The organism is Bacteroides intestinalis (assembly GCF_003464595.1).
Lineage (GTDB): Bacteria > Bacteroidota > Bacteroidia > Bacteroidales > Bacteroidaceae > Bacteroides > Bacteroides intestinalis_A.
Map to the genome: position 1 here is coordinate 57,672 of NZ_QRZF01000022.1, position 40,724 is coordinate 98,395.

Here is a 40,724-nt window from a genome sequence, read left to right on the forward strand (position 1 = left end):
CACTTATACCTTATTCAATAAAAACAGGACTAACATAAAGTTGAGGTAGCCCAATCTTTCACGCAGGAACTTCAAAGCTTTATACATGTGAGCCTCTACCGTCCGCAACGATATTCCCATTGTTTCTGCAATTTCTTTGTTCTTCATATCATGCAGATAACTGAGTTTGAAAACCATCTTGCATTTATCCGGCAGTTCATTAATGGCTTCGGAAAGCTCTCTTCTAAGCTCACGATCCTCTATCCTTTTCACTACATCATTACTATCCGGCTGATAGAATTCAACCCTCTTCTGATTAATTTCCGTTACGACAGCTTCGTAACTATTCTTGATGTCCCGGTGCTTCAAAACATTCAAAGCACGGGTATACACCGCCCGATACAGAAATGCCTGTATCTGCTCTCCCACCGTCACTGTATCTTTTCGTCGCCACAATTCCACAAATACATCTTGTACTACGTCCTCTGCTTCTTCCTCACCCACAATACGTGTGGCATAGAAAAGCAGATTGGCATAGTATTTACGGAAAAGGAGTTTATAAGTTGAATCAAAGTTATCACCCATAATCCCACAACTTCATTTTATCACTCTATTGCATACCACACTGCCCCCGGTTTATTCCCCATCTCAAATTCAAAGACAGAGCCATTCATTATTTGTTCATGTGTGATATAGCTTTTATCATAAGGTTTCCCGTCGAGTTTCACCGACTGGATATATATATTCTCTTTACTAACAGCCGGCGCCAATACCGTAAATATCTTGCCGTTATCCAAATGCATTTTCATTTCAGGATACATAGGGGTGCCTATTTCATATCTGCCACTAACCGGATCTACCGGATAGAATCCCATTGCGCTAAATACGTACCAGGCAGACATCTGACCACAATCCTCATTCCCGCATAAACCGGCAGGCGTGTTTTTATAAAGTTCATGCATCACCTCGGCGGCATATTTCTGAGCCTTCCAAGGTTGCCCTACAGCATTAAACAAATAAATGACATGATGACTCGGTTCATTTCCATGCGCATACTGCCCAATCATTCCGGTACTGAAAATAGGCAGATCTTCATCCGCAGAAGGATTATAAGTGAACATACTATCCAGTTTCTGGGCAAAACGCTCCGTACCTCCGACCAAGCCAATCAAACCATCGACATCTTGCTGCACAGACCAGAAATATTGCCAACCGTTACTTTCGCAAATATGTGGAGTATAGTCATCCGGACTGAAGGGTTGAATAAAATTTCCTTTATTATCACGCGGCTGCATAAAAGAAGTCTGGGGATTATATACATTCTTATAGTTTTGAGAACGTTTATAGAATTCAGCTGCAATCTGTCTTTCACCCAACTTTTCTGCCATACGGGCAATACAATAGTCATCGTAAGCGTATTCCAGAGTTTTAGAGAGCGACCAGTTCTCCGAGTTATAATGATCCGTCACATCATAAGGTACATAACCATACTTTTTATACAATCCAATTCCGCGATATTCATCTATATTGGCTGTAGCTACACAGGCTTCCAAAGCTTTCTTCGGATCAAAATTTCCTATACCTTTCAGATAAGCATCCACAATTACCGGTACAGCATGATAACCTATCATCATGTCCGTTTCACTTCCATAGAAGTTCCATACCGGAAGACGTCCGTTCTGTTCATAGAAAGCAAGAAAAGACTGAACCATATCGTTCACACGTTGTGGCTCTATATAAGTGTAAAGAGGATGAGCGGCACGATAGGTATCCCACAATGAGAAAGTGCTGTAATTTTTCCATCCATCTGCCTGATGCACTTGTTTATCGGGACCGTAATAGGTACCGTCCACATCATTATAAATAGTCGGTGCCAGCATAGAGTGATACAGAGCCGTATAAAATTTGACTTTCTCATCAGGATCATCGCATGTGATTTCTATTTTAGAAAGTTGCTCATTCCAATTTTTCCGGGTAACAGCCAGATATTTATCGAAATCATCCTCCGGTACTTCAGCAGCAAGATTACGGGCAGCACCCTCCATGCTTACGCCTGATATGGCAGTGGTTACAAGAATCTGCTCTCTTGCAGTGGTATGGAAATCAAAACGGGCGATAGCAGACGTTCCTATTCGTTCACCATCCTTGACAATAGCAGCAGTATCCAACTGTATTGCTTTAAACGGTTTAGAGAAGCGGGTACGAAAATAAATATGCTGATCGCGTGCCCAACCGTCAGAAAAGCGATACCCTTGTATGGTAACAGAATCGACTCTCTCAATATAAGTATCATTGGTAGAATCCCAATTCATAGCCTTTCGCAAGTTCAGGAAAATGGCAGCATCTGCTTCGGGAAAGGTATAGCGTTGAATACCGCAACGCTCGGTTGCTGTCAGTTCTACGTTGATATCATAGTCTTTCAACCGAACCTGATAATATCCGGCACTGGCAGTTTCTTCGGAGTGAGAAAATAAAGAATGAATACCCAATGGAGCATCTGCTTCTTTATAGGGTAAAGTAACAGGCATAAAAGATATATCATATAAATCACCCGCCCCGGTACCTGAAAGATGGGTATGACTAAAACCTGCAATCGTACTGTCCGGATAGAAATAACCGGAGATACGATCCCATCCCGGAAGTCCGTTATCAGGACTTAGCTGCACCATGCCGAACGGGGCTTGTGCTCCGGGATATGTATTCCCGGTAAAATCCGTACCGATAAAGGGGTTGACATACTCTGTGGCATAGCACTTACTTTTCGTATCCGGTTGTTGGGACACACACGCTGAAAGGGAGAAAAGGAATAAAACCAGTAAAAACAATTCTGACAATTTCATAATACTACATAGTTAACGTGCATATGTAACAACTCAGCATCCGGAAACACTTAGCGGTTTCTCAAATAAATTCATCGAACGAACAAATATAGTCTAAAAATTCCAATTAATTTATAACTTTGCCGCAAAAAGCGACAATGAGCTATACGACTTATCTCTTTGACTTTGACTACACGCTCGCAGACTCCTCGCGCGGCATCGTTACCTGTTTCCGTAATGTGCTCAATCAACATGGTTATACAGATGTAACCGATGAAGATATTAAACGCACCATCGGAAAAACTTTGGAAGAATCTTTCTCCATCCTGACGGGGGTGACGGATGAAGACCAACTGGCTGGTTTTAAGAGTGAATACAGGAAGGAAGCGGATACCCACATGACAATAAACACCGTACTCTTTCTGGAAACCAAGTCCGTGCTGCTTGCACTGAAAGATGCAGGTGCATTCATCGGCATCATCTCCACCAAATACCGTTACCGCATAAAGGAAATGCTCGACCAGCACTTCCCCGGCAGCTTCTTCAATATCATTGTTGGTGGAGAAGATGTACAAACAGCCAAACCTTCACCTGAAGGATTACTGTTTGCCATCAAACAACTGCACGTCACCAAAGCAGAAACCCTTTACATTGGCGACAGTACAGTAGATGCAGCCACAGCCAAAGCGGCAGGTGTGGACTTTGCCGGTGTAACCCATGGGGTAACCACGGCCGAAGAATTAAGCAAATATCCGCATTGGAAAATTATGAACTCACTGGAAGAACTGTTGGAAGCGGATGAACAACCAACTCATGATAAGCAGTCGACTGATGATACACCTCCGAGTACGGATGTAACAGTATCCTCCCATCCGATTGTCAACTCACCTTCCGTTCCAGTTATTGCTCCCCGCCCCACTCCCCGCAAAAGGAAAATGATCAATATCTGGCAAATACTAATCCTGGCAGTGCTACTATGGTTATCTTTTGAAGAAGGAGAAGACAGTAATGTTTTTCTATGGTCTTTCATACTGGTGCTTTGGTATATCCTTACCAAACGCAGAATTCTACCAGACCGTGTATTAGATCTTATATCCCCCTGGTGGACTCCCTGTAAGAAGTACCTTCGAGCCTTGCATATCAAGATGGTACGTGGAAAAGACATTCCGCCCATCAGTGAGGAAAGTAACATCTGCCTGAATTGTGATACCGTTTATACAGGTAGCTATTGCAACCGTTGCGGCCAAAGCCGGAATACTCCCCGCTACCGTTTCAGTAATGCATTCAGAAATATATTAGGAGGATTCACCAATATTGATAATGGTTTCGGGCGTACCCTTCTGGACTTGCTCTACCGCCCGGGATATATGATCAGAGACTTCATTGCCGGCAAACGAATCTTATACTTCCGTCCCTTCCAGACATTATTTGTACTTGCCGCCCTTTACATCATGGCGGTGCAACTGGTAGATCCTGAAGCCCTGAAAGAGAAAAAAGGGAAGTCTCCGGAAGTACAAAGACAAGAAATACTTACTACACGCGAACAATTGCAAAAACAGATAGAAGTAGCAGACCCGATTACCCAAAAAGTCCTGAATAAAACGATAGAAAGTCTGGATAAAGAATTGAAAAAACTGGAAGCAAAAAGTTCTCTTAAAAAGGATAACATCACCCTCCAAATAAATGGTGATGAAGATGACGAACTCATAGATGAACTTCTGGAAGGTGGATCATCAGTATTTAATAAGCTTGAAAAAGCCATTCACAATACACCTTTTCTGGAAAAAGTATGGAACTTACTGAAAAGTTGGGGACATGGTAACAAGGCATTCCGTATTATCGCCACATTACCTCTCTTTGCGCTGGCAACACTCATGGCTTTCCGCCGTAAAAAGAACAAACTGCGCTATAATCTGACAGAGCATGTATTTATACAAGCTTATATTGCCTGCCAGATACTCTTGCTTAGTATCATAGTGCTTCCTTTCAACGGCAGTGCACAGGTAGGCGATTTATACGAATTGCCCATACTATTCATCTTTGCCCTCTTCTGCCTGGATTATAAGCAACTGTATGGATATACTTGGTGGAGAAGCTTCTGGACCACAATACTGATGTTCTTCTATAGTTTAATACTGCTTATTATCTTTGCTATTATTGTAGTAACCCTGATAATTGCGGCAGTTTATATACTAAAACCACTTTTATAATTCATAAGAATACCCAGCCACTCAATTATATAATAAAAGTTCTCCCTATCAATTGATATGAGAGAACTTTTATTTATTTCAGGATAAATCAATGCGTACCTATTATTTCGGATTTGCAAGAGCCCCTACCATCCATTCTGCAAAAGGATAAGTATTCATCATACCGGAATTGATTGAGGAACAAGTCCAGGCATCCCAACTGTTCTGAGTTAATGTACGCAAGTCTGCCATATACGGAGAATATTCAAATGATTCCGGAACATTTTTCCCATCATCACCCAAATAATACGAACAATAATTCTCATACCAGCCACCCATCCAATAATCGGCAGGATCGGTTGATACAAATCCATCTCCTGTCACATCATCTTTCAGAAAAATTACCCCATCCGTAAAGTCCTTTGCATCATATGTGATAGACATGGATTCATTCTTTATAGAAAAACGACCATCACCATTGGCATCATAACCAAAACCACGAATAGACCGACTGTCATCACCACCAAATCCTGGCCCCATCACAACAAAGAAGCGAGGATCTGCTTTAGCTATTGCTAAGATCATCTGATATCCGGTGGATTGGTCACTTTCTTTCCAGCGATATCCCCAACTCAAGAAATGGACATTATCCTGTGTCGGATCTTCCCAGTTGTCACCACTTATCCATTGCACGCCTAATGCAGACTGACATTCTCCCTCTCCTGTCCAGAATTGAATATCACTCATAGACTTTACAGCATCATAAGCCACATATACATTCACCAGTACAGCAGCATAGGCTTCATCTTTATCCTTATAAGCTGCAAACTTCACGTCGTAAATACCTGCCTTTGCGGGAGTAAACACATACTTCAGTTCAGTTGACACCTTCTCACCATCCACCGTCCACTCAAAACGAGCATTTTCACCATTTTCCACTTTCGCCTCCAAAGTGAGGGACTTTCCAAGTGCAACATCTTGTTTTTCACCATCGACAATGGACACTGAGAGTAGTAAAGCATTGTCGTTGGAATCATCGTCACTACAAGATGCTAATCCTATAGTAAGGACAAGGCATGATAAAAAATAAATAATATTATTCTTCATAGTTATCTAAAATTAGAAGTGAAGAAGACTCCAGCCGGATATTTTGTACAATCATTATAAGCAGCTCTCAGTGTAGGAGTTGTACCACTAAAATCGAATATACTAATCTGATTGATACCCACATTATCTCCATATCCTTTTATCGTATTGAAATAAACTCCTTCCGTTACCGGATCAACAGTAACTGTATTATAAACGATATTGGCATTTTCTACCATCTCTTTAACATCTACCATCAGTTTAGTTTCATTAGTACTAAAAATATGACGGTAAATTTTAGTAGCGAGACCACTCATATACAATGTATCTCCTTTAGCTGTTATACTGGGAGCAGCAGCAAATGAAGCTGACAACGTTTTTGTAGCATCTGTATTCGACGACAAATCGTTTTCTTTTATAATTGAGTAATCTTTAGCACTTACCTTAGCTATTTTACCGGATGCTACTGATACCCAAACGTTATTATCTGATGATTTCACGACGCCTGAGATCTTACCATCAAATTCAACTGTTGCCGACACTTTATCCTTTCCAGTTTCTATAACAAGAAGGTTCTTGTCTTGCGAAGCAAAAACTTTTCCTCCAACAACTGCCATTGTATTTTTTCTGGCTCTTTCTGTACCTTCTATAAGGGTAGCCTCTCCCGTAGAAGGATGAAACAACTTAATGCCAGCATTATCGCGCAGATAAATATTATCATCACTCAGCACCGCCACATGGGTAGGCCAATCAATCTTCCCCTTCAATTCATCACCAAAAGCAGTTTCCAGTTTCAATGTTTCAGCATTGACAACCGTCAAAAAGCCACCCTCATTACCTCCATTCTGAGATACAATATACATTTTATTGTTGGCAATAAACACATCCTGCGGAACACTGCCTAACCATGCGCCATTGTTTTCTTTTTGGAAAGCCTTCTCCACAAGTTCTCCCTCCGGACTTATAAAGATTAGGTAGCCACCTTTATCACCTCCCCAGGCTGCACCTTCGTTCAGGATAAAGGTTCCATACTTGTACTTTCCATACACGTCGAGGTCTAACTTGGCTGCTGCTTCACCTTGCTCTGCATTTGAAACAGTCAGTTGAATTTCACTTTTTCCAAGATCCGTCGCAGTAAAATCATAAGTAGAAGTGGTAGAGACTTCCTTACCATTCAATGTCCAGACGTATTGCACCTCAGAACTTCCCTCTACTACAGCCTTTAGATTCAAAGTTGCACCTTGCACTACTTCCTGTGCTTCGGTACCCTCTATCACAACCGTCAAAGGCGACAACGGTTCTTTGTCATCATCACTACAAGATACCAGTCCTACCGTAAGGACAAGGCATGATAAAAAATAAATAATGTTCTTCTTCATTGTTAGTATATAAAAAATTAAAAACTAAAATTCAAACATCAACGAGCACAGCACATTGCGCAATGGCATCGGATAGTATTGTGTCGACTCGTAATAGGTATTCAGAATGTTATCCACACGTACTTGTGAAGTAAGTTGCATACCGTTCCCTAATTTCCACAAATAACCCACCAATAAGTTATGAACCGTATAAGGACGGGTTGAATAAGATTCATCAGTTGTGACATAACGTTTACCTATATAAGTAGTCTGCCACGAACAAAAGGCTTTTTTATAATCGAATGCCAGCCGTGCATTCCATTTCAATTCGGGCACATAAGGGATCTGCTGCATATAGGAATTGTCATCTACATGCTGCTTCTTCCGCGTACGCGAACGCGCCCAACTGAAATTGCCGGAAAGTGTAGTTTTGAAATCCCCGAAACTAAGCACCATTTTGCCTGTAAACTCTGCTCCCAGCGAGAGAACGTTACGTTTGTTCTGAGGTGTCCATATCCACTGGTTGCCATCTTTGGGAAGCCACAATATCCAATTGTCAATATGCATCAGGTAACCGGAAGCCTCTGCATTCAATGTTATCCAGAAGGTCAAATCATTCTTATAACCGATGGCTGCGTCATAAGAATAGCCGTCTTCTGGTTTCACATCGGGATTTCCACCGGGACGCCAATAAAGATCATTCATACTGGGAAAACGGTAATTATACGACATGCTACCCTTTACGTAGAAGGTCTTATCAAAAAAGTTAGTGGCAAAACCAGCCGACCATGTAGACACATTCCGGCTATTATTCTGCTCGAACATATACTGCCCATGTAGTTGTAACCATGGCAATAATGTCCAGTTCGCCGAAGCCTGCCATGACAACACATTGCGGTAATGCTTCAATGGCAGATCGGGTACTGGTATATTATAATACACATCATCTATCAGGTACTTAGCGGAATCCACATCAATGTAACTACTCACATTTACCAAGTCGTGTGTATAGGTAAGCGTAGTATTCAACACCAACTCGTCAACAGGTGCACACGAATAATCAGCAACACCCTGCCATGTCTGCGAAGAGTTGATATTGCCTTCCGGATCGAACAACCCGCCATCAAACCATTTATCATACTTCAGACGATAATAGAGCCATGCGCCTTTTATATGAAATTCATGAATGCCACGCACGTAGTCGAACCCTACATACCCGCGAATATTCGTTTCATTCTGCTGTTCGTGTGTCTTTCCCACAATGCCTAATGGTTGGGGCAACATACGCTTCCCTTGCTGTATCCAGCCTACAGCAGCCAGTTGTACGTATGAATTCAGTTTAAAGTACCCTTCCTGCATCGCACTCCATTGTGAGTATTTGGCATCCTGCCGCTTCTCACGGAAGGCTTCATTAGTAAGTACTTTATTAATATAAGTATAGTCATTATCCGAATGTTGGTAAAACAAACGCGTTTTCGAAACCACCCGTTTGCCACTTACATTAATCTGTGTTCCTCCGGTATATGTGTTATAAGAACCATATTCTCCAAAGAATTTACCTGTAATCCCCTTTCCCCACTCCGGATCATTGAAGATGTTTACACTCCCACCCACAGCACCGGTACCACTCTTCACATGACTGCTTCCATAATAAAGGTTCACGTTGTCGGCAAAGAAGACAGGGAACTGCGAAAAATCAAACACTCCGGACATCGGCGGCGTAATGTTGATTCCATTCCAGTTGACCCGGGTTTGTGCAGCACTTCCTCCCCGGAAAGAGGCTGTAGATAACGCTCCCGTGCCCAGACTCTTAATGTAGGTAGCTGAATTTTCGGTCAATAACTCAGAAAACGAACGGGTTTTATTGATTTGCAACAATTCAGGTTCAAGATGCGTCACTTTTGCACCGGCATTTGCTTCATTGGCATGGCGTATCCGACGGGCTACAATCTGTACCTCATCCAGATTCAGGCCATAGGCAATCGTATCCTTTTTCTGAGCTATCGCATCAGTCACCAGCAGACATGCGGCAACTATCAGGAAAAACAGTTTTCTCATAAACTTAAATTATTGAACTTCGGATGATTCAGGGAAATAGACCTGATTGGGATAAATACCAACACGGTAACTTTCAACATTTCCACTCTCTTTATAATGACGAATATAGCCACGCTGTGCCGAATAGTCCAGGCAATCGCAGATATACACTCCCCCTTGCGGACTTACTCCACAACCATACATCATATCTACTCCCGGCACATGACGATGTAATTTGAAAGTACCGTCATCCGTATTCAACGTATAAATACTTTGCTGCGAATCATTCGGAAGACCCGGTTTGCAGGTTCGCACACTAAAATAAATCAGAGTTTTAGTAGCATCCATGTCTGTCCGGTTATAGCTGATAGTTCCGGTTACATCTCCTTCTTTGGCTTCATTCTTACTGACAAAAGGCAGTCTGTAAGTAGTCACTACCTTCTCCGTCTGCGGATCAATACACTTTAACAGGATAGCAGTAAGTTTACCTTTATCACGTTCGTTCATCAAAGCCCATATCTTACCGTTTTTGTCTTTCAGCAATTTACAGGTTTTAGTGACTTCCTCATTATAGACTTCTTCTATCATGCGGCTTCCTTCCAGAGTAATATTGTCCAGGTCGAACACATAAACCCCTTTTGCTGTAATACCAAATAGTTTATGATCAGCCACTTCCATATATTCCACCCATTTTCTGATAACAATATATTCCAAGGGAGTACCATAAGGAGGTACGGTACGGATACGTACCAGCTGGCTGGGCAAATCAACACCGGAGACATTGTTACTTAAAAGATCGGAAACGATAGCAGTGGTATCCGATATAGCCACAATCTGACGCGGTAATCCTGCCTGTGTATAAAGTATCGTACCTTCGGATTCGAAGGTCTTGGAATTTACAATCTCGATTTTCTTAGAATTGTTCAAAGCGATGAAGTACTTCCCATTAATCATCGTAATAGATTGTGCTACATCCCCTAACGGTCGGTTATTCACAACACGAAAGACATCGGGACTCACCATCCCGTTACGGTACAATACGGATATAGCTCCCATATTCGTACCTATTCTTCCCTCGTTCAAAACAATAGCTTCGATATTACCTTCGCCCACTCCGGCAGGAAAATCATCCTCATACTCGCAGGCGGATAATGACACCATTAGCACTGCACAACATAACCTCAAAATGCGTTTCTTCTGCATACACACAATTATTTTCCGTTATGTTTCGAGGTACGAAGTCCGAGCAATGACCTCCCATATCTATAACAATATGAGTTGAAGCAATGTGAATCTCTTACGTTTCTTTTCCCCCGAAACTGTAGATTGCAGACTTTGCAGGCAGGTCTTCTGACTCGCTTCCCTTCCGGAAGTCCTTCCCATCCTATACGGACAGTGGACAAGTGTAGAATTTATCCGAAAAGTTTTATGAAGCTCACAGCAGTGGGTCTGTTCAGGAGTTTCACCTGATTCCCTTTTCACCTCGTTTAATAAGATATATCACGAAGCACCCGAAAGCCGGATTCTTAAATCCGGGCGCAAATATAGATATTATAAATCATGCAAAGAAGAATATTCTAAAAAAAGAGAAAATGAATTTAATGTTTTATTCTCTCTTGTAAGTTTGCTTGGTTCGGTACTCAATACTTTATGAATAACCCCCATATATTCATTATATCTGAGTCTTATTTACTCCGTATTTTCTCCGTACCTATACGCTTGGACTTGGTACGGAGTTGGTACGGCCTTGACACGGAGTTGGTATGAAGCAGACTTGCAAGAATCCCTTCCTGACAGATTTCACAAATCTATTCCTCAAAAAAAGAGGAAGAAACGTTTGTCTGTTCCAAATAAAAAAAGTACTTTTGTGCCCGATTATTCCGCACCGGGTTCGACAAAGTGCTTTCTAAGTGATTAGAGACCACCCGACGGAGCTAACTTATACATTATATATAAGAAATGTACGCAATTGTAGAAATCAACGGTCAGCAATTTAAAGCAGAAGCTGGCAAAAAGCTGTTTGTACACCACATCCAGAATGCAGAAAACGGTACAACAGTAGAATTTGACAAAGTTCTTTTGGTAGACAAAGAAGGTGCTATCACCGTAGGTGCTCCCACTGTAGAAGGTGCAAAAGTAGTTTGCCAGATTGTATCAAGCTTGGTAAAAGGTGACAAAGTTCTCATTTTCCACAAGAAAAGAAGAAAAGGTCATCGCAAGTTGAACGGTCACCGTCAGCAATTCACAGAGTTAACAATTACAGAAGTAGTAGCTTAATCAATTTAAAACAGTAAGAAGAAATGGCACATAAAAAAGGTGTCGGTAGTTCTAAGAACGGCCGCGAATCACAGAGCAAGAGATTAGGCGTTAAGATATTTGGTGGCGAAGCTTGCAAAGCAGGTAACATCATCATTCGTCAAAGAGGTACTGAATTCCACCCGGGTAACAACATCGGTATGGGTAAAGACCACACTCTTTTCGCTTTAGTAGACGGAACTGTACAGTTCAAAGTAACCAAGGAAGACAGACGTTATGTATCTGTAATCCCTGCTGAAAGCACAGAAGCGTAAGTTTCAGAATAAGAAATAAAGAAAAGGGATGTAATCCAATGGATTGCATCCCTTTCTTTTTATAGCAAAAACAACACCTTATTTGTTTTTTACTTATCTTTGTACTCTCAAATCAAGATTTTAATCAAAACAAAGTATCAAGATATGCTTACCATCAAACAAATTACAGAAAACACCGACGCGGTGATCCGCGGACTGGAAAAGAAGCATTTCAAAAATGCTAAAGAGACAATAGACCAGGTAATTGCCTTTAACGACAAAAGACGTAGCACACAGTCTGTATTAGATAATAACCTCTCAGAAGTGAACTCTATTTCCAAATCTATCGGACAACTGATGAAGGAAGGAAAGAAAGAGGAAGCTGAAACGGCCAAAAGTCGTGTAGCCGAGCTAAAAGAAAGCAACAAGACTCTACAAGCCGAAATGGACCAGGCTGCTGAAGATATGCAGAATCTGCTCTACACCATTCCTAATATACCTTATGATGAAGTACCCGAAGGTGTGGGTGCCGAGGATAATGTAGTAGAGAAAATGGGCGGCATGGAAACCGAACTTCCCAAAGATGCACTGCCTCACTGGGAACTGACGAAGAAATATGATTTGATTGACTTCGACCTGGGTGTAAAGATCACAGGAGCCGGATTCCCGGTTTACAAAGGAAAAGGTGCACAGTTGCAACGCGCACTGATCAACTTCTTCCTGGACGAAGCCCGTAAGGCTGGTTATCTGGAAATCATGCCTCCGACAGTGGTAAATGCAGCTTCCGGTTACGGAACGGGTCAGTTGCCCGATAAGGAAGGCCAGATGTACCATTGCGAAGTAGACGATTTATATCTCATTCCAACAGCTGAAGTACCTGTAACAAATATCTATCGCGACGTGATTCTGGAAGAGAAACAACTTCCTATTAAAAACTGTGCTTACACGCAGTGTTTCCGTCGCGAAGCCGGATCTTACGGTAAAGATGTGCGCGGTTTGAATCGTCTGCACGAATTTTCCAAAGTAGAACTGGTACGCATTGACAAGCCGGAACATTCCAAACAGTCTCACAAAGAGATGCTGGACCATGTAGAAGGATTGTTGCAGAAACTGGAATTGCCATATCGAATCCTTCGCCTGTGTGGCGGTGATATGAGCTTTACAGCTGCTCTTTGCTTCGACTTCGAAGTTTATTCCGAGGCGCAAAAGCGCTGGCTGGAAGTAAGTTCCGTTTCTAATTTCGATACTTATCAGGCTAATCGCTTGAAATGCCGTTACCGTAGTGGAGAAAAGAAAACAGAGCTTTGCCATACATTGAACGGATCTGCATTGGCATTGCCACGCATCGTTGCTGCTTTACTGGAAAATAATCAGACTCCGGAAGGTATCCGTATTCCAAAGGCACTGGTGCCGTATACGGGTTTTGAAATGATTGACTAAAAGATAGAATTCTATCTTTCCGCCACTTCAAACACATAACCGAAAGAATTCTCCTCACTAGAAGACTTCTTTCGGTTGTGTGTTTTATGTATGTTCAATCTACACCCTATCGCAATTATACAAAATGTATTATACGATTTGTATAATACAAAATAAATAATTAGCTTTGTACATCTTAACAATATGTACAATGACCCAAGCGATAAGAAACCCGTTTATCCTGACCGGCACCATTCCACCGGAATACTTCTGTGACCGTAAAAAGGAATCAGAGCGGCTGACTCGTACCATTACTCAGGGAGGAAATATTTGTCTTATTTCACCACGCCGTATGGGCAAATCAAAATTAGTTCGTTTCTGCTACGACAAGCCCGAACTGACAGACTCTTATTATACCTTCTACATCGACATACTACACACTTCCAGCCTACGGGAACTGACCTACACCTTCGGACAAAATGTATTCGAAACACTTAACAGCCAAAGTAAGAAGATGCTGGCAACCTTGGCCCAAGGTTTGAAATCCATACAAGCCAAATTCGGCTTTGACCCTATCAATTACACCCCCACCTTCAGTCTGGAACTGGGTGACATCACAAAGCCCGAATTCACGTTGAGTGAAATCTTCCAATGCCTGGAGAAAGCCGACAAGCCTTGTATTGTGACGTTCGACGAATTCCAGCAAATCACCAGATATCCCGAGAGGAATGTGGAAGCATTGCTCCGCTCACATATCCAGCATTTGGGCAATGTACATTTCATCTTTGCCGGAAGCGAAAGACATCTAATCTCTGAAATGTTCCAATCTTCAGCACGTCCATTCTACAACAGTACTGACATACTGGAGCTACATGCCATAGCTCCCGAAGAATACATTCCTTTTGTAACCCAATGGTTTGAAACTTACGAAAAAACCATCAACAACGAATTGGTAATGCGCATCTATCAACTCTTTGAAGGGAACACCTATTATATGCAAAAGACTTTTCACGAAGCGTTCATCAACACCCCATCCCAGAGCAAATGTACACTATCCAAACTGAATGAAACCGTCAACAGCATACTGGAGGATGCCGGAGATGGCTATCGGCAGTTGTTGTCTCGCATTCCCGAACGACAGAAAGAAGTACTATATGCCATAGCCACCGAAGGAAAAGCAAGCCGAATAATGAGTGCAGCTTTCATCAAAAGCCATTCACTGACTTCCGCCAGTGCCGTACAAGCCGCTACACGAAAACTGATGGAAGCCGATTTATTAAGCGTCGAGAATGAAGTCTACTATGTACCCGACATTCTGCTACGCTTCTATCTGAGAAAATTGCAAGGAATAGCAGTGGAATTATAATCAAACCATCATTCAGCTTTTTCCCCACTTCATTCTTTGTTTTTACCAAATAACCCGTATCTTTGCAAACCGTAACAATCTGAAAGTGATTACGTAATTATACCAACAAAATTTATAGATAATGAACAAAATCATTAGCAAAGAACATTTTTCTGAAAAGGTTTTTAAATTAGAGATCGAGGCACCTTTAATAGCCCGCTCACGTAAGGCAGGACACTTCGTCATTGTACGTGTAGGCGAAAAAGGCGAACGTATGCCATTGACAATTGCAGCGGCTGACACCGTACGCGGTACTATCACTTTGGTAGTACAGGAAGTTGGCCTCTCCTCTACCCGCCTTTGCGAACTGAATGAGGGCGATTACATCACCGATGTGGTAGGTCCGCTGGGACAAGCTACTCATATTGAAAACTTCGGAACAGTGGTTTGTGCAGGTGGTGGTGTAGGCGTAGCTCCCATGCTCCCTATCGTACAGGCTTTAAAAGCTGCCGGTAACCGCGTGATCGCCGTACTTGCCGGACGTAGCAAAGAGCTGATTATCCTTGAAAAAGAAATGCGTGAAAGCGCAGACGAGGTCATCATTATGACCGATGATGGTTCATACGGACGCAAAGGATTGGTAACCGAAGGCGTTGAAGAAGTCATCAAACGGGAGAAAGTGGACAAATGTTTTGCCATCGGCCCCGCCATCATGATGAAATTTGTTTGTTTGCTGACTAAGAAATATGAAATACCGACCGATGTTTCGCTGAATACGATCATGGTGGATGGTACAGGTATGTGCGGTGCTTGTCGCATCACCATCGGCGGAAAGACCAAATTCGTTTGTGTAGACGGACCGGAATTTGATGGTCATCAGGTAGACTTCGACGAGATGTTGAAGCGTATGGGTGCTTTCAAGAGCATCGAACGCGAGGAAATGCACAAACTTGAAGAAGGTGAATCCTGCAAAGCTGTACCGGAACCTGCACAGGAAGTAGACGAGAAAAGTCGTAATGCCGCATGGCGTCTGGAACTTCGCAAGGCAATGAAACCCAAAGAACGTACCGCTATTCCGCGCGTTGAAATGAACGAACTCGATCCGGAATACCGTTCGCATAGTCGCAAAGAGGAAGTAAATCAGGGGCTGACAGAGGAACAAGCCCTGACGGAAGCTAAACGTTGCCTCGATTGCGCAAACCCAGGTTGCATGGAAGGTTGTCCCGTAGGTATTGATATTCCTCGTTTCATCAAAAACATTGAACGCGGAGAAATACTCGAAGCTGCCAAGACACTGAAAGAAACCAGTGCCCTGCCTGCTGTTTGCGGTCGTGTTTGTCCGCAGGAAAAACAGTGCGAGTCTAAATGTATCCACCTGAAAATGAAAGAAAAGCCGGTAGCTATCGGCTATCTGGAACGATTTGCGGCTGACTATGAGCGTGAAAGCGGGCAAATCTCCGTACCGGAGATCAAAGAAAAGAATGGTATTAAGATTGCCGTTATTGGCTCCGGACCTGCCGGACTTTCTTTTGCCGGAGATATGGCTAAATATGGTTACGATGTTACTGTCTTCGAAGCACTTCACGAGATAGGTGGTGTATTGAAGTATGGTATCCCTGAATTCCGCCTGCCGAACAAAGTGGTGGATGTGGAGATTGACAATCTTGCCAAGATGGGGGTTAACTTCATTAAAGACTGTATCATAGGTAAGACTATCAGTGTGGAACAGTTAGAAGAAGAAGGTTTCAAAGGTGTATTCGTAGCATCCGGTGCCGGATTGCCTAACTTTATGAATATTCCGGGAGAGAACTCTATCAATATTTTGTCATCCAATGAATACCTGACGCGTGTCAACCTGATGGATGCAGCAAGTGAAGACTCTGATACTCCGGTACCTTTCGGTAAAAATGTAGCCGTTATCGGTGGCGGAAACACAGCTATGGACTCAGTACGTACTGCACGCCGTTTGGGTGCCGAACGTGCTATGATTATCTACCGTCGTTCCGAAGAGGAAATGCCTGCACGTATCGAAGAGGTAAAACATGCAAAAGAAGAAGGTGTTGAGTTCCTCACATTGCATAACCCTATCGAATACATTGCCGACGAACTGGGAAAAGTGAAACAAGTCATTCTGCAAAAAATGGAACTTGGCGAACCGGATGCTTCCGGACGCCGTAGCCCTGTAGCAATCCCGGGAGCAACGGAAACTATTGATATAGATCTGGCTATCGTCAGCGTCGGAGTTTCTCCTAACCCGATTGTACCTTCTTCTATTCCGGGACTTGAAATGGGACGCAAAGGCACGATTGCAGTAAATGAGAACATGCAGTCATCTATTCCGACCATTTATGCCGGTGGTGATATTGTTCGTGGTGGTGCTACCGTTATTCTTGCTATGGGCGACGGACGAAAAGCCGCTGCTGCTATGCATGAGCAACTGAGCAAGTAAGCAGAATTTGTCAAGAGCAAGTTTACATAACATTAACAAAGCGGGAAGATTTCGGTCTTTCCGCTTTTCTTTTTCCCAAACAGATGATCGGTTTACTCCGATTACATCATTCATTCGCCCTCAACAGATGGTATGTTTCGAGCGATTACATGGTATGTTTTACCCAATTACATGGTATATTATGAACCCAAACATAGTATCTTCTGATAAATCCCACATACAGGCACAAAAAAAGAGAAGCAACTTACGTCACTCCTCTCACTATCTTCGTTCCCGAAACTAAATCAGGATTACATGGACAAAGATACGGAATCAAACAGCTAAAGTCAAGCTTTCCACCGTTTTTCTTCCCGTTTATTTCACCACTTTGTTCGTTGCCGGATCAGGGAAAATCACCGACGGCTTGAACGATTTGGCTTCTTCAAAATCCATCAAGGCATACGACATAATAATGATGATATCATCCGGCTGCACCTTACGGGCTGCCGCACCATTCAGACATATTTTGCCCGAACCACGTTCACCTTTAATAATATAGGTTTCAAAACGTTCGCCATTATTATTGTCGGCTATGTACACTTTTTCACCGGCAATCATATTGGCCGCATCCAGCAAGTCCTCGTCAATCGTAATGCTTCCCATATAATTGAGGTTAGCTTCTGTGACACGAGCGCAATGGATTTTCGACTTCAGCACTTCAATCATCATAAGGTCTGATCTCTCTTTTTAGGTTTATTACTCTTTATACTTAATGTTGTCAATCAGGCGAACCTCACCACAGAATACTGTAACGCAACCTACAGCATACGCCGTATCTTCCCAATTGGCTATTTTCTGCAACGTGTTGCCATCTACCAGTTCGAAGTATTCCAGACGCAAACCGGGAGCGGCTGCAATGGCATCTTCCACAAACTTCTGAGTCTCAGCAACTGTATGAGAAGCTGCAAAGGTACGACTTTCAAATAATGTTTGCGATATTTTTAAAGCATTTTTGCGTTCTTCGGCAGATAAACGCGCATTACGACTACTCAAAGCCAGCCCATCCTCTTCACGCATAATGGGACATCCCACAATTTCCAACGAATAATTCATCCGACGCACCATCTCACGAATGATAGCCAACTGCTGGAAATCTTTCTCTCCGAAGTAAGCGCGATCTGGCTTCACTGCATCAAACAGTTTGCTCACAATCTGGCAAACACCATTGAAGTGTCCCGGACGAAACGCACCTTCCATCACTGTATCCAACGGCGCATAGCTAAACTGGCGCGTATCCGGTTCGGGATACATCTCCGCAACCGAAGGAGCGAATACAAACGCAGCACCGCAAGCTTCCAACAAAGCACAATCGGCATCCAGCGTACGGGGATATTTCTCTAAATCGTTCTTGTCGTTAAACTGTGTCGGGTTTACAAAAACACTCACTACCGCAGCATTATTCTCTGCAACACAACGTTTCACCAATGACGCATGACCGGCATGCAGGGCACCCATTGTAGGCACCAATCCTACCTTTTTACCTTGGGCCCGTAAAGCCGAAAGTCCGGCCTGCAAGTCCTTGATAGTATGTACTATTTCCATTTTTATAGGTTATATAATAACTTAGTTGTTCGCAAAAGCGGTGCAAAATAAACTATTATTTAGCATATAAAGAAGAAATATCGCAAATTAATGCAAAAGTTCTGCTCGAACAGCACTCCTCTTTAAGACAATGCATCACTGATTAGCAAGCAGTTAACAATTCATAAGGAATTATAGAGTCGCCTTATTTGCTCAAGTGCCCGATTTTTTTTATATCTTTGCAGAATAATTGAGAACATTGTTATTATGACAAAGGCGAATAAGGTTTTATTTATTACCCAAGAGATTACTCCTTACGTACCAGAATCCGAAATGTCCCTTGTAGGCAGAAACCTACCTCAAGCAATCCAGGAAAAAGGCAGAGAAATTAGAACATTCATGCCTAAATGGGGGAATATCAATGAGCGCAGAAACCAATTGCACGAAGTGATACGCCTCTCCGGTATGAATCTGATTATTGACGATACCGACCACCCCCTTATTATTAAAGTTGCTTCCATTCAATCTGCCCGCATGCAGGTATATTTCATCGACAACGATGATTATTTCCAGAATCGCTTGCAGGCTGCTGATGAGAATGGCGTGGAATATGCAGATAATGACAGCCGTGCTATATTCTATGCACGCGGTGTACTGGAGACGGTAAAGAAGTTACGCTGGTGCCCGGATATCATCCATTGTCATGGCTGGATGACTGCCTTAGCTCCTTTGTATATCAAGAAAGCATATAAGGACGAGCCTTCATTCCGTGACGCTAAAGTAGTATTCTCTGTTTTTGAGGATGACTTCAAAGAATCATTCAATGCTGATTTTATAAACAGATTGGTATTGAAAGGCGTTACTAAAAAAGATATGGCTCATCTGAAAGCTCCCGTAGACTATGCTACGCTGTGTAAACTGGCCATTGATTATTCGGATGGTGTAATACAGCAAAGTGAAAATGTCAACGAAGAGGTAATGGAATATGCCCGCCAAGCAGGAAAACCAATTTTAGAATATCAAACTCCCGAAACATTTGCCGAGGCTTGTAATGAGTTCTACGACAAAGTGTGGGAAACAGAACAAAAATAAACAAGATAACAAAGAAAACTATGAAAGTTAAGTACTTAGGAGCATTGCTTTTAGCAGCAACCCTTACTTTCTTTGGTTGCGATGACAATACCGGAACGTTAGGAATAGGAATGTTACCCGGATCTGACGGTATTAGCGCACATACGACAACATTCGATGTGACTACACGTTCTGTGGTTGCTGATTCTGTATTTGCAAAAACCAGTACCGGATATGTAGGCCGTTTTACAGACCCTCAATTCGGATATTACGAAGCCAGCTTCCTGACGGAATTGAACTGTATAGATGACTTCAGTTTTCCTGAGAAGTATGATTTTGATAAGAAAACCGGTATTTTGACTGATGATACAGTAGCAGGCGTACGTTTAGTTGTTTTCTACTCTACATGGTTCGGTGACTCTCTGAATGCCTGCCGTATGAGTGCATATGAATTGGACAAAAAATTAGAGCGTAACCGTTATACCAATATCAAGCCGACAGATTATTATGACTGGCTGAATCCTACAAAGTCATTATTGGGTCGCAGAGCCTATACAGCTTATGATACAAGCGTAACGGATGAAGAAAGGAACGAAACCGATAGTAATGGTAACAAAACATACTATCCAAGTGTTATTTTCACACTCGACAAGGACAAATTTGGAAATGATTGGATTGATCTTTGCCAGAGTCATCCCGAATATTTCAAGAACTCCGATGCTTTCATCGAAAATGTATTCAAAGGTGTATATATAAAAAGCGATTATGGAGACGGAACCGTACTTTACGTAGACCGTGTAGACTTACAAATGAAATATCAGTATTATGTATTGAATGATACAACCAGAGTACCTTATAAACGTAAACAGGAAGGTTTCGAAGGTCAGGACTCTACTGCTTACAGATGGCAGACTGAATTTGCTTCTACAAAAGAAGTTATTCAAGCTAATCAATTCCTCAATTCTGATAAAATTGCAGAGCTTGCCAAGATAGAAGATTGGACATACATCAAATCTCCTGCCGGAATTTTCACAGAAGCGATTTTACCATATGACGAAATCTATGAAAAGTTATCTAATGATACGCTTAATGCCGTAAAACTGACTTTCACTAACTACAATGAAAAAAGTGATTATGAATTCAGTATGAGTGCTCCAAGTGAGGTTTTATTGTTACGTAAAGTAGATTTCAAGAGTTTCTTTGAAGAAAACAAGTTACCGGACAATGTCACTTCCTTTACGGTGGCACATAATAATGTAACAACTAACCAATATACATTTAATAATATTGCCCGTCTGGTTACAACCTGCATCAAAGGAAAGGATGCTGCAAAGAAAAAAGCAAAAGAAGAAGCTGGCAGTGCCTGGACTGATGAGAAGGATAAACAATGGGAAGAAGACTGGAAGACAGTATACCTGATCCCTGTTACAATCAGTTACGATACAAGTAACAACACTAAAACAATGACTGGTATCCAGAATGACTTGAGACCAGGATATGCCAAACTGAAAGGTGGCCCGGCTAAAGAAGGCGACAAGCTTAAGAACCCACTACAGCTAGAAGTAACTTATACCACATTTAATAAATAAACTTTTCCTAAGAAGTAAAGATATAAAAAAGCCTTCCGTTCAAATGAATGGAAGGCTTTTTTATTGATATACTCTAAAGTAGCAACTACTTAGTAACTTCTTTCTTAGTCACTTTCTTTGCAGCGGGTTTCTTTGCTGCCGGGGCTTTAGCTTTAGCAGTTGTTACTTTAGCAGCCTTTGCCGGAGCAGCTTTCCCTTTTTCCAATTTCGTCTGTAATTGCTCTAATTCTTTATGCAATTCATCAATTTCATCACCTTGGTTCTTAATAGTCGTCAACAAGGCATTCAGTTCCTCATTGTCTATATCCATTGGATAAAGCGACTCTACCCGTTTGATAAAATCACCCAAGACATTCATATAGTTGGTAAAAGCATCATACGGAGATTCATAAATACCCCTATTCAAGCCCACACCACTATTTTTCGTAGTCATAAAGCGGAAGTTATTACTTGCCTGCAAATAGTCCCAATCCTGCTTGATACGACGATCATCAGACAAATGGATACGTTCAGCAATGCTATATAGTTTATTGAAAGCCTCGCGTTGCATACTATTGCCCAACCAGCAACTGGTATCTCTTTCTTCATCTACCCAAGACATAGGATATGGCACATCCAGTTGGGATACCGATTTCAGTTTACTGATAATCTCTGTCGGTGTAGAGAATGTAATACCTTTATCTTTTGCACAAGCAGGCAACGCCTTCAGGAATTCCAAGATATTGGATGAAAGTGGCTGGGACATACCCAAAGCACTCAGTTCCATAAAGATATTGATAACCTGTTCTTCCTGCGGCAAGGCATCAATCCAGCCAATATATTTATCTGCAAACAACGGATACTCACTCCATTCCGAATTAGAAAAACGCAAACTTATGTCATCTGAAAGTTTAAAATCACGCAGCAACAATTTCAAGTTGGGGTTATGACTGCAATGATATACATAGTGCGGGCTCTTCCAGCCCAAAATATGTTTGGCACCTTCAGTCAACATACCTTTAAAGCCCATACTTGCTACCAGTCCCCCAATTTCATCAGAGTAAATCAAGCTGGAGTTACGGAATACCTTCGGTGACTTACCGAACATTTGCTTCATCTTAGCACACTGACGTTTTACTTCTTCCTTAAAACAGTCTTCGTTTGCCAAAGAAGAAAGCCCATGAGAATAAGGCTCGGCAAGGAATTCACAACATCCTGTGTCATTCAACTGATGTAGCAGATCGATGACAGCCGGTGCATGGATTTCCAACTGTTCCAAAGCCACACCGGAAATAGATAAAGCTACCTTAAATACACCTCCGGAGTTCTTTGCCATGTCAATGAGCGCACTCAATGCAGGAATATAGGAACGTTCGGCAACTTCGTTGATACTATATTCGTTGGCATAATCATCATAGTAATAATGATTCGTACCTATATCAAAGAAACGATAGCGTTTCAGGTGAATGATTTGATGAATCTCAAAATAAAGACAGATGGTTCTCATATCTATATTGTTTTATTGTTATCTATTATATTGTTTAATGACCTCTTCGTAGATGCGGCGCACTTTCAATCCCACATCTTCCCACTTAATGGCATCCACTTCCTTCTTACCTTCGTCACGCAAGTATTCATAAAGGGCAGGATAAGTACAGATAGCGTAGATAGCATCTGCCATAGCGTGGATATCCCAATAATCGGTCTTAATACATTTCTCTAAAATTTCGGCACAACCGGATTGTTTAGAGATAATGGTAGGTACACTACATTGCATAGCTTCCAAAGGAGAAATACCAAATGGTTCCGAAACAGAGGGCATGATGTACACATCACTCGCCTTCAGCATTTCATACACTTGACTTCCTTTCATGAAACCGGGGAAATGGAAGCGGTCGGCAATACCGCGTTCAGCTACCAAACGAATCATCTGGTTCATCATATCGCCATTTCCCGCCATTACGAAACGGATGTTACGAGTACGGTGCAATACCATTGCAGCAGCTTCTACGAAATACTCAGGTCCCTTTTGCATAGTGATACGACCTAAGAAAGTCACCACCTTTTCATTCGGCTTCTTCTGCGGTACAATATCCTGTATTTCCTGCGGAAGCGGAGAAACTGCATTATGCACGGTAGATACCTTGCGTGGATCCTGGAAATACTTATGAATAACCGTCTGACGAGTCAGTTCGCTCACACACATAATGTGATCGGCATGATCCATTCCATTCTTCTCAATGGCATACACAGTGGGATTCACATTACCACGGCTACGGTCGAAGTCGGTGGCATGCACATGGATTACCAACGGTTTGCCTGACACCTGTTTGGCATGAATACCTGCAGGATACGTCAACCAGTCGTGTGAGTGGATGATCTCAAACTCCTGTTGGCGTGCCACCACACCGGCCACAATAGAATAGTTATTGATCTCTTCGTGCAAGTTGGCCGGATAACGGCCGGAAAACTCGATACAACCGAGATCATTGGTATGCAAATAATTGAAATCGGCATAAATATGATCACGTAAATCATAATAGAGTTGGGGGTTCATATAAGAACCTACACGTCCCTGAACATAATCCCAGTTTACATCACGCCACACTACCGGAGTGCTATTCATGCCTATGATACGCAAGAAGCTCTGGTCTTCATCGCCCCACGGCTTTGGAATACAGAAAGTAATTTCCATATCTTCCTGCTGGGACATTCCCTTCGTCAGACCGTAGCTGGCAGTTCCCAAGCCACCTAAGATATGCGGGGGGAACTCCCATCCAAACATTAAAACTTTCATTTTCGTTCCTCCTCTTATAAATTATACTTAGACAACAATTTCAAGATGCGCAGTATTTCAGCCACGTTCATAGCAAAAGATACTGCACCACGACCTCTGAACGGTGGATTACCATCAAAGAGTTCGGGGAGCGAACCAATACAATGACTCGTCATCTCATCTTCAAAACCAATCAGATAACGCTCCACGAATGATACACCGCTCATCTTGTAAATACGCAGGTACGCCTCCATATAGAAACCCATAAGCCAAGGCCAGGCTGTACCCTGGTGATAAGCATAATCTCTCTGAATCTGAGGACCGACATAATTAGGATTGTATCCCCCACTCTTCGGACTGAGAGTACGCAGACCTTTCGGAGTAAGCAACTCTTTCGTCACAATATCAAGCACTTGTTTTTTCTGTGCCCGGTCCAGCGGAGAATAATCAAAGGCAACGGTAAATATCATATTTGGACGGACGCTCCAGTCCATCATAAATCCATCTACATAATCGAACAGATAACCGCTTTCATTACGGAATATTTCTACAAATGACTTCCCGGTTATTTCAGCCTGGGCATCCAATTCATCTGCCAGATGGACATTACCAACTTCACGAACCAGGTCGGCTATGAAGCGAAGTGCATTATACCACAAAGAGTTCACTTCCACAATGTATCCCGTACGTGGTGTTACCGGACGACCATTTACTGTAGAATTCATCCACGTAATGGCTTTCTCCGTTCCATTGGCATATAGCAGACCATTTTCATGCAGGAAAAGATTATCATGCTTACGGCTACGGATGTAATCCATGATATCCTCCAGCAAACTACCATATTTCTGGCGACATTGCTCACGAGAAGTTTCTTTGGCATATTGTTGCAAAGCCCATATAGCCCATAACAACACATCGGGATCTTCCATTTCGTAGATCTTATAGCTGGCAGGCTCTCCATTGATAAATTCCCGTATAGCCTTCTCAGCAGTCACCATAACATCTTCGAATTCATTCTGTTCATCTACTGCCAGCGTCAGTCCGGGCAAAGATATGAACAGGTCGCGGGCACGGCACTTGAACCAGGGATACCCGGCCAGCACATAGTGATCATTTCCCTGCTTGTTATGGAACTGATGTGCCGAATTCTGCAGACAGTGATAGAAACTGTCACGCGGCGTACGATCTTCCACCTCCGCTTCAAATGTCTGTTTCAATTTACGCGGGGAAATCTCAGAGATACCGGCAGAGAAAACAATACTCTCACCTTTCTTTATATCCACTTCGAAATATCCGGGAACATACAAGTCTTCATTAAAACTATATCCACGTTCCTGTTCTTTAGGATATTCGATGCCACGATACCAGTCCGGCTGGTAGTGAAACTCATTCTTCTTATTCAATTGCATGAAGAGCTCGGGATAACCGGGATACATACAAGTTTTTATACCATTCTCTATCTGTTGATAGTCACGATTTACCTGTGGATTTTCGTGCGTATACTCGCGCACACTACGAAATGCCAAAAAAGGGCGGAAACGAAGTGTGGTTGCCGAATGGGCATCTACCAAGGTATAACGAATTAAAATTCTGTTTTCGTGGTGTACAAAGATCTTTTCTTTGCGGAGAATAACTCCTCCTACACGGTAAGTTGTCGCCGGGATATGTTCGCAATCAAATTCGCGGATATACTTATGTCCATTCGGACTAAAGTGGTTTCCTTGATATTTATGCAACCCCAGGTTAAACTCCGCACCGTGCTGAATTACCGTTTCATCCAAAGAAGACAGCAGCACATGATTTTCATCGTCGAGATTGGGGACGGGAATCACCAATAGTCCGTGATATTTGCGTGTGTTACAATCTACAATCGTTGTACAATGATAGGCTCCTGATTTATTTGTCCGGAGTATCTCCCTTGGTAAAGATTCTTCCAGATTGATCATCAGAGTCTTGTCAAATCGTAAATAACTCATAGTTGTGCATTATTTAAAGGTTAATTGTTCAGGCATCATGCTCCATACCTCGCCTACTATGTTTACGGGTATGGTAGTGATGCCCAAAAATACAAATTAAAGACAATACGCAAAATAAAAAGTTCATTTATTTTCGTTTTTTACTTAAATATTCGTAGCATTGTACCAAAATAACAGAAACCTGTACGAAACATGAAGCATGATATCCGCCGGATAGCTCTGGCAGCGGTTATACCGTTATTCCTTATTTTTATTCTTTACTTGCTAAAGTTCCTTGAAGTCGGTATGGACTGGGATTTCAGGAGGTTAGGTGTATATCCTATGGAGCAAAGAGGAGTATTTGGTATCTTCGCACACCCGCTTGTACATGGCAGTTGGAAGCATTTACTGGCAAATACACTACCGCTACTCTTCCTGATGTGGTGCTTGTTCTACTTTTACCGGCATATTGCCTCTTATATATTTTTTGCCATCTGGATAGGATGCGGTGCACTCACCTTTCTTATAGGCAAGCCGGGATGGCACATCGGAGCCAGTGGAATCATCTATGGCCTTGCATTTTTTCTATTCTTCAGCGGCATTCTTCGAAAACACGTTCCGCTGATTGCTATCTCCTTATTAGTTACCTTTCTTTATGGTGGACTTATCTGGAATATGTTTCCATTCTTTGCAAAAGAAACCACTTCCTGGGAAGGACACCTGAGCGGAGCCATAGCTGGCACAATATGTGCCATTGCATTTATGGGATATGGCCCTCAACGACCGGACCCGTTTGCAAACGAAGACGATGAAGAAGAAACACTTGACGAGGAGTCAGGTGAAGAGGAGCAGGTAAAGGAAGAGGAGCAGATAGAGATCTGATTTCTTCTCACCACAGCAAGAAGATATTCTCACCGCATTGAGAAGAAATACTCATCGTATTGAGAATACATTCTCACCGAAACGAGAAAAGATTCTCAATGTAGTGAGAATAGTTGAGAAAAAGCTATCTTTATCAGGTTTTATGCAGCGCCTCTACCAGCAAAGTAATGTTCGCCATAAACAACCTTACCGAGATAGCCAATAGAATGATACCGAAAAACTTACGGATTATGTAAATACCGCCTTTACCCAGGAAGCGTTCTACACGCCCTGTCATGCTAACGACAAAATACACCCATATCATATTCAGCACCAAAGCAATGATAATATTAACACTGGCGTATTCCGCACGAAGAGAAAGTAATGTAGTGAAAGCACCTGCACCTGCCAGCAACGGGAAAACCAACGGCACTAAAGTAGCCTCCTTAATCGGTCCCTGATTCTTAAATATCTCTACATCCAGAATCATTTCCAGAGACATCAGGAAGATAACAAACGCACCTGCAACGGCAAACGATTCAATATCCACATGAAATAACTTTAACATCATATCTCCTGCATAGAAGAAGCCTATCAATAACGCAAAAGATATCAACGTGGCCTTCAATGCGTTCACTTCTTTACCTTTTTCCTTCAAATTGATAATGATAGGAATAGAACCAATGATATCGATAACTGCGAATAGTACGATAAATGCACTGATCATTTGTTGTAAGTTAAATGCTGCAAACATGTGTCCCTCCTTTTTTTTGCAAAGATAATCGATTTTTATGCATTTCACAAGATTTAATCACCTGAATGAATAGCACGTTTAAGAAATAATAAAAAAAACAAAAAGAGAGGCAAAGTGTTTACGGCAACTGGTGATTATGCTTACATTTGTTTTCAAACAAAGAAGTTGATAAAGATATGGAAACGATGTATGACACCCTGCTCCAATTGCCACTGTTTCAAGGACTCGCTCATGAGGACTTCACCAATATATTGGGAAAAGTAAAATTACATTTCACCAAGCACAAGGCTGGAGAAACATTAGTAAAAAAAGGAACAATATGTGGGCAATTGGTATTTATCCTGAACGGGGAAATCGCTTCATCTACCTCATCTACAGATAATTCTTACACTTTTACGGAGTATTTTCAGGCGCCATACCTGATTGAACCGCAATCTTTGTTCGGTATGAATACGTCTTACGTATCTACTCATATAGCTCACACGGAAGTAAATACCGTAACCATCAGTAAAGCATTTGTGATGAACGATTTGTTCAGATACGAAATCTTCCGACTCAACTATATGAATATTATCAGTAACCGGGCACAAACCTGCTACAATCGTTTGTGGACGGAAGTTCCGGAAAGACTTGAAGCACGTATCACCGATTTTATACTCTCACACATTGAACGTCCCTCGGGAGAAAAGATACTGAAAATAAAGATGGAGGAACTTGCCAATGCTATTAATGACACACGCCTGAGTGTATCGAAAGCATTGAATGGCATGCAGGAAAATGGTTTACTGGAGCTACACCGAGGCGAAATAGTGATTCCGGACTTAGAAAGATTGATCCCCTAAAAGCCTTTTTTATAAGTATCAGAACATAAATTACGCGAATCATACAGATATTTTCTTTGATTCTTTAAAGAAATCAGTTCTGTATCATTCGCGTAATTCTTATTCTAAAGCTTTCTTTAGTTACCGTCCGGCTTTTCCACTTCCGTAAACGGAATGTCATTCCATTTAAAAGAGTCGCGATTATCCGGCTGTGACGGGTTATATCCCTGGTAATCTGCTCTCAGGAACTTCACAACAGGCAATCCGGCTTTCTTCATACCTTCAATTACACATTTAGCAATCTGATAGGCTCCATACGGATTAAAATGGGTATTATCCGCCAATGGTCTATCCTGTCCGGGATAAGTATTTGCCGGATAGTGCACAAAAGCATGTTTAGACTCCTCTACTCCCATAGCCTCATACAAGACACGTGTCATAGCATGCAGGTCTATTAAAGGTATATTTTCCTTTTCTGCCAACCAGCGTACTGCATCGGGAAAATCCAGATGAGTGTTTTCTATCTTACCATTTTCATCAAAGCGACGTCTTTGGGTAGGAGTTACCAATACAGGTTGAGCACCACGGGCACGAGCTTCATCTACAAACGTTTTCAGGCTTGTCATAAAAGAGTAAAAAGCACCTTTACCAGGACCTTTCTGCTTCTGGTCGTTATGACCGAACTCCATAAAGATATAATCGCCCGGTTTCATTTGCGTCAGAGCTTTCTTTAAGCGACCGGCACCAATGAAAGTATTGGCGGATTCGCCAGACTCAGCATAATTTGCAAAGCAAATGCTATCTGTAAAAAAGCGAGGCACCATCTGCCCCCAGCTGGCCCAGGGTTCATTGTCCTGATCGACTACAGTAGAGTTACCACATAAGAAGATCGTAGGAACATTTTCCACACGCTCAATAATCAGTTCTGTTAACTGGGGAGCATCTCCGTTGAATTCTAAAGTCAGCTTATCGTCCCAGTTCAGTTTGCTACGTTCACGCGGCTTGATGCGTACATCTTCTTTGTCGGAGATATGTATATCACGCTTATTTATAGTGAAGGAACAGGGCAGTAATTCCCCTTTTTTCGTTTTCACGTTCTCATAAAAGAGACGGCGTGATTCTCCACGAAGTGTTGTTTCTCCAGCATTGCGTTTGCTGCCGACAATAGCCGTAACATGATAATTCCCATCCGGTACGGCTACAGAAAAGAAGAAAGGAGCCTTACTCTTTCCGTCAGGAGAAGGGCATAGGTCATATCCATAGCCTTTTGCCTGATCATACCGGTCGGCAGATGTAATCTTAATATATCCGTCCTTCACTTTTTTACCGGAAGTAAAGTCGAACTTATAACTTTGTGCTCCCGCACCGGAAGCAAACAAGAATCCTAAAATTAACAATGTAAAAATCCGTCTCATATCTCTTTCATTTTATGTTAGTTACTCAATTTATTATGCAAAGAAAAAGAAAAGGAACGACTTCACAGTCCCTCCTTCCCCCTAATTGACTTTTTAATCAATTATACTATAATCTATGAAATCTGTTACTAATTAATTTAATTTATACACTTCGGTTCCTGCCAACAGGAAGCAGCCGATACCATAATCCTCAAAATCAGGTATCTTATCATAAGTCACCGGCTGACCGTCTTTAGGTTCCTTTCCTGTTCCCTGTACATAGCCCAAACAACCGTTTGGATGAACAGCATCCTGTACCATTGCATTCCAGGCTTTCAACAATACGGGGAGGTATTCTTTCTTATCCAACAACCCATTGCGCACGCCCCAGGCCATTCCATAAACAAATAAAGCCGTACCACTCGTTTCTTTACCGCCAAAGTTTGTTTCATCATGCAAGCTCGCATTCCAGAAACCATCTTTACGCTGGCATTTCTTGATTGCCTTACTCATAGTCAGGAAGTCATTGATATAATCTGCACGATGCAGCTCATTTGCGGGTAATTCTTCCAACACCCGCACCAATGCGGCATACGCCCAACCATTGCCACGGCTCCAATAGCAATCTTCTCCATTCGGTTCTTTATAGGGCGGAACAAAGTCATGATCTCTCCACCACAGTCCGTCTTTAGGATTGAACAGACCATTCTTGGCATACTCGTTGCGGGTATAGCTATATAATTCCCACATCTTATCAGTATATTTCAGCTCTCCTGTCAACTTGCCCAGTTTGGCATAAATAGGCATTGCCATTTGTATGGCATCTACCCACCACCAATCGTTTACTTGCGGAGTATTAACCACCATATCAATATTAATCTTGATATTCTTAATCATCTCCGGATTGGGGCAAATATTATACAAGTCGATATAAACCTGTCCGCAACACTGGTCATCGGCATTACGGGTAACATTCCCGTTGCGCATTCCCCACTTATGATAATCAGCCCACTGATAGGCATAATTATAATAATCTTCCCGTGGAAAAATGGAATGCAGCGCCATCAATCCCTCATAATATACTCCCCGCGTCCAGATATTGCTGGGACGAATAATACCATTATAAGACGGCGTACGATAATCTGCATACTTCTTCATGAAGTAATCATTCACTTTTACCAAAGTTTTAAGTGTCTCTTTCCTGTCGGGTAATCCTTGTGCACTGACACTCCCGCAAATGAGACTCATAAAGAGGAAAACTCCTATCAATTTCTTTTTCATGATGTGGTTATTACTCATTAATACTGTTCTATATCTTAATCTACCTATTGTTTCACACTAATTATTGTACTCTTCACCATCCACGGTTATACTCCGGTACACCACTCTTTCGGCATCATCCGTCGCAAACAAAGGACGTCCATCCGGCTGTTTATAATGGAAATGTACATTATCCAGTGTCACTCCCTGTGCATGACGGATATAAAAACCTTTTGCCGGAATAGTACCAAACATCCATGGTTCCGGATAAGTCTTTTCATTCTCAGGCGGAATACGCTTGCCATCTTCTGCCGTATAGCCTCCCTGATGATAAATATGGATATTGCTGAAAGTCACATCCTCGATCCATGCTCCCGGCACCCCACTGATAATGGAAGAGTAACGTGAATCGGCATTGAATACATTGACATTACTGATAAGAATACGCTTCATTGAACCTAGCGGAGTTCCTTCGGGGCTACGCATACGTTTGCCAAGGCGCAAGAAGAAAGGAGCATTCACTATATCCCGCATTGTGATATTGCTGATAACAATATCTTCCAACTGACCGCCATCCACCGTTTCAAGTGCAAGACCGCGGCAACGCTCAAAGATACAGTTCGTAATAGCAATGTTTTTGAAGCCGCCACTGGATTCAGTGCCCAACTTTATACGTCCCGTTACATAGCCGTGATCGGGCGCCTGCGGTTCATCGCACTGCCATGTGGCATCCAGCATCGTTCCACGGTCGTAACCGGTAACATAGCAATCGGAAATCGTCACATTCTCCGTGTCCCTGAAACTTCCGAGGGCATAGGATGCCTTCAATACAATCGCATCATCCCACGGACTGTTGACACTACATCCCATTATACGGACATTCTTACAGCAATCTATATCGAATCCGTCACGGTTGGTATCCACTTTCAGGTTAATAATGCTCAGATTATCCACTCCGGTAGCCAACAAAGCAAAATGCCCGCAACGCAACATGGAGAAATCTTTCAGTGTGATATTTTTGCAAAGTTTCAAGCTGATAGCCTTATTTCCCACTCCCGGCAAACGGCTTTCTTCACGAGTCAACCCACGACCATAGATCAGTCCGGGGCCGCTAATAGTCACATCTTCGATGCCGATTCCCCAGATCAGGGAGTTTTTCCAATGGCTATGACCAAAGTCCTGATAACGGTTATGTTCGTTCGGCTCAGCCTCATCATATCCACCCTCCGGAGTAGGCGATGCCGCTATGATGCGTGCACCTTGTTCCAGATAAAGATGAACATGGCTGGCAAGCCGTATAGAATAGCAGACATATTCTCCGGCAGGGATATATACGGTTCCACCACCTTCACCGGCAGCCGCAGAGATGGCACGATTAATGGCAGGCGAATCAATGGTCACCCCATCGGCCCTGGCTCCATAATCTTTCACATTATGGATGGACGCCTGCATCAGCAGCACCCAGCAACAAACCGATATGAACACAACCAAACGTTTCATCTCTTATTTTCTTTTAGAAATAATTCCGGTAACATAAAGTAATTATAATCCGCCTTGGCGTTCTGTTTATAGAAACAGAAGTAACAATTCTCTTGCGCAGTCCAGGAGTAGAAGCCGGAAAGCACAGGAGCATCTGTTTTCTTTCCCGAATGATACAATTCAAGTGGAGTTTTCTGCTGATGGGCATCCGACAAGCGAAGTTCAGAACCAATAGGCATGATTCCCGAAGTAACCCGCAAACCCATGCTTTCGCCATAATATACAGTGACAGCGTTCTCTTCATCACTGAACACATTGTCCCGGCAAGCCCCGGGAGAGATTATATTTCCTTCTTTCGAAAGAGTTTCATCTTCATTGCAGGCTCCGAAAGCCCAACACAAAGATATATTTTGGGGTAAACGGGAGCCGGAAACCTCCATTACAAAACCCTTCGTATCTGCCAAAGGACATATTACCAACCTAACTTCACCCTTTTCTAACAATGCATCCTTTATGATATATATCCGGTCTCCCGTTTTCTTCAAACTACATTCATCCAACCAACGGCTTTCATCACCTGCTACTATTCCGAGCCGGAAAGTACCCGACCCTTTAGACAAACGAAAAGGAAGCACCTGTGCTTTCACTTCCATCAGCACAAGAACTAACAATAATAATATCGTGATGCTTCTCCTCATAGTATCCAGTATTCCGTTAATTAATTCATGCTGCGAAAATAGGCCATTTCACAGGTTCAATAAATGGAAACATGTACATTTACATGGAAATTCATCTAAAAGAGTCCTATTTTGCAGGAAATTGCACTATTTTCCATAGGCTCTTTTTCCTGAGTCACTTACCTTTGCGTACATATAAATCCAACAAGAAAAACATCCATGAAAAAGCAAATCTTCACCCTACTTTGTGCATGCCTGATGAGCGGAATGCTCTTTGCACAATCAACATGGTTCAATGACAAAGACCTCACCCTGACCGGTGTTTACTACTATCCCGAACATTGGGACGAAAGTCAATGGGAACGTGACTTCAAGCAGATGCATGACTTAGGTTTTGAGTTCACCCACTTTGCCGAGTTTGCCTGGGCGCAACTGGAACCAGAAGAAGGCAAATATGACTTCGCCTGGCTGGACAAGGCAATCGCTTTGGCAGACAAGTACAAACTAAAAGTAGTGATGTGTACTTCTACCGCTACCCCACCCGTGTGGTTAAGTCGTAAATATCCTGAAATCCTGATTAAGTATGAAGATGGTACAGTCCTCGACCACGGTGCCCGTCAACATGCATCATTCGCCTCTCCACGGTATCGGGAGCTTGCCTACAAGATGATAGAAAAGTTGGCACAACATTACGGCAATGATCCACGCATCATAGGCTGGCAACTTGATAACGAGCCTGCCGTACAGTTCGATTATAATGAGGCGGCAGAAGTAGCATTCCGCAACTTCCTGAAAAACAAGTATCACAATACTATCAAAGAACTGAATGATGCCTGGGGCACTGCTTTCTGGAGTGAAGTTTATTCGACCTTTGACGAAATCACCCTCCCCAAGACTGCCCAGATGTTTATGAACCATCATCAAATACTGGATTACCGACGCTTTGCCGCCGGACAAACCAATGACTTCCTGAACGAGCAATGCCTGCTGATTAAGAAGTATGCCCGCAACCAATGGATTACCACCAATTATATCCCCAACTATGATGAAGGCCATATCGGTGGAAGTCCCGACCTGGATTTCGTAAGCTATACCCGCTACATGGTTTATGGCGATAACGAAGGCATCGGACGTCGCGGATACCGGGTAGGAAATCCGTTACGCATTGCCTTTGCCAACGATTTCTTCCGCCCCGTGCAAGGAACTTACGGAGTAATGGAACTGCAACCGGGACAAGTAAATTGGGGAGGTATTAATCCACAACCACTTCCCGGCGCTGTCCGCCTGTGGCTCTGGAGTGTATTTGCAGGAGGAAGCGACTTTATTTGTACGTACCGTTACCGCCAGCCGCTTTACGGAACAGAGCAGTATCATTACGGAATTGCCAACACAGACGGCACTACCATTACCCCCGGAGGACATGAGTTCGAACAATTCATCAAAGAAGTGAAACAACTGCGTATACAGGCAAAAGCACGTGATATGAAACCCGCCGATTACCAAGCACGTCGCACCGCCATACTTTTCAATCACGAAAATGCATGGAGCATCGAACGCCAGAAGCAGAACCGTACCTGGAATACGATGGCACACATTGACAAGTATTACCGTACGTTAAAAAGCTTTGGAGCTCCGGTCGATATCATTAATGAAAGCAAAGACCTGTCACAGTATCCGGTAGTCATTGCTCCTGCCTATCAGATGGCAGACAAAGCATTGGTAGACCGTTGGACTGAATACGTAAAGAATGGCGGTAATCTGGTATTAACCTGCCGTACTGCACAGAAAGACCGTTACGGCCGTCTGCCCGAAGCACCTTTCGGTTCACTGATCTATGATTTGACAGGAAATGAAATGGAGTTTTACGACCTTCTGCTCCCCGAAGAACCGGGAAAGTTTGTGATGGATGGTAAAGAATACCACTGGAACACCTGGGGAGAGATACTGAAACCGGGTAAGGATTGCCAGACCTGGGGAAAGTATATCGAAGAATTTTATGAAGGAAAACCGGCCATTACTACCCGCAAACTTGGTAAAGGTACTATCACTTATGTAGGAATCGACAGCACGGACGGAACCTTAGAAAGAGATGTACTCAAAAAGCTCTATGCAAAACTGAATATATCTGTAATGGATCTGCCGTATGGAGTAACGATGGAATATCGCAACGGCTTGGGAATAGTTCTCAATTATGGCGACAAGCCCTATCGCTTCAATCTTCCTGAAGGAGCCAAAGCTTTGATAGGAACAACAGATATTCCGACAGCAGGAGTACTGGTATTTGCAACAAAGCAATAGTTTAGAGCCGCACATCTATTTATACACAATAAGTATCATGAGAAAGAAACTATTATTTATCATCTTCTGCCTGTCCGCCCTCACGGGATTCGCACAGACAACAAACACTCACCCGCAAGCGGATGATCTGAAAGGAAAACGTATCGGAGTCATTGGTGACAGCTATGTGAAGAACCACAAAGAACCTGTTGAAAATACCTGGCACTACGCTTTTGCTCAAAAACATGGCATGGAATACTTCAATTATGGCAGGAATGGGAATAGTATTGCTTATTCCAGCCCGCGCTGGGGCGAAGCCATGTACATAAGATATAAAGAGATGGCAGACAACCTCGACTATGTTATCGTAATCGGGGGGCACAACGATGCTTTCAAACTCGATTCCATCGGAGGAATAGATAATTTCAAGTCTAAACTGGAAATACTCTGCAAAGGACTCGTAGAGAAATATCCCACAGCCAAAATATTCTTCTTTACCCGATGGAACTGTAAGGACTTCAAGGGAAGTGACTCCGAGAAAGTGATAGACGCCATGGTGGAAGTCTGCGGTAATTACAGCATTCCCATCTTTGATTGCGCCAGGAAGGGAGGCATCTATGCCGACAATGATGCTTTCAGGAAAATATATTTCCAGGGAGAGAAGGACACGGCACATCTGAATGCAAAAGGCCATGCCCGCTTCCTGAAAGTAGCGGAAAACTTTATATTACAGTATTAAGGTGAACGGTGTATTTTATTTCACCACAAATTCACCTTGTATTTTAACCGCTTCACCCTTATCCGTGATTCCCTGCAAAGTCACCACATAAGTTCCTTTCATATCCGATGTATAGAAACTAACGGCATCCGTCGTAAGAGTTATATCCGGATTCCAATAAAGTGTATGACGGAAATCAGGAATACGGGATGTTAGTTGTTCTTCCGAATCATATGCCGGAGTCATAAAAACAGGCCGGTTCTGAGGAAACTCATAAGTAAACAACTGGGAATTCTCATCCAGACGCAGTCCGGGGAGAGTTCCCTTATGTGTAATCAATGAAACGATTCCTTCATACAGCTTACCACCAAATGTATACCTGCCACTATATTGGTGGATATAATGCAGTAAGCGCGCATTGTAATCCAATACAGTTTCATGGTTTTCAATGGGCACTCCATCTATCAACACTAATGCTTTTAAACTACTGAATCGTTTAATATCTTCCTGCAATATTCTGATAATTGTTTCACCTTCTACTTTACTTACGCGTACTCCCATCACAAATTCTATAAAGGCCTCACGTACTGTATTGAAACGAACGTACTCATCCAGATTATAGCTGATCGAAGGAGAAAAATTATGTAACTGTTCCAATATACTCTGATTCTGAGTGGAATCTACCGGCAGAATAGCATGCAACTGCGCTCCGATACTACGTTCTATCAGTGCTTCTTCGTCGTATGCCAAACGTAATCCAGGAAGACTTTCGGGTAATAATCCGGCAAAAGGAGAGACTACTTCCAATCTGCCCGGACGTCCTCTTTCCGGCAAAGCCGTCAACACGACATCCTGCATATTCGTGATTCCGGAAGTATAAAAAGCATAAGTACCATCGGGCTGTAATTGCCCATCGAAGATCCGTATGTCCTTACCTACACATGATAACCGTGCATCCACTGAATCGGCAGGCGCTCCTATTAGCTTTCCGGTCACTATATGTCCTTCACATTCGGCAATAAGATGAGCAGATGAACCGGTATTCGTTTTTTGCAAACTCCCCAGAGATGGGAAAAGTGGTAATGTGCAGTCTTTCCTCACCACAGATAAAGTCAGATCCCGCATATTATCGGGTAATCCCGACAGCTTCAATGTTACCTTACTACGATTACCATATACAGATTTTTCTGTTAATGAACGTAACGAAGAAGCCGGCAGATTTTCGGAGATCCGTAAAATAGAATCTGTTAATAACTCTACATCATCTTCCTCCGTAGCCTGATTAGTATTCAGTACGGCAATGTATTTTCCGGGGAAACAATCTGCCGACCGATTTCTCATGTAGCGAGTATATGCCATAAGCTGATAAGTGCCCGAATGCATGGTCTGAGGAAATTTGATACGTCCCCATCCCACCCCATTCTTCAAGGCTATTTTTCCTTGTGCATACGCCTGATGCGTATCACTGATTTCGACATAAGCCACCTTGCTTATCTGACTTTCACGATACAGGGAATCGGTTACACACACCTTTATCCACATGTCTTCACCTGCCAGATAATTGTCTTTATCTGTATATATTCGCATATGTTCAGTAGTCTGAGCCTGCAAGGTCAACACTGAAACTAAACAAACGATGATAGATATAATTTTTCTCATAATACTCTGGTATTAATAATCCCTGTCCGGTAACGGCCAGAAAGAAGGTTTATTGAGAGTTGCACCTAAATCGCGAATATCCGTACACCCTTTTTTAGCCCACTCATAACCTAACATATCCAAATAAGCAATGCGATATCCTTCCATATACAAATCACGGTTACTTTTACCTTCCGTATCTTCCAAAAGATTACAGTCGTACGTATTGTCATACTGTACCTCACTGTTCGAAATGTAAAGGCGGTACTCGCTTACATTCATATTGACTCCCACATAGCCTATTGCCTGCTTATCCGGATTACTACAAGTAATATTGGTAGGCAGTTCCGACGGTTGCGGAGTAAACAGTCCTCCCATATCTTCACTCAATTTCGCTTTGTTCTCATAATATTCAAACTCTCCTTTCGATAAGGCTCTTTGCTTCATCAATGTACTATAATAATACGAAACCCTGAGATTGTTGGAAGCAATGAAATAGATTTTCTTGTCCTTTATCAAATTAGTTACATTCGATTCTGTAGAACCCACAAGTGTTTTGTTCGATTCTGCATGGGTCCAGCCTCGTGCAAAGGGAGCCTTTTCATAAGTCGTCACATCATCTGTCACCGGATCATAGAACCATTGGACATAAAATGCCGTCCTCACCTCCCAGTCTTCCTCATAAGACCAAAGATAATAAGCAGGTTCATTACCCTTTGCTGCCTGTGTGGAAAGGTAGATGTAGATATTCCCGTAGTCTTCCGGCTGATTAAAAGTAACACTCTCTATGGCCGCAGTCTCTATCGGATGCTGAAGTTCAGAGGTATATGTATCCCCCTCGTACACAATCTCCGCTCCATAACGTATTTGTTGATTCAAAGGACCTATCTGTACCTGATAGCGTCCGTTACCCATGGATACCCCCTTTATACGCGAACCATCATCTCCCACAACACTGACATCAGCTACTATCTGGTTATAATCCCCGGGGATACTTTCTTCGTTTAGAGAAAAGGTACGACTCAGTGAAAATACGACAGTACTATCTGATATGATATTTCCTTCCACCACCAGTAGCCCTACACTACCATCCGGAAGTTTTGCATCAAACTTATCAATGCAATTACTTAAAGTGATCCATAGCAAACTTGCCAGGACTAATATATTCGTTCTTCTCTTCATACCTCTTTAGAATTTAATGTTATAAGTGACAAAAGGAATAGGTGCTCCGAAAATAGACATTTTGTATCCTTGTATCTTACCCTTTTCGGACACATAATAAATGGAGTAGACATTCTTCCTTCCGGTCAGGTTGTAGATACCGAAAGAAATAGAGCTATGCGTCAATAAAGTCAAATGATGGCTTGGTTCCACATTGAAGGCAAGATCGAGGCGGAAATAATCGGGAACCCGGTAGCTATTGCGGTCCGTATAATAAACCTGCATCTTCTTCAGACCTTGATCATAATATTGTCCGGCAGGAATCGTAGTTGGACGTCCCGTACTGTAATCCATATTGAAAGACAGGCTGTAGCGACGGGTAAATTTATAGTTTCCTACCAGTTTGAAGTCATGTGGCTTGTCATATTCCGTCGGATACCATTCGCCATTATTCACAGGACGTGCAATGCGCGGATCATTCTGGCGCAGGAAAGTACGGGAATATGTATAGCTTGCCCATCCGTTCAACTTACCGGATGGCTTCTTTACCTGGAACTCAACACCATAAGCATACCCTTCTGTGTTAATCACATCTGTTTCCAAATGATGGTTCATCACCAACTTTGCTGAACTGCGATAGTCCAGATAATCATTCAGTTTCTTGTAGTACCCCTCTACCGATAGCTCTAACATCTGACCGGGCGTGTTGTAATATGCTCCGGCAGCCAACTGCCAGCCATTCTGAGGTTTTATGTTCGTATCACTCAGCTTCCAGGTATCTGTAGGCGACATAATGGTGGTATTCGACACTTTATGAATATACTGCCGCATTGTATTAAAGCCTGCCTTGACAGAGAAATCATCATTGAAAGCATACCGGGCAGACAATCTGAATTCCGGTCCCTGGTAAGTCTTAACCACTTTTCCGTTACCAACCGATATTGAGTCAACGACAGTAGTGGAAGAAGGCAGCATACCATCCTGATAAGTACGGTAAGTACGCGGCCCCATCAGGTTGAACATGGAATAACGGATACCTGCATTTACAGATAACTTAGAAGTTACCTCCCACTGGTCTCCGATGTAAATAGCACTTTCCAATGCTTTATCCTTTTGAAGCTGATCGAGCCTAACCAACGAGTTCTCATGCAACGGCTCGTAAGTTCCCGAATTTATATTGTAGAACTGGCTCATAAGGCCGAAATTCAACGTATGGTTATCGTCTATTTTGTAGCTGAAATCCGCTTTCCCAAACCACTGATTAATGGCAAACGACAACCGTGCAGCCGCTGTTTCTTCCACAGTTTCATCATTCCGGTAATCATAATGGTCATAACCGAAAGAGAAATTTCCCGTTAGCTTCTCTGAGAATATACTTCTCCAGTTGGCAGAGAAGTTCATATTGTTATAGGCATACTTCTGATTATCGTTAAAAGCAAAACGGTCGTGGCTGTAATAACCATATATATTTAATTTAACTGATTATCCGTTTATGCACCTGTTATATTCGCAATTACTAGTCTG

At 42.5% G+C, this 40,724-nt stretch carries 30 protein-coding genes, 1 pseudogene and 1 riboswitch; of the genes and pseudogenes, 12 read left to right on the top strand and 19 right to left on the bottom strand.

The genetic code is table 11. The features are described from left to right. Positions 1-3: 3 nt before the first annotated feature. Positions 4-564, bottom strand: a complete 561-nt coding sequence (locus tag DWW10_RS21945) for an RNA polymerase sigma-70 factor (RefSeq protein WP_022394495.1) — start codon at positions 562-564, stop codon at positions 4-6. 20 nt (positions 565-584) lie between these two features. After that, positions 585-2,819 carry a GH92 family glycosyl hydrolase gene (locus tag DWW10_RS21950; protein WP_022394496.1) on the bottom strand — a complete coding sequence of 745 codons (2,235 nt, stop codon included), beginning with the start codon at positions 2,817-2,819 and terminating at the stop codon, positions 585-587. Between the two features lie 137 nt (positions 2,820-2,956). Here DWW10_RS21950 and DWW10_RS21955 point away from each other — a divergent pair, with 137 nt between their 5' ends. After that, positions 2,957-5,008 (top strand): HAD-IA family hydrolase, encoded by a 2,052-nt coding sequence (locus DWW10_RS21955; protein ID WP_022394497.1) that lies wholly within the window; start codon positions 2,957-2,959, stop codon positions 5,006-5,008. Between the two features lie 102 nt (positions 5,009-5,110). Here the strand turns inward: DWW10_RS21955 and DWW10_RS21960 are convergent, their stop codons facing one another. From DWW10_RS21960 to DWW10_RS21975, 4 genes are read right to left on the bottom strand one after another with little or no spacing between them, the layout of a single operon-like run. Further along, entirely contained in the window at positions 5,111-6,094 is a 984-nt protein-coding gene (locus tag DWW10_RS21960) for a PKD-like domain-containing protein (RefSeq protein WP_022394498.1), read from the bottom strand. Between the two features lie 2 nt (positions 6,095-6,096). Continuing rightward, a complete protein-coding gene (locus DWW10_RS21965; RefSeq protein WP_022394499.1) occupies positions 6,097-7,452 on the bottom strand; it encodes a DUF5074 domain-containing protein in 1,356 nt (451 codons plus the stop codon). Between the two features lie 24 nt (positions 7,453-7,476). Next, positions 7,477-9,489: a TonB-dependent receptor plug domain-containing protein gene (locus DWW10_RS21970; protein WP_022394500.1), complete on the bottom strand. Its 2,013-nt coding sequence runs from the start codon at positions 9,487-9,489 to the stop codon at positions 7,477-7,479. Positions 9,490-9,498: 9 nt separating this feature from the next. Continuing rightward, positions 9,499-10,671 carry a DUF5074 domain-containing protein gene (locus DWW10_RS21975; protein ID WP_022394501.1) on the bottom strand — a complete coding sequence of 391 codons (1,173 nt, stop codon included), beginning with the start codon at positions 10,669-10,671 and terminating at the stop codon, positions 9,499-9,501. Positions 10,672-10,790: 119 nt separating this feature from the next. Further along, positions 10,791-10,998, bottom strand: a riboswitch (cobalamin riboswitch). A 429-nt stretch (positions 10,999-11,427) separates the two neighbouring features. Between DWW10_RS21975 and rplU the strand changes: the two genes are divergently transcribed. The 5 genes from rplU to DWW10_RS22000 all read left to right on the top strand — a co-directional run bounded on the left by rplU (position 11,428) and on the right by DWW10_RS22000 (position 17,230). Continuing rightward, a complete protein-coding gene (gene rplU / locus DWW10_RS21980; RefSeq protein WP_007666485.1) occupies positions 11,428-11,745 on the top strand; it encodes a 50S ribosomal protein L21 in 318 nt (105 codons plus the stop codon). A gap of 23 nt (positions 11,746-11,768) precedes the next feature. Next, the gene (rpmA, locus tag DWW10_RS21985; protein ID WP_007212715.1) at positions 11,769-12,038 is read left to right on the top strand and encodes a 50S ribosomal protein L27; all 270 of its coding nucleotides are present in this window, start codon (positions 11,769-11,771) and stop codon (positions 12,036-12,038) included. A gap of 144 nt (positions 12,039-12,182) precedes the next feature. Continuing rightward, positions 12,183-13,457: a serine--tRNA ligase gene (gene serS, locus DWW10_RS21990; RefSeq protein WP_022392166.1), complete on the top strand. Its 1,275-nt coding sequence runs from the start codon at positions 12,183-12,185 to the stop codon at positions 13,455-13,457. Between the two features lie 190 nt (positions 13,458-13,647). After that, the gene (locus tag DWW10_RS21995) at positions 13,648-14,802 is read left to right on the top strand and encodes an AAA family ATPase (protein WP_118421084.1); all 1,155 of its coding nucleotides are present in this window, start codon (positions 13,648-13,650) and stop codon (positions 14,800-14,802) included. 121 nt (positions 14,803-14,923) lie between these two features. After that, on the top strand, positions 14,924-17,230 hold the full coding sequence (locus DWW10_RS22000) for a bifunctional dihydroorotate dehydrogenase B NAD binding subunit/NADPH-dependent glutamate synthase (protein ID WP_022392380.1): 2,307 nt from the start codon (positions 14,924-14,926) through the stop codon (positions 17,228-17,230). 354 nt (positions 17,231-17,584) lie between these two features. Here DWW10_RS22000 and panD read toward each other — a convergent pair whose 3' ends face one another. Beyond that, entirely contained in the window at positions 17,585-17,938 is a 354-nt protein-coding gene (gene panD / locus DWW10_RS22005; RefSeq protein ID WP_007212709.1) for an aspartate 1-decarboxylase, read from the bottom strand. 27 nt (positions 17,939-17,965) lie between these two features. Beyond that, positions 17,966-18,811, bottom strand: coding sequence for a pantoate--beta-alanine ligase (panC, locus tag DWW10_RS22010; protein ID WP_022392379.1), 846 nt, complete (start codon positions 18,809-18,811; stop codon positions 17,966-17,968). Positions 18,812-19,057: 246 nt separating this feature from the next. Here panC and DWW10_RS22015 point away from each other — a divergent pair, with 246 nt between their 5' ends. Both DWW10_RS22015 and bamH read left to right on the top strand, forming a co-directional pair. Next, positions 19,058-19,882, top strand: a complete 825-nt coding sequence (locus tag DWW10_RS22015) for a glycogen/starch synthase (RefSeq protein WP_022392378.1) — start codon at positions 19,058-19,060, stop codon at positions 19,880-19,882. Positions 19,883-19,902: 20 nt separating this feature from the next. After that, positions 19,903-21,450 carry a BamH family beta-barrel-assembly machinery protein gene (gene bamH, locus DWW10_RS22020; RefSeq protein ID WP_022392377.1) on the top strand — a complete coding sequence of 516 codons (1,548 nt, stop codon included), beginning with the start codon at positions 19,903-19,905 and terminating at the stop codon, positions 21,448-21,450. A gap of 85 nt (positions 21,451-21,535) precedes the next feature. On the opposite strand, the gene DWW10_RS22025 is transcribed toward bamH, so the two are convergent. From DWW10_RS22025 to DWW10_RS22035, 3 genes are read right to left on the bottom strand one after another with little or no spacing between them, the layout of a single operon-like run. Further along, positions 21,536-22,936 (bottom strand): glycoside hydrolase family 57 protein, encoded by a 1,401-nt coding sequence (locus DWW10_RS22025; protein WP_022392376.1) that lies wholly within the window; start codon positions 22,934-22,936, stop codon positions 21,536-21,538. A gap of 18 nt (positions 22,937-22,954) precedes the next feature. Beyond that, positions 22,955-24,226: a glycosyltransferase gene (locus tag DWW10_RS22030; protein WP_022392375.1), complete on the bottom strand. Its 1,272-nt coding sequence runs from the start codon at positions 24,224-24,226 to the stop codon at positions 22,955-22,957. Positions 24,227-24,240: 14 nt separating this feature from the next. Next, the gene (locus DWW10_RS22035; RefSeq protein ID WP_118421085.1) at positions 24,241-26,181 is read right to left on the bottom strand and encodes a glycogen debranching enzyme N-terminal domain-containing protein; all 1,941 of its coding nucleotides are present in this window, start codon (positions 26,179-26,181) and stop codon (positions 24,241-24,243) included. Between the two features lie 192 nt (positions 26,182-26,373). Here DWW10_RS22035 and DWW10_RS22040 point away from each other — a divergent pair, with 192 nt between their 5' ends. Continuing rightward, on the top strand, positions 26,374-27,042 hold the full coding sequence (locus DWW10_RS22040) for a rhomboid family intramembrane serine protease (protein WP_118421086.1): 669 nt from the start codon (positions 26,374-26,376) through the stop codon (positions 27,040-27,042). A 133-nt stretch (positions 27,043-27,175) separates the two neighbouring features. On the opposite strand, the gene DWW10_RS22045 is transcribed toward DWW10_RS22040, so the two are convergent. Then, the gene (locus DWW10_RS22045) at positions 27,176-27,775 is read right to left on the bottom strand and encodes a MarC family protein (protein ID WP_007215438.1); all 600 of its coding nucleotides are present in this window, start codon (positions 27,773-27,775) and stop codon (positions 27,176-27,178) included. Positions 27,776-27,951: 176 nt separating this feature from the next. On the opposite strand from DWW10_RS22045, the gene DWW10_RS22050 reads away from it, so the two are divergent. Next, positions 27,952-28,617 carry a Crp/Fnr family transcriptional regulator gene (locus DWW10_RS22050; protein ID WP_118421165.1) on the top strand — a complete coding sequence of 222 codons (666 nt, stop codon included), beginning with the start codon at positions 27,952-27,954 and terminating at the stop codon, positions 28,615-28,617. A gap of 116 nt (positions 28,618-28,733) precedes the next feature. Here the strand turns inward: DWW10_RS22050 and DWW10_RS22055 are convergent, their stop codons facing one another. From DWW10_RS22055 to DWW10_RS22070, 4 genes are all read right to left on the bottom strand, one after another. Then, the gene (locus tag DWW10_RS22055) at positions 28,734-30,011 is read right to left on the bottom strand and encodes a rhamnogalacturonan acetylesterase (RefSeq protein WP_118421087.1); all 1,278 of its coding nucleotides are present in this window, start codon (positions 30,009-30,011) and stop codon (positions 28,734-28,736) included. A gap of 132 nt (positions 30,012-30,143) precedes the next feature. Continuing rightward, positions 30,144-31,271, bottom strand: coding sequence for a glycoside hydrolase family 88/105 protein (locus tag DWW10_RS22060; protein WP_118421166.1), 1,128 nt, complete (start codon positions 31,269-31,271; stop codon positions 30,144-30,146). Positions 31,272-31,328: 57 nt separating this feature from the next. Next, complete coding sequence (locus tag DWW10_RS22065) at positions 31,329-32,750, bottom strand: rhamnogalacturonidase (RefSeq protein ID WP_022391344.1); 1,422 nt, start codon at positions 32,748-32,750, stop codon at positions 31,329-31,331. Beyond that, complete coding sequence (locus tag DWW10_RS22070; protein ID WP_022391345.1) at positions 32,747-33,427, bottom strand: DUF4450 domain-containing protein; 681 nt, start codon at positions 33,425-33,427, stop codon at positions 32,747-32,749. The genes DWW10_RS22065 and DWW10_RS22070 overlap by 4 nt, the downstream gene beginning before the upstream one ends. Positions 33,428-33,664: 237 nt before the next feature. Between DWW10_RS22070 and DWW10_RS22075 the strand changes: the two genes are divergently transcribed. Together DWW10_RS22075 and DWW10_RS22080 are read left to right on the top strand one after the other, a co-directional pair. After that, positions 33,665-35,704, top strand: coding sequence for a beta-galactosidase (locus DWW10_RS22075; protein ID WP_409012384.1), 2,040 nt, complete (start codon positions 33,665-33,667; stop codon positions 35,702-35,704). 37 nt (positions 35,705-35,741) lie between these two features. After that, a complete protein-coding gene (locus tag DWW10_RS22080) occupies positions 35,742-36,422 on the top strand; it encodes an SGNH/GDSL hydrolase family protein (RefSeq protein ID WP_182021515.1) in 681 nt (226 codons plus the stop codon). Between the two features lie 15 nt (positions 36,423-36,437). On the opposite strand, the gene DWW10_RS22085 is transcribed toward DWW10_RS22080, so the two are convergent. From DWW10_RS22085 to DWW10_RS22095, 3 genes and pseudogenes are all read right to left on the bottom strand, one after another. Further along, positions 36,438-38,060 (bottom strand): hypothetical protein, encoded by a 1,623-nt coding sequence (locus DWW10_RS22085; RefSeq protein WP_118421088.1) that lies wholly within the window; start codon positions 38,058-38,060, stop codon positions 36,438-36,440. Positions 38,061-38,072: 12 nt separating this feature from the next. Then, positions 38,073-39,221 (bottom strand): DUF4249 domain-containing protein, encoded by a 1,149-nt coding sequence (locus DWW10_RS22090; RefSeq protein WP_118421089.1) that lies wholly within the window; start codon positions 39,219-39,221, stop codon positions 38,073-38,075. Positions 39,222-39,227: 6 nt separating this feature from the next. Beyond that, a pseudogene (locus DWW10_RS22095) lies at positions 39,228-40,673 on the bottom strand (TonB-dependent receptor plug domain-containing protein); the annotation flags it as partial. Positions 40,674-40,724: the final 51 nt, after the last annotated feature.

Bases quoted from the DNA above. Each gene is read 5' to 3' on its own strand.
- DWW10_RS21955 (WP_022394497.1), top strand. From the start codon at position 2,957: ATGAGCTATACGACTTATCTCTTTGACTTTGACTACACGCTCGCAGAC.
- panC (WP_022392379.1), bottom strand. From the start codon at position 18,811: ATGGAAATAGTACATACTATCAAGGACTTGCAGGCCGGACTTTCGGCT.
- DWW10_RS22015 (WP_022392378.1), top strand. From the start codon at position 19,058: ATGACAAAGGCGAATAAGGTTTTATTTATTACCCAAGAGATTACTCCT.
- panD (WP_007212709.1), bottom strand. From the start codon at position 17,938: ATGATGATTGAAGTGCTGAAGTCGAAAATCCATTGCGCTCGTGTCACA.
- DWW10_RS21960 (WP_022394498.1), bottom strand. From the start codon at position 6,094: ATGAAGAATAATATTATTTATTTTTTATCATGCCTTGTCCTTACTATA.
- rplU (WP_007666485.1), top strand. From the start codon at position 11,428: ATGTACGCAATTGTAGAAATCAACGGTCAGCAATTTAAAGCAGAAGCT.
- DWW10_RS21965 (WP_022394499.1), bottom strand. From the start codon at position 7,452: ATGAAGAAGAACATTATTTATTTTTTATCATGCCTTGTCCTTACGGTA.
- DWW10_RS22085 (WP_118421088.1), bottom strand. From the start codon at position 38,060: ATGAGAAAAATTATATCTATCATCGTTTGTTTAGTTTCAGTGTTGACC.
- DWW10_RS22040 (WP_118421086.1), top strand. From the start codon at position 26,374: ATGAAGCATGATATCCGCCGGATAGCTCTGGCAGCGGTTATACCGTTA.
- DWW10_RS22035 (WP_118421085.1), bottom strand. From the start codon at position 26,181: ATGAGTTATTTACGATTTGACAAGACTCTGATGATCAATCTGGAAGAA.
- DWW10_RS22060 (WP_118421166.1), bottom strand. From the start codon at position 31,271: ATGAAAAAGAAATTGATAGGAGTTTTCCTCTTTATGAGTCTCATTTGC.
- DWW10_RS22070 (WP_022391345.1), bottom strand. From the start codon at position 33,427: ATGAGGAGAAGCATCACGATATTATTATTGTTAGTTCTTGTGCTGATG.
- DWW10_RS22025 (WP_022392376.1), bottom strand. From the start codon at position 22,936: ATGAGAACCATCTGTCTTTATTTTGAGATTCATCAAATCATTCACCTG.
- bamH (WP_022392377.1), top strand. From the start codon at position 19,903: ATGAAAGTTAAGTACTTAGGAGCATTGCTTTTAGCAGCAACCCTTACT.
- DWW10_RS22050 (WP_118421165.1), top strand. From the start codon at position 27,952: ATGGAAACGATGTATGACACCCTGCTCCAATTGCCACTGTTTCAAGGA.
- DWW10_RS22055 (WP_118421087.1), bottom strand. From the start codon at position 30,011: ATGAGACGGATTTTTACATTGTTAATTTTAGGATTCTTGTTTGCTTCC.
- DWW10_RS21950 (WP_022394496.1), bottom strand. From the start codon at position 2,819: ATGAAATTGTCAGAATTGTTTTTACTGGTTTTATTCCTTTTCTCCCTT.
- DWW10_RS22000 (WP_022392380.1), top strand. From the start codon at position 14,924: ATGAACAAAATCATTAGCAAAGAACATTTTTCTGAAAAGGTTTTTAAA.
- DWW10_RS21945 (WP_022394495.1), bottom strand. From the start codon at position 564: ATGGGTGATAACTTTGATTCAACTTATAAACTCCTTTTCCGTAAATAC.
- DWW10_RS21995 (WP_118421084.1), top strand. From the start codon at position 13,648: ATGACCCAAGCGATAAGAAACCCGTTTATCCTGACCGGCACCATTCCA.
- DWW10_RS22075 (WP_409012384.1), top strand. From the start codon at position 33,665: ATGAGCGGAATGCTCTTTGCACAATCAACATGGTTCAATGACAAAGAC.
- DWW10_RS22090 (WP_118421089.1), bottom strand. From the start codon at position 39,221: ATGAAGAGAAGAACGAATATATTAGTCCTGGCAAGTTTGCTATGGATC.
- rpmA (WP_007212715.1), top strand. From the start codon at position 11,769: ATGGCACATAAAAAAGGTGTCGGTAGTTCTAAGAACGGCCGCGAATCA.
- DWW10_RS22030 (WP_022392375.1), bottom strand. From the start codon at position 24,226: ATGAAAGTTTTAATGTTTGGATGGGAGTTCCCCCCGCATATCTTAGGT.
- serS (WP_022392166.1), top strand. From the start codon at position 12,183: ATGCTTACCATCAAACAAATTACAGAAAACACCGACGCGGTGATCCGC.
- DWW10_RS21975 (WP_022394501.1), bottom strand. From the start codon at position 10,671: ATGCAGAAGAAACGCATTTTGAGGTTATGTTGTGCAGTGCTAATGGTG.
- DWW10_RS22045 (WP_007215438.1), bottom strand. From the start codon at position 27,775: ATGTTTGCAGCATTTAACTTACAACAAATGATCAGTGCATTTATCGTA.
- DWW10_RS21970 (WP_022394500.1), bottom strand. From the start codon at position 9,489: ATGAGAAAACTGTTTTTCCTGATAGTTGCCGCATGTCTGCTGGTGACT.
- DWW10_RS22080 (WP_182021515.1), top strand. From the start codon at position 35,742: ATGAGAAAGAAACTATTATTTATCATCTTCTGCCTGTCCGCCCTCACG.
- DWW10_RS22065 (WP_022391344.1), bottom strand. From the start codon at position 32,750: ATGAAACGTTTGGTTGTGTTCATATCGGTTTGTTGCTGGGTGCTGCTG.